Source organism: Staphylococcus chromogenes (assembly GCF_029024625.1).
GTDB classification, from domain to species: Bacteria; Bacillota; Bacilli; order Staphylococcales; family Staphylococcaceae; genus Staphylococcus; species Staphylococcus chromogenes.
Map to the genome: position 1 here is coordinate 1,903,159 of NZ_CP118953.1, position 57,671 is coordinate 1,960,829.

The following is a 57,671-nucleotide window of genomic DNA, read 5'->3' on the forward strand; positions in this document are numbered from 1 at the left end:
TGACGATTAATGAATATATGCTCATTGAATCATGTCCCAAATGCAATGCCCACTTTAACAGTCGTTGCAAATTGCATTATCATGTTTATTTTGAAATATAATAGACGAAAAAAAGCGGGACGTTATGTCCTGCTTTTTTGTCTCTCAATGTATTCTAGGAATTTCTGTTTTAAAAGACTTACTGTCCAATCGAGCTTGTCACATTAAATCAAGGAGTAAGGCAATAATAAATTGCTTTAAGAGTATAAATTCTTGAACGTTGTTGGTTATTTAATACTACTTAAATCAGTAAAACTGAGTCGTAAAATAGATTTTATAACGCTTGTGAATATATATTGCGTATTTGATTAGTTCCTAAGCCGAGACTTCTGAGGCATCTAGCCGAAACCGAAAATCCATTTTAAGATTGATATTTTCTCAATCTTAAACTATGGATTACCTATTCACGTATGTTCATGGGTGTACTGAATACGTAACTTATTTCATTCGTAACGTCTTCATGCAGAGGTGAGGCGCCTAGAAAAGCGAGGCTTTATGGAATAATCAAATACATGAAATTATTTATACATCAGTCCGATTTATTATAGAACCACTTTTTGTATCTAATACAAAAATAACGGTTAGTGATTAACTCACCAACCGTTAATAGTATAGAACCTTATTTATCATCAAATATGAAATCTTCGTCTTTTAAGGCTTCTACATTTAATGCCAATGTATAACCATCACCTTTAACTGAGAAGAAATCGTGGTTTTTAGTAGACGTATCTAACGCATTTTCAATAATTGGATTAAATTCACGTTCTTCAAAATAGGGTTCAAAACCAAGATTAGATAATGCTTTATTACCATTGTAGCGTACGTAATTTAAAACATCTTCCGCTAAGCCTAATGGCTCATATAATTCACGCGTATAAGAGGCTTCATTTTTATATAAATCCTCAAGTAATTTGTACATTTCTTGGTCCGCTTTTAATTTTTCACTTTCTGACAATTCATTTCGTAAGTGTTGGGCGTCTAAGCCTGTGAATACACCATGAATGGATTCATCTAATAAAATTTTACGTATGATTTCCCCAGAAGTTGTCATACGCCCTTGTCCTGCAAGATATAACGGATAATAGAAACCTGAATAGAATAAGAATGTTTCTAAAAATACACTAGCGACTCTGGCCATATATTGATCATAAATTGAAGCTTCTTCTCCCCATAATTTATGATAGGTTCCTACGATTTTTTCTGATTTGTATCTTAAATGAGGTTCTTCCAACACCCATTCATCTAGTAAATAGTTTGTCTCTTTTGAGGGCAACAATGTCGTAAAAATGTGTGAGTAGCTTTTCGCATGTATTTGTTCCATCATTCCCATAAAAGCGTAAACTGCTTTTTTACGTAAATCTTTGGTATGTAACATGATTAAAGGCATACCATCATCTGCTTGATGAGTATCTAAGCCAGTTAACCCTGCTAAAGCTTTTTTAAAAGCATTTTGCTCATCTTCTGTTAAAGTTTTCCAACTCGCGATATCTTTAGAAACTTTAAATTCTGTCTCAACCCACATTTGAGCTATATTTTGACGCCAAAACATATTTGTCATATCTTCTTGTGTATTCCAATTAACAGCTATCATCGCAATCTATTTCTCCTATTCTTAAATTAATATGATGAACCAGGATATTCGTGCGATTCCCATCGATTGCACGCAATCCCTTTAATATTTTCCCTTAAGTCACTGAATCTGAATGAAAGATGCGAAATAAAGAGCAAAAGAGAGACCCTTACCCTTTATTTCGTAACAGCATCATCGTATTGCTTATAGCGATTCATAGCATTATGGGTTCTCCATTTCATCACCTATGAATACTAAAACAGATCGATTAAATTGAACAGCTTGTACATTCTTCAACACTCAACAGTTTATTACGCGTATAGTATAAAGATTTTAAACCTTTATGATGCGCATAAACGTATAAACGAGACAATTCTCGTGTTGAAATTTCAGAATTCACATATAAAATCGTTGAGATGCCCTGGTCAATATGTGTTTGAATGGTTGCGATTAAATCGATTAATTTCATTTGATCTGTATTGAACGCTGATTTGTAATACCACATCGTTTGTGGAGATAAAAATGGCATTGGATAAAATGTTTCTGCATTACCATAGGTACGTCTTTCGATTTGATCCACAATTGGCATCACAGAACTTGTCGCATTTTGCACATACGAAATACTTTGAGTAGGCGCAATGGCTAATCTATAAGCATGGTAAAGTCCATATTTTTCTACTTCAGCTTGGAGGGCTTTCCAATCTTCACGTGTTGGAATGTCATGATGTTCAAATAAAGCTTTTACTTTATCATATTGTGGTAAAAAGTCTTCATTAACATAGCGTTCAAAATAACGCCCATTAGCATAATCTGACTGTTCGAAATCAGCAAATTTTTCACCGCGTTCTTTTGCGATTTGCATTGAACGTTCCAATGAGTAGAAGTTCATCATCATAAAGAAAACATTCGCAAAATCTTTTGCTTCTTCTGATTCATAATTAATTTGGTTTTTAGCTAAAAAGCCGTGTAAGTTCATGACACCTAATCCAACCGAATGTAGTTCACGGTTCGCTTTTCTGACACCAGGTGCATTCTGAATATTGGCCTCATCGCTGACAAACGTGAGCGCGTCCATACCTGTATGGACAGAGTCTCTGAAACGCTGAGATTCCATGACATTGACAATATTTAAAGATCCTAAATTACAAGAAATATCACGTTTAATTTCATCTTCAACACCGTAATCATTAATAATAGACGTCTCTTGTAATTGGAAAATTTCCGTACATAAATTACTCATTTTGATTTGACCAATATTTGCATTTGGATGCACTTTATTGGCATTATCTTTAAACATCAAATAAGGATAACCGGATTGCAGTTGTGTTTGCGCAATCATATTTAACATTTCACGTGCATCTTTAGATTTTTTCATAATATTTGGGTTTTCAACAAGACGATCATAATACTCATCGATATCAATATCATCCAATGTCACCCCATATTCTTCCTCGACTGTATGAGGAGCAAACATAAAGAAATCTTTACCTTCTTTCGCAAGTTCGAAAAATTTAGAAGGTACAATTAAACCTGTAGAAATTGTAGACAAACGTAAATCTTCATCGGCATTTACTTTTTTAGTATCTAAAAACTCTTCGACGTCGTAATGGAAAATATTTAAATAGACTGCTCCTGCGCCTGGACGTTGTCCAAGTTGATCCGCATAACTAAATCCGCCTTCTAGAGCTTTAGCTACAGGAAGCACCCCTTTTGCGACGCCTTTGATGCCTTTAATCGCTTCACCACGTGCGCGAAGTTTAGAGAGGTTAATCGCAACGCCTCCCCCTATTTTACTGAGCTGTTTTGCCGTTGAATCAATAAAATTAATCGAATTCAAGCTATCATCTACTTCTAGTAAGAAGCAGGAAACCAATTCTCCACGACGTGCACGTCCAGCATTCAAGAAAGTTGGTGTTGCTGGTTGATAACGTTGTTCAACCATTGCACGTACAAATTGCTTAGCAAGTTCGACTTGGCCATTTGCTAAATAAAGCGAAACGATAATCACATGTTGATGATAATTTTCAAGATATTTTGCTTTATCATTTGTTTTCAAAGCATAGTCTTTAAAAAATTTACTCGCCGACATATAACTCGCAAATTGAAAAGGTATATTGTTCGCAAAGGTGATGATTTCATTTAATTGTTGTTCACTATAATCTTCAAATACATTATAGTAAAAGTTTTGATCGACTAGAAAACGTAATCGATCAAGTTCATTATCGAATTTGACAGTTTTATCATCGATTTCATCCAAGTAAACCGAAAGTGCTTCTTGATCTTTTTCTAAATCAAAAAAACCTGTTTCATTTCTTTTTGTTACTTGGTTGTTTAATTCGATATGTTTATACTGCTTTTGTTCCATAGTTTTCATAAAAATTAACCACCTTCTCCTTAAATTCCTCTGTATCATTTAAACTGCCATGCAATTCGAATTTCATTAATAAAGGGACATTATATTCATCTGCAATCCTAATACCTGCTTTTGCAAAATTTTGCCCCCAATTACGGTTGCCACTTGCCGCTACCGCTTGTAAATTTTTGTAGTTGAGTTCTAAAAATTGTTGCACTGGCTTTGGTACCTCCCCAAAACCAATGGTACCTGTTACAATTACAAAAGGAGCGTCAATGCGCTCAGTTGCGGAGCTTTCAGTAATCTCCATTGTGTCCGTTAATCCAGTACGTTTAATAAAGCGTTTTACATTGCCTGTAAATGAGTAATAAACCACTTTCATAGTAAGGACTTCCTTTCTTTTTATCCATAACATATACACGCACAATCTCACCTCAAACATTATATGTCTGTATGAGTGAGTCTATCGTTTGTATTGTGCCGTAACGCTTTATGACATTGTTTTAAGGGTGAATAAATCGAGGATGATCGGAATGAAGTAAAAGCGAACATATATTTCGGTTCACAAATCTAAGATATATTTCCTTTTCATAGTGTATTAGACACACTCTATTCGTTAGCTATTTCTAATTTGGAGTGAAGAAACTGAGCTAGGGTTAATCTCATTTTAAAGTGTAATCTTGCTAACTACTTGTAGTTTCTGCTTACCATTTTCCCATCCTAAACACTATATATTGTGTTTAATGTTCTCAGTCAATACTATATATATGTATCATTGTACATCAGACCTCTGGCTTTTTAAAGAAGAAAATAAAGTTTTTGTCACTCATTGTCACTCAATGCACTCATACCAACGAATGAAAATTTATGAAAATTTTATGCGCCTATAGATGAATTAAAAGCGTTTAAAAATGCTTGACATTTAGCAATTAGTTGTAGTATAAATCGAACAAATGTTCGATTTTAGTATAACTTTTCATTCGCAAATTTTCAACTTCTTATGCATAAACTTCCAAATTATGCTACTATTAATACGTTGAAAATTAATAACAAGAGGCGATTCCATGAATTCAAAAATGAAAGGCATCATCGCTATACTGATTTCTGCTATTGGATTTAGTTTTATGGCAGTTTTTTTTCGTCTTGCTGGTGATTTACCTGTCTTTCAAAAATCTTTAGCTCGAAATATGGTTGCCATGTTTATTCCCTTATTTTTTATTATCAAATACAAGCAACCTGTTTTAGGAAAATTAAGCAGTCAACCTTTGCTCATTCTCCGCTCGACACTTGGATTGACAGGTGTTCTCTTAAATATTTATGCTATCGATCACATGGTGTTAAGTGATGCAGATATTCTTATGAAACTCAATCCATTTTGGACGATATTGTTAAGTTTGATTTTCTTAAAAGAATACATTCAAAAATATCAAATTACTGCTATGCTGATAGCTATTATTGGTATGTTGTTTGTTGTAAAACCTGAGTTTTCATCTGATATTATCCCTGCTTTAATGGGGTTATTATCTGGTATTTTTGCAGCCGCTGCTTACACGGCGGTGCGTGCTTTAAGTACTCGAGAAGCGCCGTATACTATCGTGTTTTATTTTTCATTATTTTCAGTTGTGGCACTGCTACCATTTGTATTATTCACTTATGAACCAATGACTTCAATACAAATTATATATCTCATCTTGGCAGGGTTATCCGCTGCTGTGGGTCAAATAGGTATTACGATTGCCTATAGTTTTGCACCCGCAAAAGACATTTCAATCTTTACTTATGCATCAATTATTTTCACTGCGCTTATCGGTTTCATCCTATTTGGTGAATCACCTGACTTTATCGCTGTGATTGGCTATGTCATTATTTTAAGTGCTAGTTATTTCATGTTTGAAAAAGCGAGACGTGAAGCCCGTACAAATTCAACTCAAAATTAAATACTGACTGGAGGTCAACCTTATGACAGAAGGACGTTCTAAAGAAGAATTACAAGATATTACGCTGTTAGGCAATCAAAACAATAAATATGAATTTGATTACAGACCTGATGTGCTTGAAACTTTCGATAATAAGCACCAAGGTCGCGATTACTTTGTTAAATTTAATTGCCCAGAGTTCACTTCGCTCTGTCCTATCACAGGACAACCTGACTTTGCGACCATTTATATTTCATATATCCCAAACATTAAAATGGTAGAATCTAAATCTTTAAAGCTTTATTTATTTAGTTTCAGAAATCATGGGGATTTTCACGAAGATTGTATGAATATCATTATGAATGATTTAATCGATTTAATGGATCCTCACTATATTGAAGTTTGGGGCAAATTCACGCCACGTGGCGGGATTTCAATCGATCCGTACACAAATTATGGTCGTCCAAATACAAAATATGAAGCAATGGCTGAACATCGTCTTATGAATCATGACATGTATCCTGAAAAAATTGATAATCGCTAATTTTCTTAACGGTTCTACACTTGACATCGTCGTCAACAGTAGAGCCTTTTTTAAATAGTTAGAAATTGTCACTAATTTGACTTGAAACCATTCAAAATTTACTGAATTTTCTTGTTAAAACTTTACAATAGGTTTAAAATAGTTTTATCTTCACGATTTAAGGGGGAAATGAATAGATGAATCAGCATTATAGCAAAGAAGAAATCCTTGCTAGTACACCCCGCACAGGTTTCTTCGGGCATCCTAAAGGGTTAAGTACGTTATTCTTCACAGAGTTTTGGGAGCGCTTTAGTTATTATGGTATGAAAGCAATTTTAGCTTATTATATCTATTACTCAGTAGCTAAAGGTGGATTTGGACTTGACCAAGGTTTAGCACTACAAATCGTTTCAATGTATGGTGCTTTAATATATATGAGCGGTATTATTGGCGGCTGGATTGCTGACCGTATTACAGGCACACGCCATGCACTCTTTTTCGGTGGCGTACTCATTATGGTCGGTCATATTTTACTCTCGCTTCCGAATAACTTTACATTATTACTTATCGCACTACTCTTTTTAATTATTGGTACGGGCTTACTCAAACCCAACATTTCATCAACAGTGGGTCTATTGTATGATAAAAACGATCCAAGATTAGACGCAGCATTTACAATTTTTTACATGTCTGTCAACCTAGGTGCATTAATTGCACCACTCGTAGTAGGATGGGCACAATCAAACGTAGGGTTCCACCTTGGGTTTGCCCTTGCAGCGGTAGGTATGTTCTTTGGATTACTTACATATTTAATCACAAACAAAAAGAATCTCGGACTTGCAGGTTTAGAAATACCTGATCCACTCACTAAAGCAGAACGCACTAAAATGATTAAAATTGTTCTTATCGTCGTTGCAGTCGTTGCGGTACTTTTATTCGTTTTAGGCCTATTCAATCAATTAACGTTACCAAATTTTGCAAATTTAGTTACTATTTTAGGTATTGTTTTACCATTATTTTACTTTATCAAACTGATTTTAAGTAAAAAGACAAAAGACTATGAACGTAAACGTGTGTTTGCTTATATTCCATTATTTATTGCATCAGTTGCATTTTGGATGATTCAAGAGCAAGGGTCTACAGTGCTTGCACAATTTGCAGACACTAAAACACAATTAAATTTAGCGGTCATTACAGGCGGGCTTATTGATTTTCATATTCCACCTGCATGGTTCCAGTCTTTAAACCCATTATTTATTGTTATCTTAGCGCCACTCTACTCTATTTTATGGGTGAAACTCGGACGCTACAATCCACCAACTGTCTTAAAGTTTGCTATCGGTGTTATTTTAGCAGGGATTTCATATTTAATAATGGTGGTGCCTCTTTCAGCTGAAGCGACATTAATTAATCCGTTTTGGTTAGTGGCTAGTTTCTTAATCGTTACTTTAGGTGAATTATGTATTTCCCCTATCGGTTTATCAACAACGACGAAACTTGCACCTGAAGCCTTTACCGCACAAATGATGAGTATTTGGTTCTTATCAAATGCGATGGCACAAGGTTTGAATGCTCAAATGGTTAAAGTGTATACATTGATTAGCTCAAATGAGTACTTTTTATATTCAGGTATTTTCGCTATCGCCATTGGTTTCGTGCTTATTCTTATCACACCTGTCATTAAAAACTTAATGCAAGGTGTTAAATAAATTTAAAATCAGCACTAGAAGAATGCTACTTTAAGTTAGAAAGCCGTCAAAATTTATCAAAGGGTAAATTTTGACGGCTATTTTTATACGCTTTAAAATAGTTACATTTTGATTTTCTCTAAAAGTTTTTTCGTTTTAAAATCCTAACTTCTTTTAAGGAATTACTATTTTACGATTAAATTTGCTTAAAATGCGGTATATATGACAGTGTATAGGTTTTATGAAAGTGGGAAATAAAATGACACAAAAATACAAACATGGTCTCTTATTTTATCATCAACATTCCGGTCTTAATAAAATACATGAAGGTTTGGGTGAAGTGACTGAAGCTTTAACCCAATTATGTAAGAAATTCTCAATTCAACTCAGTGAAAATGAAGGTGATATAGAACGTTATTGCCAACAAATTTCTGAAAATAACAATGCTGAAGAAATAGATGTCCTTTTTATTTTAGGAGGCGACGGTACGGTCAACGAATTAATCAACGGTGTTTTAAAAAACAATTTAGACCTCCCTATCGGAGTTATCCCTGGAGGAACATTTAATGATTTTGCAAAAACACTAAATCTCTCTAATCGCGCTAGCGATGCCGCACATGACTTACTTTTAGCTGAACCTGAAGCCTATGACGTGATGAAAATTAATAATGATCAATACGCCTTAAATTTCGCAGGTATTGGTTTAATGGTCCAAAACGCTGAAAATGTGGAAGGAAAATCTAAAGATGTGTTTGGTAAGCTGAGCTATATCTCTTCGACGTTTAAAACACTCACGAATCCAGAACATTTTGATTATGAATTAGAAATAGATGGTGAGACTTATACAGGTGAAACCTCTATGATTTTATTCGCAAATGGACGTTTTATAGGTGGAGGTAAAGTTCCAATGACAGACTTATCCCCTTCTGACGGTCAGCTGAGTACATTTATTTTTAATAACTATAGCATTAGCATTTTAAAAGATATTTTTAGCTTACGAGACAGTATGACATGGAATGAAATTAGTGAAAATATTCAACATATTCCAAGTCACCATATCCGCATTTCTACAACACCGAAAATGCGCGTCGATATTGATGGTGAAATCGATTTCGAAACCCCTATCACGATTGATATCGAGCCTCAAAAAATTAAATTACTCACTGCCTTACCTACTAATCAATAAAGCACCAAAAACGGGAGCGCAATCTCATAACTACACTGAGCCCCAAAAGTTGTACTTTGGTTTAGTATAATATTTCAAAGGTTTGTTTCCTATATTGCCAAGGAGACAAGCCTTTGATTTTTGATTTAATTCTTGTATTGTTATAAAACTTGTATACTTATGAATAGCTGTTGCTAGTTGTTGGAATGTTTCAAACGATACTCCAATACATTTCATATTTTTATACTCCAAAAAAATTTCATTAACGCTATCTAGAGAACTTGCTTTTCTAGACATAATTTGAAACACTTCATTTTCTTTTAGAGACTCAATATAATTTATATTTTAGTAATGCCATCCTTGATCTGAATAAATTCTTATTCGAAAAACAGGTTTCTATACTTTTAACCGTTGGTGAGTTGTTCACTAGCCGTTATTTTTGTTTTAAATACAAAAATAGCACAAATATCTCTATAATTGTAAGTGCTCAAACAAATTAAAGAGAGATATTCGTGCTTGTATTTAATGATATATCAGAAATGATTGGAATAGTCATATTTTTTTATCATCCTTTGCTTTGAAGCGAGGATAGCTTAAAGATAAAATAAACATTACCACTATTAGTAATTGACATATCCAACCAAATCCAATAGTAAAATAAACGATAATAGTAGCTATCAACAATAGTAATACAATAATTCTTATTAGATTAGATTTAAGCATTTTCTTCTCCTTTTAGTAGAAAAATTTTAGTATAATTGGTGTCATAAAAGTTTCAATAAATGCAGAAAATAGGTTCTATTAACGGTTGGTGAGTTGTTCACTAGCCGTTATTTTTGTTTTAAATACAAAAATAGCACAAATATTTCTACAATTGTAAGTGTCTAAACTAACAAATTACACCCCCAAAGTTAAATTTGTTAGGTTCAACTTTAGGGATGCAGTACACACATGCAGTCCCGTTTTTTTTGTCCTTTTAATTTAAGAAATAGGCTTCTACTTCTTTCCAATTATTTAAACGCTCAAACTCAGTATGGTCTCTATTATGCGGTGCTGTAAACATTAAAGGTTTACCTGTATGAATCGCCAATTGTTTAGGATTATCATCAATTAAATAATCTGTAGCAACGATATTTTTGCGTCCACAAAATACAAATTGTTGTGTATCTAAAAATGGAAAGTGCTCTTTTAGCCACTCATATTTGTCGTGAAAAGATGTGGGTACATCCATCGCGGCAGTCACTATGTAGATATCATAATGTTCTGCTAACTTTTTAACGACTTCTTTTGCGTCTTTAATCACTTCAAGACGTCTAAAAAAACCGTCTGACGCTAAAATATTTCTAATTTCTTCAGCGTGTTCAGGCATGATATCATAAATTTTTTTACCAACGATTTGTTCCACAGTCACGCCTAATTGTGTCCGTCGATTAAATTCATCTAATATCGCGCCGAAAGTATCCGCTAATACTTCGTCCATATCTATCCCAATAGACTGTCTCATTGTATCGCTCCTCAATTTACTTCATTACGTTGATTATAGCAAACGCGATAATGAAATTCATCGCTGTGGCTTAAAATCGAGACAAAACGTTACGAATGACAGCGTTTTGTTCTGGGAAACCAATCGTAATACGCACCCCATTCGGAAAAGCGCGCGCGATAATACCTTCTTTTAATAGGGCTTCATTCAATGCCTCAACTTCTGATGTTTCTACAAATACAAAGTTAGTTTGTGAGGGATAAATGGTTAAATTTGTATCCAATTCATAAAACTTTTGACGTTCTTGTTGATTAATTTCGACAGCTTTTTTTAAATGATCTTGATCTTCTAAAGCAGCTAAGGCCGCCTGTTCAGACAAACGTGTCGTGTTGAACGGTGGACGTAAGACATTCAGTTGTGCAGCGAGTTCTTTAGTGGTAATCAAATAACCAATCCGTAAGGCCGCTAAAGCATAGGCCTTAGAGAATGTGCGTAACATCGCAACATTAGGATACTTTTCCATTAATTCTAATGTGCGTGGAAAATCTTTGGCCGTCACATATTCTGCATAAGCTTCGTCTAAAATAATCGTAACGTTTGAAGGAATTTTTTGGATAAAAGCTTCAATCGTTTCATGAGAATGATATGTTCCAGTAGGATTGTTTGGGTTACATAGCCATACTATCGCTGTTTCTTCATCGACAGCATCAGCGATCGCATCTAAATCATAATGTCCATCTTTAAGAGGAACTTGCACCATATTCGCATCTTCAACAACCGCATTATGAAAGTATTGGCCAAATGTTGCTTCACTTGTGACCACCTTATCTCCGGCACGTAATAATGTTCGAGAAATAATAACAATCATTTCATCCAAGCCTGCACCAAATAAGATACGCTCAGGTTCAATGTCAAAATGCTTCGCTATCGCTTGTTGTAATAAGGGAGCATTCGGCTCAGGATATAAAAATAAATCATCGACATGCGTTTTAATGGCTTCTTTTACTTTTGGAGATGGACCAAAAACATTTTCATTCGAGGCATGTTTATACAGTTCTCCCTCAATATTATATTTTTTCTTCAACGCTTCTGGTGACAATCCAGGTTGATATGCGCTCAGTTGTGTGAGTTGTGATTTCATCAATGTCCGCCTCCAATGTTCAGAATTTTTGGAATATGTTTACTATTATAACGATGATATGAAAAAAATGCTACAACCTAATTCATATATAATAATTATTATTGCACATTTGCTTTAAAGCGTCAAAGTGTCTTGTTAAAAAAACAACGGCTTGAATTCTCTCAAACCGTTGTCTTACCTATTTATTTGAGAAGCCCTTCTTTTTCTAAATATGATTTCGCAACTTCATAAGGGTCTTCGTCTTTTTCTGCCACACGATAATTCATTTCTTGCATTTGTTCGTCAGTAATTTTACCTTCTAATTTGTTTAAGGACTTTTCAATTTCTGGATGTTGATCAATAAATGATTTTTTAAACAGTGGTGCCCCTTGATAAGGCGGAAAACTTTTCTTATCATCTTGAAGGACTACCATGTCGTATTGTTTTAACTCTGCATCTGTTGAATACGCGTCAATAAGATTAATGTCTCCTTTTTCAATAGCTTGATATCTCAATTTAGGTTCCATTGTTTTTACCTGGTTAAAGTTTAAATTATACGTCTTTTTAACCGCTTTATAACCATCGCCACGATCATTAAACTCCAACGTAAATCCAGGATGTATCTCTTTTTCTACTTTTTTCAAATCACCGATTGTTTTTAAGTGATGTTTTTCAGCAAAGTCTCGTTTAACAGCTAGTGCATACGTATTATTATATTTCATCGGTTTTAACATTTTCATATCAAATTTACGATCTAAACTTTGATTGGCTTGTTCATAGACGGCTTGCTCATTTTTAGATTTCGGCGACTCTTTTGTGAGTTCTCCTAAAACAGTTCCTGTAAATTCAAGATAACCATCAATGTCATCTGATTTTAGTGCATTGAATAAGAAAGTCGTTTTTCCCATCCCATCTTTAACGTCAACTTGATAATTTGTATCTTGTTCAATCAATATTTTATACATATTCGTCACGATAGAAGGTTCTGTGCCGAGTTTACCAGCTAATGTCACACGTTCACCTTTTTGCGCAAAAAGTGGCGCAATGGTTACTAAGAACATGACTAACAATATTACACCTAAAGTAATCATCATTTTTTTATATGAGATGCGCCCTAATATGCGTAAAACAATATCAAAAATAATGGCTAAAAGTGCAGCTGGGATAGCCCCAATGAGTATAAGCGCCGTGTTATTACGATCGATTCCTAAAAGGATTAAATCCCCTAAACCACCAGCACCTATTAATGCTGCTAACGTTGCTGTACCAATAATTAATACCATAGCCGTGCGTATCCCTGCCATAATAACAGGCATTGCAAGCGGTAATTCGACTTTTGAAAGTCGTCTTACAGGCTTCATCCCAATCCCTTTAGCCGCTTCAATCAAGGATGGATCTACACCAGTGACACCCGTATATGTATTTCTTAAGATAGGTAGTAGTGCATAAACGACTAACGCAATAATTGCAGGAACGGTTCCAATACCAAATAAAGGAATCATTAAACCTAATAAAGCTAAGGACGGAATGGTTTGTAACACGGCGGCAATATTGATAACTACTTCTGCAATCCCTTTTTGCTTAGTTAATAGAATTCCTAAAGGCACACCAATTAATACTGCAATTAATAAAGCAATAAATGACAGTTGAATGTGCTCAATGAGCGTAGACAACAACTCGCCTTTTCGTTCATTTAAAGTTGATAAAAAAGTACTCATGCCTTATCACCTGCCCGATGTGTTGATAAGAATTCGAAAATATCTTGTCGCGTTACCTTCCAGTATTGATCCGTTGTTTGGACAATGACTGTTTCATGATCCGCAAACTCATGATAGATATCACTCACAAATTGATTTCCCGTTACGACAGGCCATTGCTCAGTTTCCGTTGTCGGTGTGCCTATCAATTCTGCAACTTTGTGTAACGTAAAATGATTCATAAACACGCTTGATAAATCTCCAATAAATTGTTTAACGAATTCACTTTTCGGATGTTGAATAAACTCATTAGGGGTCCCAATTTGTTCTACATGACCTTCATTTAACAAACAAATTCGGTCTCCCAGTTTAAACGCTTCTTCAATATCGTGCGTGACAAAGACAATCGTTTTTTTGATTTGTGCTTGAAGACGTAATAGGTCATCTTGTAAATTTTCTCGTGTAATTGGATCAAGCGCACTAAACGGCTCATCCATTAAGACTACGGGCGGATTTGCAGCTAGAGCACGTACGACACCTACACGCTGCCGTTGCCCTCCGGATAGTTCATCAGGTTTTCGATTTCGATATGTATTAGGGTCTAAATTAACCATTTTTAAAAGTTCATCTACACGACGGTCAATTTCTGGTTGTGTCCATGACTTCATCATAGGTACTTGCGCAATATTATCACGAATACTCATATGCGGAAATAAAGCAATTTGTTGCAATACATACCCCATATCCCAACGCATCTCATAAACAGAATAATCACTAATAGGTTGGTCTTTAAAATAAATATAGCCATCTGTTAAAGGGATGAGTCGATTAATCATTTTCATTGTCGTTGTTTTACCAGATCCTGAAGGCCCGATCAATACAAAAAATTCACCTTCCCGAATGTTCAGATTAATTTTATCGACAACAATTTTTTCTCCATACCGTTTCGTAACATTCTCGAATTTAATCATATAGTCCCCTCATTTAAAATACTTTTTATTTCCATTGTAAAAATTATACCCTATTCTTCTAAAGATAAGCTCTCGATTTTATTAAAATTAACACATAATTAAGCTCACTCTAAACATGTCAAAACCTCAATTCAAACTATATTACAATGAAAACTGTACACATCTCTTGAAAACAAAAAACTGTCGACAATCACTAAAATTTGTCGACAGTTGAACACAAGCTTATGCATGCGTTTTATACTCTTGAATAGCCTCTAAAAATTGAGGACAGTAATGTTTTAATTTATAACTTCCAACACCTTCAATTTGAATCATTTCTTGCTTTGTCGTCGGTTTTCTTTTCGCAAATTCTTCAAGCGTATAATCTGAAAAAATATTAATTGGTGGAACATCCAGTTGCTCACTCAATTTTTGACGTACCTCACTTAAAACATCAAATAAATAACGATCGACGCTTTCAACAGTATTAATATTCACACGCTCTTTAGATTTGGTTTTAAATGGTGTCGTTAACAGTTGAACTCCTTCATTTAACAATTGTTCAACTGAACGGTCACACATTAAAATTTCATCATATTCATTTAAATAGCCTTTAAATCGTAATTCATCAATCAAGTGGTGGAGTTCACCTGTTGTATAGCTTTTCATAAGACCATACGTAGATAACGCATCATAGTTTTGGCGTTTAATATAATCAGAATGTTCGCCTCTTAATACTTGAATGACTGTTTGATAGCCTTCTTTTTGACCCAATCGAATGACACAACTAATAATCATTTTAGCTTCTTGAGTCATATTATATGTTTTATTTTGGGCCTCACAATTGCTACATTTTTCGCATTCAGACAATTTTTCATTAGGCTCAAAATAATGCACGAGCGTCGCTTCAAGACATTTATTTGTTTTTGTATATTGAATCATTTTAGTGAGTTTCTCACCCATCTTTTCTTTATAATCCTCATCCGCTGTTGATGAGGAGATAAAATATTGGTGGAGTGAAATATCCCGATCACTAAACAGTAATATACAATCACTTTCTAACCCATCACGACCTGCACGCCCTGCTTCTTGATAATAAGACTCTAAATCTCCAGGCATATTATAATGTATCACGTAGCGTACATTTGATTTATCAATTCCCATACCGAACGCATTCGTCGCCACAACAATACGTTTACGGTCATACAAAAAGTCATTTTGAGCCTCATCACGTTGTTTGGCATTTAATCCTCCGTGATAATAAGTTGCAGAAACATCTGCATCCTCTAACGCTTCATAAAGCGCCTCGACTTGCTTACGTGTCGAACAATAAATAATCCCTGACACTGTCGGATGATCTTTTACATAATCTAACACAAACTTTTGCCGTTGATATGTATTGTTCACTTTAAAAATTAAGTTCGGACGTTTAATGCTCGTTTTAATCAAACGGTGCGCATGAATCCCTAAGCGTGCCATGATATCTTGTTGGACTTCAGCAGTAGCTGTAGCCGTTAAAGCCACAATAGCAAAATGTTGTGGCAGAGCCATAACATGATGTATCACCGCCTGATAACTCGGTCTAAAGTCATGCCCCCATTTAGAAATACAATGGGCTTCATCAAAAGCGACAAGTTTAATGTCTACACGTCTTAACAAACGTAAAAATACATCATTTTCGAGTCTTTCTGGGGCAATATATAAAAATTGCAATTCTCCTTGAATTAATTGCGCTTCAATTTCTTTTTGCGCTTTTATTGTTAAACTGCTATTCAAATAGGCCGCAGAAATCCCCATGGTTTGTAATTGATCAACCTGATCTTTCATCAATGATATGAGCGGGCTGATGACAAGCGTGGTTCCTCCAAGCATCAAGCCTGGCACCTGATAACAAATGGATTTCCCACCGCCAGTAGGTAGTACTCCTAACGTATGTTGTTGGTTAAGAACGTTCGTTATGATTTCTTTTTGCCCTGGACGAAAACGCGTATATCCAAAATAATGTGACAGTGTTTGTTCCATTTTATCCCTCTTACTGTTCAATGATTTCTTCAAGTTCACTCCATCTTGTGATGTCCGTCTCATATTGTGTTTCTAAACTTTCTTTTTCATCATTTAATTGTTTTATCGTTGCATAATCTGCACTCGCTTCAATCATTTCTTGCTCAATTTCAGTTAAACGTGACTCGGTTTCATCGATGCGTTGGAGTAACATCTCGTACTCGCGCTTTTCTTTATAGGACAGACTTCTGCTTTTCTTTTTGACTGTATGAGGCTTTTTAGCTTCAGCTTTTGAGGACTGATTTAATTTTTCTAATTGTCCTTTATAGGCCATATAGTCGTCGAAGTCTCCAAGGATAATTTCAATTTGTCCATCGTGAATATACCAATATCGGTCAACGACTTTATTTAAAAAGTAACGATCGTGGCTAACCGTAATGACTGTGCCGCCAAATGTTTGAATATAATCTTCTAAGATAGTTAAAGTTTCTGTATCCAAATCATTGGTTGGCTCATCTAAAATCAAGACATTCGGTTGATGTACAAGAAGTTTAAGTAAGTATAATCGTTTTTGCTCCCCACCTGAGAGTTTAAATACCTTTTTGCCATGGGTCGCACTTGGGAAAAGAAATTGTTCTAACAATTGCGTGACCGATACGACTGTCCCGTCTTTTTGACGTGCCAATTCACTTTCTTCACGTAAAAAATCGATCACACGAATATCACGATTTAATCTTTCATCTGTCTGTTTAAAATAAGCAATTTTAACGGTTTGCCCAACCTTTAAAATGCCGCTATAGTCTTCATCGAGCCCTGCTAAAATATTTAACAATGTCGTTTTACCCGCTCCATTAGGTCCGACAATACCAATTTGCATTCCTTTTTGCACAATTGTGGAAAAAGCACTAAAAAGCACTTTTTCTCCGATAGATTTATGAATATCTTCTAGCTCAAACACTTGCTTTCCGAGTCTCGAATAAGCTAAATTCAATTCACCCTTATCTTGAGTTTGATGCGACTTCACTTGATGTTCAAGATCTTGAAAACGATCTTTACGGGCTTGTTGTTTAGTCGTACGTGCTTTAACACCTGCCCGCATCCACTCTAGCTCTTGTTTATACAAAGCACGCTGTTTTGCATGTTGTTTTTGTTCGATTTCTTCGCGCTCTGAACGTATCGCAATATAGTCCTCATAATTACCTGGGTAAGACCGTAGTTGGCCTTGTTTTAATTCGACAATTCGTGTAGCCACTTCGTTTAAAAAGTGACGATCATGTGTGACAAACATCACGGTTTTAGGATAGGATTTTACGAATTGAATTAACCATTGGATAGATTCAAAATCGAGATGGTTCGTCGGTTCGTCAAGTAACAACAAGTCTGGCTTTTCAATGAGTGTGCGCGCTAATACCACTCGCTTTTGTTGTCCGCCTGAAAGTGAACGAACTTTTTGACTGGTATCCTGGATGCCTAATTTCGAAAGAATCGTTTTAATTTCAGCGCTATAGTCCCATACTGCTTGATCGTCCATTTGTGCTTGTGCACGCATCATGTCCTCTAAAGCGGCCTCTGTCATTGTTTCATTATAAGTAGCTACAGCTTCTTCATAACGACGAATGGTTTGTAAAGCTTCGGTTTCCGCTTGATAAACCACGTCATAGACAGTCGCGTCTAAATCTAGCTCTTCTTTTTGTGCTGCATACCGTATTTTATATTGTTTCGGGTGCGTCACATTCGCTGTAAAATCTTCATCTAGCCCAGCGATGACTTTGAGTAGAGAGCTCTTCCCCGTCCCATTGATACCAACCAGTCCAATTCGCTCTTGATTGGAAATCGATAACGCTAAATTATCAAATATGACTTTATCTGCATAAGATTTATTGAGGTGTTCAATTTTAAACGCTTCCAACGGTCATACTTCCTTTTTCATATAGATTTACTCTTGATTATTTGTTACGCTTAAATCAGTTCTATATATTATACACTTTTTTGAACTTAATTGATATAAGGAGCCTTTATGTATGGTGGATTTTCTTACATCGTTGTCGCCCACATTACAAGCATTATTAGCTGGTATCATTACTTGGTTATTAACTGCATTAGGGGCTGCAACTGTTTTTATTTTTAAAAATGTGAATGAAAAAGTGTTAAACTCAATGCAAGGCTTTGCGGCTGGCATCATGATTGCGGCAAGCTTTTGGTCGCTCTTACAACCAGCTATCGAAAGCAGTTCAGACAGCGCTGTTCCATGGCTTCCTGCTGCTATTGGCTTTTTATTGGGAGGACTCTTTATTCGTTCATTAGATTACGTCATCCCACATATGCACCGTAATGCTAAAGATGAATCACAAAAACAAGAAGGTGTACCTACAAATCTCACTAAAAATACGTTGCTATTTTTAGCAATCACCCTTCACAATATTCCTGAAGGCTTAGCTGTAGGCGTGGCTTTTGGAGGACTGGCTACAGGCAATACGCAAGCTACCCTCTCAGGCGCTTTAGGGTTAGCTATTGGAATAGGGATACAAAATATTCCAGAAGGCGCAGCACTCTCTCTCCCTATCCGTGCCTCAGGCAGTAGCAAATGGAAAGCTTTTAATTATGGGCAAGCTTCTGCTTTAGTTGAACCTGTGTTTGCCCTTGTAGGTGCTGCAGCAGTGATTGTGGTAACCCCTATTTTGCCATATGCTTTAGCGTTTGCAGCAGGTGCGATGATATTTGTTGTTGTGGAAGAACTTATTCCCGACTCACAATCTGCCAAAAATACAGATTTAGCCACGTTAAGTTTAATGGCAGGTTTTACATTAATGATGATTTTAGATGTGGCCTTAGGTTAAGAATTTACCAACTCAATTTTATTGAATTAAGTTGTATCAAAATAGCCATCAAAATTTATTCTCAGATAAATTTTGATGGCTTTCTAATTATTGGTAATCTTTATGTCCTAGCCTCAAAAGGGCACTCTGGACCATGCCAAAGTGCTCTTTTAGTTTAGTTTTCTTTACCTTTTGGACCCGCTTTATAATTGTAGTCTCTTGGGTTGACTTTTTTGAAATCTGGGTTTTTATAGAAACGCATTAAATCCCCGTTTAAAATTTCATCATTGATTTCTAAATCATTTTCAACTTGATTTTTATTTTTTTGCAAATCTGCAGGCGGTGTTGTAAGTGGTTTATTATCTTTGTGACTATAGGCTTTACCATTTACGTATTTGTATTGATCTGTTACAAAATCACCATTTCGGAATGGAATCAATTGTTTATGATCTTTTGAAAGCATATCTGTTCCTAACATAATGTAGTTTTTCGTATCGATACCCATTAAATGAAGCAATGTAGGCATTACGTCTACTTGACCTGCATAAGTTGGGTCAACTTTAGGTTCAACACCTGGCGCTTTAATCCAGAAACCTGTTTTATTTAAATCATTAAATTTCGCAGGTGTAATAGGTTCGCCAAGTAATTGTGACATCGCTTTATTGTGGTTTTCAGAAATACCATAATGGTCACCATATAAAATGATAACTGAATCATCATATAAACCACGTTTTTTCAAATCATTGATAAATTGTTCTACCGATTGGTCTAAGTAGTGTGCTGTTTGAATATAACCATCTACTGTTGAGTTACCTGTATTTCCAGGTGGGATTGAAGCATCCTCTTCACTTAGCGTAAATGGATAATGGTTTGTTAAGGTAATTAAATGTGAGTAAAATGGTTTTTTCTCCTTACTTAAATAGTCTGCTGATTCTTTGAAGAACTCTTTGTCTTTTAATCCAAGGTTTTCTAAATTTTCTGGTGACATATCGTAATATGTCGCATCATAGAATTTATCAACACCAAAGTGACGGTAAACTTGATCACGGTTCCAGAAAGTTTTATAGTCCCCGTGCATTACATTCGTCGTCATGTTTTCTTGTTGATGTAAAATCGCTGGTAAAGATTGGTATGTGTTATCACCTTTTAAAGAAAATGCAGAGCCTTGCGGTAAACCATATAAACTGTTATCCATTGTAAACTCAGCATCTGATGTTTTACCTTGTCCTGTTTGGTGATAGAAATTTGGATAATATCTAAAGTCATCTTGACCAGACGATAATTTATTTAAGAATGGTGTCACTTCATGGCCATTCACTTTTTTATTGATTAAAAATGTTTGGAAACTTTCTAAATGAATCTTAATAATGTTTTTGCCTTTAGCTTTACCGTAATATTCCATATTCGGCGTTGTTTGTTTTTGCTTTGTATAATTTAACACTTTAGTTAAATCATCTTCTGAAGCCAACGCTTTTTGTTGGTTATTTTGAATCGTTTTCACGCCATCATATACTGTAAAATTATAAGGGCCTAAATATTTCACTAAATATTTATGGTCAAAAGTACGTGTTAATAATTCAGGTCGGTCCGTTTCTGCAAACGCCAAATTTAAGAAGAATAAAGCGACTGCTGTAGCCATAACAACCGGAATGAATTTTTTATGGAAAACGTTTAGGCTGAGCCATTTTTGTTTAAAGATTAAAATAAACAAATAAGCGATAATATCTAAGAAATAAACAAAGTCATACCATTGGAATGATGCACCAACAGCACCACCCATTGAATCAACATTACTCACTTGGTTCAATGTGCTGAACGTCAAAAAGTCAGAGAAAAATCTGAAATAAACAACGTTTGCATAAAGTAGAAAAGTGAGTAAAAATCCACCAATCAAAATAAACCAAAACGCTTTTTTTCCTTTAAAAAATAAAAAGACACTTAAAATCAGTGCGAGTAAACTGTAAGGGTTCATTAATAAAATTAAGTTTTGCGTAAGTCCTTTAACACCAAGTGACAAGTCAACATAATAGGCGAAATACGTTTTAAGAGAAATCGTTAAAACCATCAACAGGAAAAACGTAAATATCCCTATTTTCTTTCTATTCTTTTCCATTCATGTTCCCCCATATTTTCATCTCATATGGTGCATTGCGCACAGTTTTCAAATCGTAATCATTAATAGATATTCAACAACTTAATATTTCAACAAAAATAATTAGATTAACTTTATATTTGTAATATTCTCGTAACATGCATAAGTAAGTTCAATATAACAATATATACGAATTAGTGTCATTTTTCAAGTAAAAAAGGCGTTTTAAACGTAAATACAAACAAATTTATTTCTTCTCAAAACTTGCAACATACGTCTTTTAAAATGTATTCATACTTTCTTAATAAACATAGATAAATCGTTAATTTTCTCGAATGTATACAGTATAACTGATGCCGTTTTAAATGTACTCGGACTATAGATGTATTATAGCTTTATTCTTTCTCCTATTCCTTTCAGCCCTTCTATCCATACACATATTAATAGCCATCAAAATTTAGTTGGACGTAAATTTTTGATGGCTATAGGAATACAACACGTCGAAACCGAAAAGCTTGCGTACTTTTATGAATTCGTTCTTATTTTAACATTTCACTTTGCATGCGATATTCAATGCCGTGAAACAGTTGTTTTATCCACCGATGATATTTGACTAAGTTTTGTTCAGCTTGAAGTACATCAATAAATTGGAACTTAATTTTAGATCCTTGACGTTTTTGCGCAATTTTAGATAAATGATACGTTGCAACCGTACCAATTTGCGGATAACTCCCCAGTGTATAGTGATCATTTAATAATACAATGGGCGCGCCTTCCTTTTTAACTTGAATCGTCCCTCGTTTTACGGATCGATGAGGAGGAAAGCCATTATAGTAGGCCTTTATTGGTTCTCCCTCGAGGACAATGCCCATTCGATTCGCTTTACTCGTCACACTATATTCTTTTCGGATAAATTGATTTAATGTGGCGTCTTCAAAGTCTTCTGTCCCTTTATTTGGAATGACATGCACAACGTCTGAAAGATAATTGAATGATAAAGCATATCCATCCACACCCCAGTTGGTATGGCGCACGTCTTGGAGGTTTTCAAATAACTTATGATGGCGTGCATTGTAATTACGTTTCATCGGAATTTCATCTCCGTCTTTGAGCACGTGTCCATGAAAACCTCCCATCTGTGAAATCGTATCTGTTGAGGCTGAGCCTAACCATTCATCAAGTTCATATCCTCCTGCAATCGCCATATAAACACGCGCTCCGCGTTTGACATAATCAAAGGTTAAAACATCACCTTTATTCATAAGATATAATGTATTTATTTTGACGCGCATATCTTCTGTATAAGCTATCGCCTGTGCACCGGACAATGCAATTAATGTGGGTTCGGTAAAACGTATACGTGCCATTTGATTGGTCATCTCTAATGTAGCTTCATTTCTGTCGTTACCTACAAGTCGATTCGCTATTTCATGCGCTAACACGTCTAATGCGCCGCTACGTATGATACCTAAGTGTTCATAACCTATACGTCCAAAATCTTGAAAGCTTGAAAACAAGCCACCTTCTTCTATGATGATTGTCATTTTGCCTCTCCTCTTTCTTCGGCATCATAAAATTTAACGTGATCCCCAATCGACATTAAAACCATATCTTCACGATAGACATCAAATAATTTTAGTGGGGTATACCCTATCACAAGCCAATCTTCATAAATGTCTGTCGTTGTGATTCCACATTTTTTATTTTCTAAAATCACAGAGCCTGCAGGGATAAATTGCTTTTCTTTCGCTGTATGGTGCACGGCCAATGTTTCTGGAAGGCCTGATAAATATGGGAAACCTGGAGAGAACCCCATCATCGAAACAAAATATTCAGGTGCCGTATGTTGTTGAATATAGGTCTCTCGGGTCAATCCTAGTTCTTCTAAAACGGACTCAAAATGTGGGCCATTGTCTCCACCATAGTAAACAGGGACTTTAATACAATGGCGTTTTTCATCCCAAGTTTCATGACTTAAATCAATTTGTTCAATTAAGGCTTTCATATATAAAAAAGGAGATGAAATGTCCAAATGTTTCATCATTTGTCTTGCATCATAAGAAATAAGCATATCCGTTTCAGTAGGAACAATTTCAGTGATAAAAGGATAGCCTTGTTCTAATAAGTACTGCCTTAAAATTAATAATCGCTCTGTCGCTTTAGGCGAAAGTGCTCCCTTTAACGACACGACAATAGCCTGATCGCCTTGGCTATATACTTTCATGAGTTTCACCCCATTAATTATTTATAGAATAACTTTAATATAAATGTGAGCCATTTTAAAAGTGCTTTGACAAAATGATAAATCAAAACCGCTTGAATGCTCAAAATAACAACTAATACAATATAGGCGCGGACTATCCACTCACGCTCTAAAAGCTTTTGATTTATTCTTTGTCCTATCCACAACACAACAATGATGGTAACCAAATATAAAAGAAGCATGTCGCCCACCTCTATACATTAATAAGTTTAACAGGCACCCATCCTCTTAAACTGTTAATCATCCATAGTTTACCACCTTGATTTAAAAATTGCCTCATAGTAGCTAATGTCATATGTTTTGTTATCAGTTGCTGTTGGTCTAGTAAACTTTGACGCATACATCCTTTTAAAAAATCTTTTTCATAGGGGGGTGTGTAAAATCGACCTTCATATTCGACAACAACATTTCCAATATCAAATTCTAAAATTTTATCATTAGTATCATAAAGTAGAATCAGTTGCGTCTCGTGTGTATGTTTTAAATAATCTCGCTCCGTCGTTTTATAAATGCGTTGCCACGTCGGCGTGTTGGAACAAATCTGTTGTAAGCCTACCGTCATTTGCTCAGTCGGCGGAAGTGGCGCATGCTCAAACTGAAATGTCCCTTCTTGTTTCAAACGAATTTTAATACGGTGCGTTCCAGTCGGGAGCAAAGTTGAAATTTCTGTCATGAGCTCGTTCCATTTGATGTCATTAAAATTAAATTGAAACGCTTCACTTGCACGTTTCAGCCTTTGAAAATGATAGCTCTCTCGTTTAAATGTACCTTCTTCTAAACGCATTGTTTCAAAGAGTTCCATAATTTATCCCTCTAAAATTTTAGTTTTGTCTTGGAATTCTGCATATTCCTTCGCACTATCTGAATCTATTGTAATCCCAGCGCCCACACCGTAAACCGCTTTTTCATTTAAATATTGTACAGTGCGAATCGGCACATTAAAAATAGCGCGACCATCCGGTAAACAAAGTCCCAGTGTCCCACAATAGATATGTCTTGGTGAAGCCTCTAGTTCGTGAATGATACGCATCGTATTCACTTTTGGCGCACCTGTGATGGAGCCACACGGAAACAATGCCCCCAATACATCGTTTAATGATTTGTTATCAGCAACTTCACCGATTACCATTGACGTCATTTGAAAGACAGTGGGATAACGCTCTACATCAAAAAGTCGGGGTGTCCGAATCGTCCCTGGTTGAGCGATTCTCGTAATATCATTACGCAACAAATCGACAATCATCACATTTTCTGCGCGGTCTTTTTCAGAGGTTTCAAGCGCTTGTTTATGTTCATCATCTATTGCTTTTGTATTCCCTCTAGGCATCGTCCCTTTCATAGGCTTACTGACGACCATTTTTTCGTGTTCATCAAAGGGACCCATCTGAAAAAACAACTCCGGCGAAATAGAAGCTACTTGTATTTCATCAGTATCAAATAGCGCCGTATAATGTCCGTTAGTCTGTGCGGTGAGTTGTTGGTATAAAGCTTGAATCCCCATCGTAATAGGTGCTTCAAGGCGCGTTGTATAATTGACTTGATACGTTTGTCCTTCGATAATTTCTTGTTGAATGCGTTCAATTTGGTGCTGAATTTGCGCTTTAGATTCTGTAAAACGAAAAGCGAGGGGCTGATTCACAACCGTTTTCTTCTCGTAATTGTGTTCAGTCACAGGGTGTTCAAAGACATAACATGCGGCATATATCCCGTTTTCCGGATCTTTTAATTTAAAACTATCATTATAATACTTCGCCGCTTCATAAGGTAAATAAAGAGCGACATAGTAGCCTTCTTTTTGGTAATATTCGGCTTGATCGATGACTTCCCCGACAGCCTCACATCGTTTAGCAATAAAACGATGTACTGGCGTATCAAAGGTTAAATTGATTTTGTCACTATGATGCGCATCGTGATAATATTGAAAATTAAATGTGACAACCATGTTGAACACCGACCTTACTCAAAAAATTAATCATTTGTGCCCGTCCGTATTCTGATAATACGGATTCAGGGTGATATTGCACACCATAAATTGGATAATTTTCATGTTTTACTCCCATAATAATCCCCTCTTCATTTTGTCCAGCAATGACTAAAGGAGCATGCACCGTGTCAGCATCCACCATTAAGGAATGATAGCGCATGACTTTAAAAGGCGAGGGTAGACCTTCGTACAAATCCATTTGGTTATGAAACATCTCCGTCGTATGCCCGTGTACTGGCCACGGCGCTTTAATAATATCTCCCCCGTAATACTCACAAATCAACTGAAAGCCTAAACAAACACCTAAAATTGGACATTGAGATTCGAATTGTTGTAATACCTCAAAGAGTATAGGGTAATCTCTCGGCGTGCCAGGACCTGGAGAAATCACAATAGCTTGCGGTTGCATTTCTTTAAGTTGCGTGACATTGACATGACTGATATCTATCACCTCAATCTGACACATCGTTGCTTCATTTAGCAAATCCACCACATTATATGTAAACGAATCTTTATTATCTATCATCACTATCATGTACATTCGCCTCATTTAAATTAATAATAAATCTATTATCACAGATGTATCGGAGATTGACAAAGAGATTAACCGTTTTTGCACCTTGATTTCTGAACTTAAATGTATTAAAGTATGGAACGTAACTAAAGACAGAGGTTCCTAGCATTTAACCCTCTATAAAAAACTAGACACCCGATAGGGATGAAAGATAGTATTTTTTCTCCCTGCTAAACGGTCTAGTCCTGTCTGTCTTTTTGGAGAAGACAGGCTTTTTTTATGGACAAAGATGACATCTTACAGATTAAGACGATTACATTAGGAGCTTCTACATACAAAGGAGCGGTTTTTTATGTCTGAAGTGCTTCAAAACGAAAAAGCACTTGTCGTTTTTAGTGGCGGACAAGATAGCACGACATGTCTCTTTTACGCCAAATCCCATTTTAAAGAAGTGGAACTTGTGACCTTCGAATATGGTCAACGTCATTCACAAGAAATTGACGTCGCCAAAAATATTGCGCAAGAACAAGGTTTAAAACATCATGTTTTAGACATGTCTTTACTCAGCCAACTTACACCGAATGCTTTAACTTCTCATGATATGGCCATCGATACTTCAAATGACGTCCCTAACACATTTGTCCCTGCGCGAAACTTGCTATTTTTATCTTTTGCTGGTGCACTCGCCTATCAAATCAATGCCAAACACATTATCACAGGCGTTTGCGAAACGGATTTTTCAGGATATCCAGATTGTCGAGATGCCTTTATCAAATCGATGAACGTGACGATGAGTCTTGCGATGGATCGAGATTTTGTCATTCACACCCCATTGATGTGGCTCAACAAAAAAGAAACATGGGCGTTGAGCGATGAACTGGGCGCACTTGATTATATTCGTCACAATACTTTAACTTGTTATAACGGTATTATCGCAGAAGGCTGCGGCACATGTCCTGCATGCCAATTAAGACAAAACGGTTTAGACGCTTATTTAGCTGAGAAAGGAGAGAGTCATTCATGATGCATCAAACCTATCCTCAAGTTTCACACGACTATGTTTTTGAACTGAATAAAGATTTTAATTTTTCAGCTGCCCATGCGATTCCAGATGCACGCGCTGGAAAATGCCAACGTATTCATGGTCATACCTATTTCGTCAATTTAACAATTGCGGGAGACCAGTTAGATGACTTAGGCTTTTTAGTTAATTTTAGTACGCTTAAACAACTCGTACATGATCAATTCGATCATTATCTTTTAAATGACTTGGCTCATTTTGAAGGGAAATCTCCTTCAACAGAAGTCGTAGCTCAGACGATTTATGAGATGGTAGAAGCGCATTTAGCGACGCTTAAGCACAATCCAACGTGTGTTCAAGTTTTTTTAAGAGAAACCCCTTCGAGTTATGTCGTCTACCGTCCACGTAAAAAGGAGCATCAGCATGGTTAAAATACCTGTACTAGAAATTTTTGGACCTACCATACAAGGCGAAGGCCGGGTCATTGGAAGAAAAACAATGTTTGTGCGTACAGCAGGGTGTGATTTCCGCTGTAGTTGGTGTGATTCTAAGTTTACGTGGGATGGCAGTGCGAAAGAGGACATTCGCCTTATGACACCTGAAGCAATTTATGAGGAACTTAAAACGATCGGCGGAGATTACTTTAATCATGTGACGATTTCAGGGGGTAACCCTGCTTTAATTAAAGGCATTCAATCCCTTGTCGACCTTTTGCAAACGCATCAAATTTACACTGCGCTAGAAACTCAAGGAAGTAAATTTCAACCGTGGATGCGACAAATTGACGATCTCACTATCTCTCCTAAACCTCCAAGTTCTGGGATGCACCAAAATTTAGAGGAATTAGATAAGGTGATAGAACAATGTGTGACGTCCACTTTAAACCTTAAAGTTGTTGTGTTCGATGAAGCAGACTACACCTTCGCACAAAGCATCCATCAAAGATACCCTCATCTTCCCTTTTATTTACAAGTGGGAAACCCCTTTTTACAAGAGGAAGTCGATCATCATACAGATAAATTGCTTATGCGCTACGAAACGTTGATTGATCGTGTAATGACAGATGCCTCTATGAATAATGTTTACGTATTGCCTCAACTTCATACCTTATTGTGGAGCAACAAAAAAGGTGTATAAATTATAAATAACCAAATTTATAAAAAGAGGACCATTTCGCATGCTATCTCTACATCTTATTGTTATAATGAAAAGATGAATTAAAAAGATAGGAGAACACAATGGTCCTTTTTGTCATTTTGAACATCGTCGTCATCTTTATAGTGTTAGCATTTGATTTACATAAAAATCACTATCAATCTTTTAGATTTAGTAGTGTACTATTGGCTATTGCTATCAATAGTGTCATTAATCAAATTCTATTAAGTAAAATTACATTTATATCATTAGCGGCCATGTTCATGCTTATTGTGTGGACCATTTTACATTTTTATTTAGACCATCAAGTCTCCCCTTATAAAGTGCATCAACAAAAGTTTCTAATGACGATTTTTACAATTATGGTAAGCATTGGGTTAATCATTACATACCAAACAGGCGATCAATCTTATTATATGTCTGTCCCATTTGCAGCACCTACCATCTTTATTTTTGGAGGAATTTTATTTTTCTCCAGCACGTTTCATTCACCACGTTATGAATCGTTTTATCAAAAAATTAAAGTGCGTCATCCCGTTTGGGAGGGTACGCTGTTTATGCTCATTGGTCTGGTAACCTTATCTATTTTAACGCCGTTATGGTACATCATTGTTATCATCTATTTTGGCTTTTTTGTTGTAATTAATTTAGAAAAGTTATACAAAAATTAAAAATTGATGATTAGACACACTTTAAACGTGGTATAAGTATCAAGACACAAGCTTAGATACAAAGGAGGTTATATACATGGGCTTTATTTTAATGTTAATCGTAGGTGGACTTATCGGTTGGGCTGCAGGTGCAATCCTCGGTAAAGACATCCCAGGTGGTATCATTGGTAACATCATTGCTGGTCTTATTGGTTCAGCTGTTGGTACCGCTATTTTTGGCCACTGGGGTCCATCATTAGGCGGCGTATACATTTTACCAGCTTTAATTGGTTCAATTGTTCTTATCGTAATCGTATCTTTAATTTTAGGTGCTTTACGCGGTAAAAAAAGATAATATGTAACGCTATAGAATTCAACGGTCAGTGATGCGCTCACTGACCGTTTTTTTGGTTCTATAATTATTCGGGATAATACATAACTCCAACTCCAATTAGAAAGCCCTCAAAAGTAACCTTCAGATAAACTTTGAGGGCTATTTTAATACAATTTAAATGAGCGGAAAAGAATTATCAAATCAATTTTATAACGACCACAAATACAGCAAATTTAATCCGACTTCTAAGCCACATCTACTAAAGCATTTTATCAGAAGCGAAAAAATTGAGGTTAGGCAGTCGTTGACTAGATTGCGTATCAGATTTTAAGCTTCGTTCAATATACACTCCCACTTCATGAATGTGTATTTAGGGGGTTGGGACATAAAGATTACCAATAATTAGAAAGCCATCCAAATTTATAGTCAGGTAAATTTGGATGGCTATTTTGATATAACTTAATTCAATAAAATTGAATTGGTAAAGTAAAATTTATAACTTTAGGATTGTGAATAAATATAGTAATTTTGATTGATTCCTAAGCCGAGACTTCTGAGGCATCTAGCTGAAACCGAAAATCCATTTTAAGATTTTTTGCTGACTACAATAAAAATAGTGGCAGTAGCTGACTGGATTGAGCATGCGCTTTTTAAGCTTTCCTCAATGTAAAGGACCACCTATTCACGTATGTTCATAGGTGTACTGAAGACGTAACTCATTACATTCCTAACGTCTTCAAGCACCGGCAGGCATTACTACGAAATTAGATAGATTTCTGTAATGCTCCCAGAAAAGCGAGGCTTTATGGAACAATCAAATACATGAAATTAATTATGTCCTAGCTCCTCATCTTGATGCATCTTCGGCGGTTGAAGATTTGAGGTTTGAACGATATATTTTGGACGCTGTTTGACTTCGTAGTATATACGTCCGATATATTCTCCGATCACCCCAATCGAGATGAGCTGAATGCCTCCGATAAATAAAACAGCAGCAATGATTGTAAAGTAGCCTGGAACTGTAACGCCATGGGCAATCGTATCAAAGAGGAGATAGGCGATATAAAGCATACTGATTACAAAAATAAAGAGACCAAAATAAATCATCGTGCGTAATGGTTTATTATTGAAAGAAATAAGTCCATCAATCGCATAATTTAATAAACTGCCAAAAGACCATTTCGATTCTCCAGCTTCTCTTTCCACATTTTTATAACTAATCACTTTCGTATTGTAGCCTATCCATGCGAACAGACCTTTAGAAAAGCGATTGTATTCACTCAAACTCACTAAAGACTGTACCGCACGTTGGCTGAGCAATCTAAAATCACCAACACCATCTTCTAAATGAATATCTTCTACAAAGTAATTAATCATTTTATAGTACGCGCGTGTGATCCATTTTCGTGAAGCTTTTTCACCATCTCGATTACGTTTAGCAATCACTTGATCATAACCTTCGCGATAAACATCGACCATCTCAGGAATTAACTCAGGTGGATGTTGTAAATCTGCATCAATCATGACCACAGCATCACAATCTGTACTATGTTCAAATCCTGCTATCATGGCCGACTCTTTGCCGAAGTTTCGACTGAAAGAAAGATACTTCACTGTCGGAAGAGTGGCTGCAGCATTTTGTAAAATTTCAATAGTATCATCTTTACTTCCATCATCTACAAATAATAAATCATATTCAAAAGATTTTTTCTTCGAGGCATCATCTAATATAGATGTTAATTTTGAAATCGTTTGTTGAATTATTTCTGTCTCGTTATAACATGGCACGATGACTCTCAATTTCATTATAGTGCACCTACTATCTATTTTTCTCAAGTGTGAGGACCTCAAAAATCTGCTTTATTGTAATAAGCACCTCTTACTTTTAGAGGATTTTCCTTTTCACACTCTTCTCTTAACTATAACAAGAATTTACCCATTTCGCCTACAAAAAAGGAAATACAATTCTTAATTTCAGTTTAAAAATTTATCTTAGCGTGGTTAGCATTTCAAAATTAAATTAGCCGTATGTCCTCCAATTTGTTATATTAAATTTCATTGCCACATTCTTCATAAAATCAAAGCGGGCGCTTCTTATGCCTCATCGACATAGTGCGCCCGCTTCACATCATTATTTTTCTGTTGTTTCTTCTTGTGTCTCTTCTTCATCCTCTTCACTCAAACGAGGACGTTCTCCGTTATATTCATAACGTAACAAGACATTTATAATCTGATGGTTTTCAATTTCTGAAACGACCCAACGATCATATTTTGTATCAATATATTCGTCTTGTTCTAATTCTGTGTTTTGTGATTGTAGCCAACCTCCGATAGTATCAATATCTTCAGAGTCTTCAAATTCAATATTGTACTCGTCTTCGAGATCACTTAACAAGACACGACCGTTAATTTGATATGTTTGATCGTCTAATTGAATGATATCATTCACTTCGTCATCATCAAACTCATCTCGAATTTCACCGACAATTTCTTCAAGGATATCTTCCATCGTCAAAATACCTGCTGTTCCACCGTACTCATCAATAATCAAACTGATGTGCACGTGTTCTCGTTGCATACGAATCAACGCATCACTGATACGCGTTGTTTCAGATATCATTGGTAACTCATGAATATAGTTGGCAATTTTAATCGGTGTGCCAGATGCATATTCTGTTAAAAATTCTTTAACATTAATGAATCCTTTAATATGGTCTTTATCTCCATCTTCTGTAATTGGATAACGTGTAAATTGATGTTCTTTGATGGTTTCTAATAATTCGTCGACATTAAACGGCTCATTTAATGTAATCATTTGTGTTCTAGGTACCATAATATCTTTGGCGTGACGCTCATCAAATGAAAAGATATTTTGCATGTAAGCCAATTCTGTTTGGTTAATCTCCCCACCATGATAACTGTTGTTCATAATGATTTTAAGTTCTTCTTCTGACATCGCATCGTTACCCGCATTTGGATCTGCTCCAAATAGGCGAATAATTAAACGGGCAGAGCCGTTCATCACCCATATAAGGGGTTTCATAATAAAACCAAAAATATAGAGTGGTCGAGCATAAAGTAACGCAATATTTTCTGTATATTGTATGGCTAACGTTTTAGGCGCAAGTTCCCCTACTACCACATGAATATACGTAACGATAATAAAGGCTGTCACAATTGAAATTGTTGCGACAAGCGCATCTGGTAAATGCAGTAACTCCACTACAGGGTGTAGAATACGTTCAAATAACGGTTCTCCTAACCACCCTAAACCAAGGGATGTGACTGTAATTCCAAGTTGACATGCGGATAAATAATAATCCAAATTTGAAATCATGCGTTTCAATATTCTTGCATTGCCGTTACCTTCAGCAATCAGTTGTTCAACTCGTGATGCGCGCACTTTAACTAACGCAAATTCAGAACCTACAAATACAGTGGTTAAAGCAATTAATGCTACAAATATTGTTAAATATAATATGGTCGTACTATCCAATTAGTTCCCTTATAGAAAGGGATTCACCTCCGTTTTTTTGCATCGCTCAATTAAAGGCGATGACATCAATAATTTCATGCGTAGAACTTTAGCGTATCTTGATGTTAAATCCTTCCCATTGAGCTCCCTCCAGACACAAAAATATTAATTTTATCATAGCATAATTTTTAATGAAATAATACTATCAACACACATGACCTGATAAAACGCCTTTATTTTTTACTCCCTACTAAATGAAATGCTTCTAAATGCACATAGAACATTAAGGCAAAAATTTTATTTATTCACGAATGTGCGTTACCCCTCCACTTACTGACCTTTCAGTGCTATAAAAATAGCCATCAAAATTCACCCGAGGGTAAACCTTGATGGCTTGGTCACATAAAATGACCGCTACATCTTAACTTATTATGATGGATATCTATAGTTTCGTTTAAGTACTTTTCAGCACAGATTTTTGACGCGATTTATTTAAGTTAAATCTGATGTTGTTAATTTTTCAGTATCTTTTTTCAAGATGCCGTAAAGCACTGCACTTATGATTGATCCGATTAGAATCGCAATAATTGTAAATAACGAATGACTCCAATCTGTACCAAAGATAACGAAAATACCACCATGTGGGGCTTGGATGCGTGAACCGAATAATAAGGCAAGTCCACCCGCCACACCTGAACCGACCATCATAGATGGAATAACGCGTATTGGATCGGCAGCCGCAAATGGGATGGCACCTTCTGTAATAAAGGAAGCGCCCATCACAATGTTAGGAACTATTGAACCACGTTGCGCTTTAGAGAATTTACGTTTAAATAGCATCATTGCGATGGCGATTGCGATTGGTGGTACCATTCCGCCTACCATTGCGGCAGTAATCGGCGCTGCATTCCCCGCTGTTAAAGCAGCTGTACTGAACACATAAGCGGCTTTGTTGAATGGGCCACCCATATCGATAGCCATCATTGCACCGATAACAATGCCTAAAATAACAATATTAGATCCAGAAAGACCATTTAAGCCATTTTGTAGCGCACTATTGAGCCAAGATGCCGGTGTGTTAAATACATAAATCATTAATAATCCTGTAATGAGTACCGAAAAAATAGGATAAATTAATGTTGGTTTTAATCCTTCTAACATTTGTGGGAAGTTTTTAGTGAGCGCTTTAATCCCTTGTGTGAGATAACCTGCTAAGAAACCTGCAATAATCCCACCAATGAAACCAGAACCTCCTGTTACGGCGAGCATACCTCCTACTAAACCAGCAGCAAAGCCAGGTTTATCAGCGATACTACGTGCAATATATCCAGCTAAAATAGGAATAATGAGCGCAAATGCACTTTTGTTTCCAATTTCCCAAAGACTAGCGGCAAATGCATTATACTCAGAGCTTTTCGGATCAAATGAGTTTGGACCAATCATAAAAACGATGGCCATCAAAATACCTCCGGCAATAACGAGAGGTAACATATTCGAAACACCATTCATTAAATGTTTATAAATCGTTTTGCCTACACCTAGTTTTTCTTCATTAGCATCTGAAGTCTGTTTAGCGTTGTCAGCAACGAATGGTTTACGACTTGTATCCAGTGCTGTTTGAATTAGGGCTTCTGGGCGTTTAATCCCATCTGCAACAGGGACTTGTACCACGTTTTTACCATTAAAACGATTCGTTTCAACATGGACGTCTGCAGCTACAATAATTCCTGTGGCACGTTCAATATCATCTGCTGTTAAAGTATTTTTCACACCGCCCGCACCATTTGTTTCAACTTTCATTTTAACGCCCATTTGCTCTGCTTGTTTTTTGAGTGCATCGCGTGCCATGAAAGTATGGGCGATACCTGTCGGACATGCGGTTACTGCGAGGACATAAGGTTCATTGTCATTGCTTGGTGCAGTTGTTGCTACCTCTTCTGTTTCTTCATCTGTGGCTTCGTCGTCAGCTTGGTTGATAATCGCTAAAACTTCTTCGGGTGAATTTGCTTCCAACAGTTTTCCACGTATACCTTCGTCCATTAAAATCCCTGATAATTTCGCTAAAGCATCTAAATGCGTTTGTGCTCCTGACTCAGGCGCTGCGATCATAAAAAAGAGATGCGCAGGTTGCATGTCTAAACTGTCATAATCAATACCTGCTTTAGATTTACCAAAGGCGATGGCAGGTTGGTCTACAGCGGCTACTTTGGCATGTGGAATGGCAATCCCCTCACCGATACCTGTGGAGCTTTGACTTTCTCGATTTTTTATTCCTTCAATAAAGCTTGCTAAATCATTTAATTTTCTAGCTCTTTCTAATTGACTCGCAAGTTCTTCAATGGCGCTATTTTTATCTGTTGCACTTAAATCCATTGCGATGGTTTCTTTTGTGAGTAACTCAGTAATTCTCATGTTACCCCTCCTTATGAATAGGTGTCACTGACACCTGTGATTGTAATGATTGAATGGCTTGTAACTCGGCTAAATCGTCATTAAATGCTGTTGCTGAACCTGAAGCAATGGCAAGTTTTAATCGTTGTTCAATTGGTAGCTTTGAAGCGTTTCCAGCAAGCATACCTGCCACTGTACTGTCCCCAGCGCCTACTGTATTGATCACTTCACCTTTGGGCGCTGTGATTTTAAAGGCGTTTTGCGCATCCACATAAATCGCGCCTTCTCCTCCTAGAGAAACAAGAACGGCTTGTGCCCCTTCTTCAAGGAGACGTGAGGCGTAATGTACAATCTCCTTGTCACTACTCATTTTCACCTCGAACATTTCTTCTAGCTCATGCTGATTCGGTTTTACAAATAAGGGACGATATTTCAAAATCCCTTTCATTAAGTCTTTTTCTGCATCAACAACGAGTTGAGCCCCCGTTTGTTGTACAACTTTCGCAATTTTTTCGTAAGTCGTTTGAGGTAAACTGCTCGGCACACTTCCCGCTAATACAACAATATCTTCGGGTGTCGTTTGTTGAATACGTTGGAGTAAAGATTGGAATTGTGCTTCAGAAATGGACGGGCCCGCCGCATTAATCTCGGTTTCTTGTTCATTTTTCAATTTAATATTAATACGGGTGTCTTCGTTTACTTCAGTAAAATCTGTTTCAATACCTGCATTTTCTAACTGATTTTTAATAAATCGACCAGGAAACCCTCCAATAAACCCTAATGCTATAGAAGGCACTTGAAGTGTCTTCAATACTCTAGAGACGTTGATCCCTTTTCCACCAGCAAATTTAGCTGTAGAAGTCGAACGGTTAAGTTCACCCGGACGATATTGATCTAAGAAAACAATATAGTCAATGGATGGATTTAAAGTCACTGTATAAATCATAATGCTCCTCCTAAAAATTCATAGACGTCTTTAAAACGGCTAAGATTATGGCTTTCAAACGCTTTAGTTGATGTAATGATAATAGGCGTCTCTTCCGTATGAATACGCGCAAAATAACTTTGATAAAATTTTGAAGCATCCGCTAAAATGTAGGTTTGTAAACCATAGCGCATCGCATTTTCTTTCATAAATGCCTCTTGTTCGTCTGGCGTTGTCAATCCTGCATCACAATCAATGCCGTTAATACCTAAAAACACCTTGTTGAAAGAGTAATGTTTAAGACTGTCGGCCGCTCTGCTTCCGACAACAGCCATTGTCGTAGGTTTAATGGAGCCCCCAACGATTCTTGTCAAATAGCCTTTTTTAATTAACGCTTCTACATGCGGCAATCCATTGGTGACAACGGTAATGTCTTTCGCCTTGATGTGCGCAATCATCTCCAATGTCGTGGAGCCTGCGTCAATGTAGATACAATCTCCATCTTTAATTAATTGGGCGGCTTGTTGCGCAATTTGTATTTTTTCATCAATGTGCTGCGTACGTTTCGTATCTAAGGCCAATTCTTGTTGCGCTTGTGTTAATTTTGCCCCCCCATGCACACGGATGAGCCATCCTTCTTCTTGAAGTTTGGTCAAATCACGACGCATCGTTGAAGCACTACACCCTGTATATTCAATAAGATGTTGCAACGATAAAAAGTGGTGCTTGCGCAAGGCATCTAAAATCATTTCATGTCTTTTTTCGGTTAACATTGAGTCACCTCATTTCACTTACATTATAATGAATCCGTTTCCACAAATCAATCATTTTCTATCACTTACAATCAAAAACAACCATATAACGACGTAAAAAAGACACATTTAACGTTTTTTCATTCAAAAACAATCAAATGTGTCTTCAATCCTTATGTTGTGATGATGGAGGCTTTGTGCGCTTTTGCGAGGGTAGCTAAATCTTTGGGGTCCACGCCCATTTGCACACCACGCTGACCTGCACTGACATAGACACGGTCATTTTCAAACATCGTCGTATCAAAAACTGTAGGAAAGGCCGTTTTCATCCCTATAGGTGAACAGCCTCCTCGCACATACCCTGTCACCTGCTTTAAATCGTCAAGTGGCATTAATTGTAGCTTTTTTTCTCCCACAACATGTGCCGCTTGCTTCATATCAAGATGGGCTTGTACTGGAATGACGAACACAAAATGGTCATGTTGTGCATTTTCAAGTACTAATGTTTTAAAGACTTGCTCTGGGTTCGCCCCTATTTTTTCAGCGACATGCGTCCCGTCCTTATGGGTGTCGCCCACTTCGAACGTACGTACCTCGTAGGAGATTTTTGCTTGATCTAAACGTCGCATCGCATTAGTCTTTTTAGCCATTACGCTCACTTCCTCACTTTAGTTAAACATTTTATTTACAATTTTCTTATCTGAACATGATGTATCTTGTGTCATAAACGTTTGAATGATTGCACTGTGATCCACATGTGGATGCGTTTGAATATACTGCGCAATTTCACGTGGCTCTGCAGGAAACTGTCTTACACTGGCGATTTCTTTAAAATCAAAATAAAAACCTACAGATTGTTTATAGTCGGACGTATCTTCATCCAAGACTATCATCGGACGATTCAGATGTGCATAATCAAATAATGCCGAAGAATAATCGGTAATCAGAGCGTCTGAAATCAAATAAAGTTCCTGTATGTCTATCCATTCGTTCATAAAACAGTGAATACGTGGGTGCATATGACGATAAGTTTCATACAGATGACCTTCGTTAGGATGAAGTTTTACAATCACTTCATAATGATTCGGTAAAGCATTAAGGAGTTCGATTAAATCTAACTGCGAAATTTGCTCACGTTGTGTTTTGCGCCAAGTTGGACAAAACAGGAGATAACACGTTTCTGAGTGTTGGAGATCAAAATATTTTTCTTGTATTTCCATACGTTCTGTCGCATTGTTGTTATCTTTTAGCAACAAACTATTTCGCGGCGCACCTTCTTGCCATATACGTAATGATGGATGTGCTTTTAAATTAAATGCACTTGATATGAGTGTTTCATAACGGTCAGAACATGATAAAAGGATATCCCACTTTTTCATGCGTGGCATAAAAGCCTCGCTTTGGCGCTTACGCTCTTCTTCATCTATTAAGTCATTAACCATGCGTTTTAGCGGAACACCATGCCAAGTTTGGATGACTTCTTGCTTCGGATGTTTTAATAAACGATCCCATAAATTGCCGTTAATAATCACAAAATGCGATTTTTCAAATGCTTCGACATATTCCTTGGAACCAAAACGGACAGGATGAAAACCGTAGCGTCTAATTTCAATATCAACAAATTCATTACTTGAACTTACATGAATCTGATGTTGTGGATATTGACGTTGAATCTCTAGCGCGAGTGCTTTCGGGTCTCCCGAAAAGTTTTTCCCATGAAACGATTCGATAAATACATGGTTCTTAGAAGGTGAATATTTCTGTTGGTGACGTTGTTTGTATTTTTTCTCGGTCGCAAAAATCGCACGTCTTGCATATTGATAGAGACGGGATTGTTTATTAAATTTACGTTTCCATGATTCAGGAAGATGATTAAACGCTTTTTTTAGCGTATGTTTTATCACATAACGACTATAATAAAAACGCTCAGCGCTCGAGACTTGTGCGACTTCATGTGCCTTAATATCATGGGATTGTGCCATAGAAAAAAGCTGTTCTAATAATGCTTGACTATAGTCTTCATATTGAAACTGCTGATGAAAATACTGAAAATCTTCTTGGCGCATCGTCTCAGTATAGGTTTCATTTATAGCTTTCATAATGAGTTCATAGTCATGTGTGAGTTGTTTATTTAAAAATGAAACCGCATGAAAGGGTTCATAAATCGGTTGAAGTACTTGGTCATCTCCCGGATAAATACAAGCTTTGTGTCCCTTGCCTATCGCTTCAAGTATTGAATATCCTAAAGTTTCATATGGAGAAGTAGATAAGTATATCGCATGTTCAGGCATGGCTTTGTTAAGGTGCACATGTTCTTCAAGATGATAGTAACGAATGAGTTGTTCGTATAACTCGAGGGAGGGTCCATATCCTTGAACGAACAGCTGTACATCCCTTTGCCCTTTCGTATGTACAATAAAATGCATTAATCTTAAAGCGTAGGAAATATCTTTAATCGCATCTTCAAAACGTGCTTTAATCATTAAATTTTTCGTTGGAGGACTTGGCATAGGTTGATAAACGATATGATCTGTATTGACATACATCGGAAAAACATAAGGATAATCATACTGTTTTTCAAATTGTGCTGCAATTTCAGGGGTACTTACGCGTATCGCGTCTACCGCTTCTAGTGCTAAATCACGCGTTCCGTGAATATAAGCTAACGGTCCGTGTATTTCACCAAGAATTTTAATGTGCGGCGCCCGGCGTTTTACCTCACGCGCAAATCCAAAAAAATCCTCTCTCGTCAAAATGAGGACGTCACACGCAAGCAACGATTTTTCACTTCGAAAGCTTTCAAAATGAATGCCTTCGATTTCTCGGCGTGCATCGCTTTTTAACTTTTGAATATGACGTTTTCGAAATGGTAAATAATTAATGTAAGTGACCGTGTGGCCCGCTTCTTTTAATGTACGCAATAGATTTAAATTACTGCGTGTTGTGCCTCCTTGTTGAAATAAATTAAACCCTAATATTTTTATATGCATAGACGGTTCGCTCCTATAACTAGTCTTTTCATAAGTTTATGGATATTACTTTTAATCATCGATATGCTTTAATTGCTTTTTAAACGTTGGCGTAACTGTTTTTCGATAAAGATGACCATGCATCCTAGTGCCATAAAAGCAATGGACATGAGTAGCGGGAATTCAATATTCAAATCATAAAGCCCTCCTGCAAATAAAGGTCCTACAAAATTACCCATACTCGTAAATGTTGAGTTGATGCCTCCTGCAAAACCTTGCCTGTCGCCAGCGATATTTGAAAAATAATTGGTTAACGCAGGGCGAATCAAATCAAACCCAATGAAAACAATAAAGCAAATCAACATCACATGCCAATAAGTGTGAGCGAAAATTAAAAGCCCAAGAATGATTGCAGAATAAATCAAAGCATACATAATAAATGTCAATTCACTAAAATATCGGATTAGCTTATCGAAAAAGAAAATTTGAAAAATCGCTCCAAAAATGCCACCACCTGTAATAGCGATAGAAATATCCGCCGGCTGAAAATTCATTTTATCAGCTGTGTAAAGTGGGAATAACGTTTCAAAAGCGGATAATCCTAAGGCAAGTATTAAAGTCAATATGGCAGGAGTGACAAACATTTTAAAGTTCACTTCGCTCAATTGACGTCCTTCTATTGTCGTAAAACCTTGCCCTGTTTGATTTTGAGGAGAACGTACGAGTAACACTGTCCCTACAAAAGCAAAGATCCCTAATACCCCAGCAAAGATAAACGGTAATCTATGAGAGATTTCAGCTAAAAAGCCCCCCATCCCAGGACCTAATATAAACCCTGCTGAAATAATGGCTGACATATACCCAAAATTTTTAGCCTTATCTTTGGCCGGTGAAATGTCAGCAATCAAACCCGTCACACCAGGCATGACCATTCCGGCACTCAATCCTCCGAGAACACGGGAGATAATGAGAATCGTAAATGTATGGCCAAACGCAAAAAGAAACTCTGACACACTAAATAATACAAGCCCGATACAAATAATGAGTTTCTTTCCTAATTTATCAGCTAATGCACCGCCAAAAGGAGAAATGATCATCTGTGCGAGTGCAAAGGCGGCCACAAGTATACCTAAGTCCGCCCCAGTAAGCCCTAAATCCTTCAAATAAATTGGCAACACCGGAATCACGAGCCCAATACCAAGAAAGATTAAAAATATGTTTGTATATAAAACGATAAGCTGTTTTTTCATATGCCGACGTCACCTCCAAAGCAAATAGTGAATCTATTATATATGTGTCTATCCCAAGTTGAAAAGCGTTATGAGTTGAATTCTCTACATATTTTCCGTAGTGTATGTGACGGATAAAACTATACAGAATTCACTTCTGATGCAACTTATAAAATGGTATTTAACGTTTGTGTCACGCGAAAAATTGGCACATCTTGTCTCATCACACTTAATGAGTAAATGGTGATGTCCCATATTAAATTTATTTAATTTTATCACACTATGACATTTTTATTTTAAAGGAGGCCTTATATGCAAGCCCGATACATTGCTCGAGCCTTATACATCGTTTTAATGTTGGTGACGTTTATCGTCCCTCATCACTTTAAATTTCTTTTATTAAATATGACGCTTGCTTACATCCCATTAGAACTCGCTTATCTATTAAAATTATTTGTGCCTAGACGTTTGTTTGAATGGCCTTTATTTCTTATCTACCTTCTTATCTTCGTGTTAATGCTACCGAACACATTTTACATGGTGACAGACTTAATACATTTAAATCAGTTTTCATTTAGCTTTTTATCTGGCCTTGTCTTAAATGAATGGATTCACTTTGGTTTACTCATTTGTGGCGTTTTATTCGCTGTCTATTACTTTATGTTGATTTCACTTGAGCTCTTCCATTTGCCTTTCCCGGCTTGGATACGTTACGGGCTGTTAGTTGGGATGATTTTATTAAATGGATTAGGCATTTATATCGGTCGCTTTTTAAGATTTCATAGCGTCCATATTATTAATAATCCGTTTTCAGTCATTTGGTCTACATTGAAATCCATCGATAGCGCAGCTCTGACGTTTATTTTATTAATGGCGTTAATACAAGGCCTTCTATTACTATGTTTGAAAGGAGTACGAACAAGACCATGATATTTGTATTTCTCATTATTGCTCTCCAATGCGGAATGAGTGTTTTGCTTTATCGTCTTAATTGGCCTATACCGTGGTGTATTGCGTTATTTTTCTCGCCCTTTGGCATTGGTCTATTTTTACTCCAACTCTTTTATTATGAGCGTCACTATCCGAACTGGCACGTCCCTTTTCACATTAAATTAAAGTTAAAATATATGTATATTCTCACATTTTTTGAATTTGTATTTTTGTATTTACTTCTTTTTGTGGTTAAATAAAGATATTACATCATGGGAGGCAAATTATGAACGCATCTAAAACACAGCGTCCGCATTGGCGGGATTTGTGGGCATTTGTCATTTATTTTGGATTATCTCAAATCATTGCGCTTTTGCTCTACTATTTTTATATGCATTTTGCAATTTCAAAAACACCGACGCCCGTCCTCTTTTTATGGACGAGTACTTTGACTTCTGTTGGGGTCATTGGTTTTCTTGCTTGGTCACATCGCCACCATCTAAAAACAAAATTGATACAACAACTGAGAGGATTAAAGCAGGCCTTTCTCTCCATCATTTTGGCGTATGTCATTTATCTTATTTTGAATGTCTTTTTAGGTGTGGCTTTAAAATTTTTGCCAAAAGCTTGGCAATTTGACAATACTTCGAACCAAAAAGCGCTTTTAGTGCTGTTTCAAGATAAAAGTTGGCTCCCTTTTGTTTTCATCGTTTTAGTCATTTTAACGCCAATTACAGAAGAGTTGTTATTTCGACATATTATCATCGGGGAACTGGGCAAGAAATTTGGGATTTGGGTAATGGGAGCTTTTTCCATATTTATTTTCACATTTTTGCACGTGAAGTCTGCCACATCCCCTTTTGAAGCAGCCCCTTATTTATTAATGTCTTGCCTATTTGTAATTATGTATATACGGTCGCGATGCAATATTGCCGTTTCTATCACATTACATATGTTGGTCAATGGCTTTTCGTTTTTGGCCATTGTGATGCAATCTATTTAACCCTTTATCACATCTAACGCTAACATTCCGATGACCTTAAATGAATTAGCCCTCAAAATTTACGCTTAGATAAATTTTGAGGGCTAATTTAATAAGACTTGAAATAGAAAATATTTATTTTCGAACTAAAAGTAAAATCTCATTACAACCTAAAGGAATTGTTTTTTAATTCAAGCACATCGTTCATTTCTAATCTAAATTCTTAAGTAACATTAATAACTTAAACATGCCCCTTGAGTGATGCTTTAAGTTGGCGTACCGCTTCTGCAGAATGCGCAAACTGTTGACGTTCCTCGTCTGTCAAATCAATTTCAATGACTTTCTCAATCCCATTTACCCCTAGCACTGTTGGCACACCGATATATAAATCTTCTAACCCATAAACACCGTTACAATAGGCGATACTTGGCAACACACGCTTTTTGTCTAAAATAATGGCCTCCACCATTTCATATACCGCAGCTGCAGGGGCATAATAAGCCGAGCCATCTCCGAGCAGTTTGACAATTTCCGCACCCCCATTTTGTGTGCGCTTAATAATATCTTGTATTTTTTCTTGCGGTAAAAGTTCATTGAAGGGAACGCCATTCACATGACTATGTCTTATTAAAGGTACCATTGTATCCCCATGACCACCTAGAACGATGCCATGCACATCATTAACCGCAACGCCTAAAGCGTCTGCCACAAATGTATTAAATCTTGCTGAATCTAATACTCCAGATTGTCCCATCACGCGTTCACTCGGAAATCCTGATTTTTGATAGACAGTATAGGTCATCGCATCAACTGGGTTCGTGAGTACAATAATTTTACACTCCGGTGAATATTTAACAATTTGCTCAGTCACCTCAATCATGACTTGTTCGTTTGTTTGAATCAATTCATCTCTCGTCATGCCTGGCAAACGTGGCACCCCTGCTGTAATCACAACAACGTCAGAATCTTTAGTTTCACTATAATCCGTTGTCGATGTGACATGCGTATCAAATCCTAAAATCGATCCGCTTTGTAAGATGTCTAATGTTTTCCCTTTGATGGCTTGCTTATTTTTTTCTCGATCGACTAAAACGACATCCGCAATGTCGCGTGTTGCCGTTATAAAGGCCAGTGTTGAACCTGTATGCCCCGAACCTATAATAGATACTTTTTTACGTTTCATGACCGAATCCCCCTTTATCCTTCCTCATTTTCATTATAGCATCGAAAATTGAAATATGAACGTTAAAATGAAAGCGCTTTCTAAAAAATAGGGGCAAATAACATGCGCGTCATCTCCCCCTAGTATTACCTTAACTATGTGCTGAAAAGAATACATTTAAAACTACTGCAAAAATGCCTACGATACAAAGTGTCATGACCAGAAGCAGCAGACTTGTTTTTCCATACTTTAGTAAAAATGCAATAAATGTGGCGATGACATGATAGACCATAAATACGCCAATGATTGCGACGAACCAGATAATTTTAGGTGAAAATAACAACACCAACATCATTAAAATCGCAAAAACTACATACGGCACAGCAATCATGTTACGCATAAATACAAAATGCCGTCTTTTTACATCTTGAGTCATTTTTTAAATCTCCTTTATCGTTATTTACGGAATATCATATCCTTGCGCAGCCGTATAAATATCGAACCATTCCTGATCTGATAACTGTATTTCTAAACCTTTTATGGCTTGTTGAACACGTGTCATATGTTGTGTCCCAAGGATAGGTAGAATAGACGCAGGATGTTTCATAAACCATGCAATCACAACTGCCTCGACGGATGTCTGATGCGATGAAGCTATTTGTTTTAAAACAGGTAACACACGCTTCGACACCTTATCAGAGGAATCAAATAATCGTCCTCCCGCAAAAGGCCCCCAAGCCATTATTTTAACTTGGTCTTTATACATATCATCTATTGTCCCATCGTGAAAGGCATTTAAATGATAAGGTGAAATTTCAACCTGGTTAACTGCGATATGAAAGCGGTCATCTTTTAAACATTCATTTAGAAGTTCATATTGAGAACGTCGAAAATTTGACACACCAAATGATTTTACTTTCCCTTCTTCAACTAATTCCTGGAGAGCTTCTGTAATTTCACAGGGTTTCATTAAGGGAGATGGTCTATGAATTAATAAAGTGTCAATCACGTCCACCTGTAAGTTATTTAATGAACGCTCAACCGAACGCTTAATATGTTTTTTACTGACATCATAACGATGTTCCGTTTGATCAGGAAATATAGTGTTAGGTTGCACGATACCGCATTTAGTGACGATTTCAATTTGAGATTTAAGCTCAGGAGATAAATTTAAAGCGTCTCCAAACATTTTTTCAACAGTGTAATGCCCATAAATATCAGCATGGTCCATCGTTGTTATACCATTTTCAACAAGTTGATGTATGAATGTATTCAATTCCTGTTTTGACATGTTCCATTTGTCTGCACGATAAAATCCTTGGATGATTTGTGAGTACGAGACATGTTGATTAATCGAAACCTTTTTCATTTCAGTCTTCCTCCCTTTCTTTAGCTAAATTGTAACATATCCAGTTGGTCTCTTAATTTAGACTTATCTAAATGTTCACCTATAAATACAAGCGTGAGCGGAACTTCTTCTTGTCCCACACTTTCTAAAGAAGGAATGGGATGTGCATATTGAAATGCCATTGTCTCGTTGGGTTGCTCCCTTAACTTGAGAAAGCCTTTCACTCTTAAAATATTATCTGGAAATTTCAGTATGAAACTCACAAACGCTTCTTGAGAGACAGGCCCTTGAAATGTATAAGTCATACTTTGAAAAACGGGATGCCCATGAGAAGATTTGAGTGAAGTTGTAGCATCTTTAGTTTGTGGTTCTAGCATTTCATGTAGTTCTCCAAATGAAGTCCAAACCACGTGACTATTCGGAGCAAATTCACGGATTTGAGAATACATTTCTTCTTTTTTATCCTCTTTTAATAAATCTGTCTTATTGACAATGATATGGTGGCTTGCACGCATTTGATCTTCTAACAACTGACGTTTCGATGCACTCAAAGTATCAAAAGAAATGATATCGGGAGCTGCGACTATTGTAATAATTTCAGGCGTCTGTACTATTTGAATAAGCTTTGGATCTTCACATGCCACCATCATGTCTATCGGGTTGGCTATCCCTGTTGCTTCAATCACGATGTGTTCTACTTGATTATGTTCTACTAATTGTTGTATGGTACTCATTAGCTCTGTTTGTAAATTACAACAGACACACCCATGCATTAATGAAACTTTTGTATCTAAATGATTTAAAAGTTGCCCATCCATGTCAAAATTACCAAATTCATTGACAATTAACGCAACTTTCTCATCATTTTTTAATATTTTTGGCATATAATTGTTTAGAAATGTGGTTTTGCCGCTCCCTAAAAAACCATTAACAATTGTAACTTTTGTTTTATCATTAAACATAAAATCTAACCTTTCTCTTAAATAAACAACAAATTTTTGAAAATGTATGTATAAATCTGTCTTTTAGCTTGATAAAGTGTGTAGAATCTTCTAAAATTACTGCATGCTTTATTTTTAGCATAGCATAGATTTAAGTAGAGCGACTTAAATCCACTCAATTATGGACGGATTCCCATCCGTGAGAGAGAAATACGGATAGAATGTCTGGAGGAAAAATATTATGTCTGATCATCTTAATTTAAAAGAGCAAGTATGTTTCAGTTTGTATAACGCACAACGTCAAGTGAACCGTTATTATTCAAACAAAATATTTAAAAAATACAACTTAACTTATCCACAATTTCTAGTACTTGAAATTTTATGGAATCAATCACCTGTAAATGTGAAAAAAGTTGTTACTGATCTTGCCTTGGACACAGGAACGGTTTCGCCATTACTTAAACGTATGGAACAAATTGATTTAATCAAAAGAGAGCGTTCTGAAATCGATCAACGTGAAGTCTACGTACACCTCACTGAAAAAAGTGAAAAAATGAAACCTGAATTAGAAAACGCTTCTAAAACTGTAGCTGAAGCCTCTTCACTTGATCCTGATGAAATTAAAGAATTGAATCGTTTACTTGATAAGATCATTACTGCTTTTAGTGAATCAAAATAATTGAGTGTACAGATTAACTTCAGTAACGGTGTAACTGTATCAAAATCGCCCTATTCTAGCTAATTGGATTAAACAAGATTTTTTAGCATATTAACGAAGCAGTATCTTAAAATACTGCTCCTGCCTTATTTAAAGCATGCCAATCAAATTAGAAATATAGATAACCTCTGCGTTATCCTACACAGAATATTTAAGCACGTCCGCCTTAATTCTTTAAGACGTAGACGTGCTTTTTTACATCCTCATACGCAATGATGAAATTAAATTATTAGTCAATATTTCGCATCGTATCAAAGCATCCTCTTATTCATGACTTACGTCACAGACAATCAATTCGTGACCCCTATATAGATGCTTGGTCTAAATTTTAAACTTGTGGATAGCGTTGAAGTTTGCCATCTATCATCTTGTACACTGTGTCAAATCCACTTAAAATATTTAAATCGTGTGTCGCCACAATAAGAGTATCCGCTGACTTGTGTATTTCTGACATGATATTCGCCGCTCTTTTAGCATCAATGCCTTGGGACGGTTCATCTAGTATCCATACGGGTGCCCCTTTCAACCATAGACGTGCAAGTGCTAAACGTTGAAACTCCCCACCTGAAAGCGCCTCTCGGTTTAAAGTGACATTGCGCTCTAAAGCAATATGAGCTAAACCGACGCGTTCCAATGCTTGTAAATCTTCTTTTTCTGAACCGTTAATTAATAAATTTTCTTTTATAGAACCATCAAAAAACTGCGCATCTTGCGTTAAAGCATTGACTTGCGTTAACCAATGTGAACGATGAAACTGAGAGGTGCCCGCAATATTAAATGTTCCATTTGTAACTGGATAAAGTCCCATCAAGAGATGGAGTAATGTAGATTTCCCTGAACCTGAGGCACCTAAAATTGCGACATGTTCCCCTTTTTTTATTTTAAGCTGAACCGACTTAAGGACTGGCTGTTCCTGTGTTGGAAAGCGATGTGTGACTTGGTCTAAATGAAAAAGCTCAGTTTGGTCTTTTAAATTGGCGACAGTAATTTTTTCGTCTCCTTCAGCGACGTGTCCAAGCGTCATCACTTCATTCAGTTGTTGCGTCGCTTGATCCGTTTCTGCTTTGTAATATGCCACCTGACTCATCATGACATGTTGTTCAAATAAGGTTAATAACATAAGGACTGTACTTGTAGACAAAACAGGATCAAAAGCGCCTTGTTTTATTTGAAAAATGATGCACAGAATCGTTAAGAAAATGGCAATCATACTGATGACATTTAGGATAAATTGATAAAAGATATGAAACATTTGTTCTTGATGCTCTGCTTCACTTAATTGTTTTTCTGCCTCATTTAGTGAATCCCTGTAAGTACCAAGTTGGTTAAATCGTTTTAATTCTTCATAACCTAAAATAAAATCAAAGTACCGATGCATGAAATAGTTATATTTATAATCTAATTTTTGTTTAATGGTCAATGCGCGCTTGGCACTCACATTCGGGACTACCCATAATGATAAAACCATAACTATCGCAATGAGCACCGCATGCCACGGTGTAAAGAATAGTAAGGTAATAATTGTGATGATACTCGTCAATCCAATCACAATTGGCGGATAATATACTCTTAAATAAATATTTTGGAGCGATTCGATTTGTGACACCATGTTGCCTAATAAATCACTTGTTTTAAAATGTCGAAATACGTTTGGAACAATTGGAACAAGCGCTTTGTAAAACTGAACACGCACATCACGCAACATCGTAAATGTCGCTCTATGCGAATATAATCTTTCATAATAGCGTGTAATCGCACGGGTGAAGCCGAATAATTTCACACTTACGATTAAACCCATTAAAGCAAATAAAGGGGCCCCTAAGGCACTTTGCGTAATCATATAGCCACTTAAAAAGAACATGGCTAAAGCAACCATCGTCCCGACGCCACCTAGGATAACAGCGAGAACAATATCACGATTCCACTTAATATTTAACGATGTATTTAGAGACCGGGTTATACGTTTCGACATAGTTTTAAAATCCTTTCTTTAAATAATCACTTTCACCCATTTTCAACTTGTAGCATTTACATTTCAGTTTTAATGATAGTGTCATCTTTAATCATCTTTCCTCCATCGATGTACCATCGTCTCGTTGCAGTATTAAGCACCTCTTGTCGATGTGCAATGGTGAGTGTGGTGCATTTAGAAAAGTGCGATTGTAGTGTTTCTTGTATTTTTTGTTCAGTCTCTATATCTAAACCTGTCGTAGGTTCATCCAGCACAATCAAATCAGGATTTAATAATAAAACACGTGCCAGCTCTATTCTACGCATTTCTCCTCCGGAAAGCATTTCGCCTCCTTCCCCAATCATCGTATAGATGCCTTTTTTTAGTTGGGCGACTTTATCACTCAAAGCAACTTGTTTTAAAACTGTTTCAATCGCTAATTCGTCCGTCTCTTTAAATAAGGTGATGTTTTCAGCAATGGTAGCATTAAAAATATACGGCTGTTGCGATAAATAACCTATATTTAAAGGTTTAGCATAGGTGATGGTGCCTTTAGACAATGTGCGTTCACCTATTAAAAGTTGCACTAACGTTGTTTTACCGGCGCCACTTGGACCCACAATCGCGATATGGTCTCCTTCGTGAATACACCCTGATACATCTTGAATCACGTCTACATCCGTGTGAGGATAGCGGTAAGAAACGGCTTTCATCTCAATTAATGGTTGTTGATGCGCATCTATAGGGATAGGTGGCTGTTCGACTGTCTCTTCATCCAGTGCTTTTCGAACAATGTCACTCGCCCCCTCACTCTCTTTACCGACGTGAAACGCTTGCCCTAAATCCTTCATAGCATTATAAAATTCTGGTGCTAATATAAAAGCAATAGTGGCTGATAAAAACGAGATATTCTTAAAAACGATTAAACTCAAACCAACCTCTAAAGCAACAAGACCAATCCCTAACATACTAATAAAATCTAGCATTAAGCCAGATAAAAATGCACTTCTAAGAATGACCATTGTTTTATCTCGAAATTGCGTACTCTCTTGTTCTATTTTATCGATCGCCAGGTCGGAACGTTGAAACAATTTGAGGGTCACCAATCCACGTGTCAAATTGACAAAGCGCTGACTGAATTGGTTTAAAAATGTCATTTGATCTTTCGCTGCATCACGTGTTTTCAACCCGAAAATAATATAGAACAAAGGAATAAACGGTGCGGTCACGAGCATAATCACTGCTGAAGGCCAATGTATTCCAAACATCACGAGAATAATCACGAAAGGAATAAAAGTGGATTTGAAAAATTGAGGTAAATACGTTCTAAAAAAGGGCAACATCTCTTTAATAGTTTCTGTCGCAATATTGATCTTTGCACCCACAGGTTCACTGGACTGTTGATGAAGTAATCGATATCTCACCTCACGTCGCACAAGATGGCTTATCCGTTCGCCTAACACATCATTAAACATCATCAATGTCGCTCTCAGTAGCAATGCCATTGCGAGTATGGTGAGCACATAGAACCAAGAAGCGCCTTTGTTAAATAACAGACGGTCTAAAATCACTGCGATTGTCACATTTTGAGCAATCACGGTCAATGCCAATATAAGATTAACCACACCGAAGAGCACAACATAAAGTCGGTATTGTTTTAACCAATTAAAAAGCCATTTCATATTCATACTCCTTTAAAAATCACTTCTATCCACATAGATAATTATTGAATATGGATAGTATATAATGATACATTTTATGATGCATTAGAATTCACTTATAAATGCTTTAAGTTGTGACAGTTTATTTACAACCTAAAATCTCATACTTTGGACCGATAGCATTATTTTAGTGAGACATGCTTATAAAAGATATGCTATGATAAGCTAAGTTATAAAGTAAAAATAAACATAAAGAGGGTTAATGGTATGCTATTTTTCGAATTACTTAAGGCATTAGTGCTTGGTATCGTTGAAGGTTTAACAGAATTTGCGCCTGTCTCTTCAACGGGTCACATGATTTTAGTAGATGATATGTGGTTGAAATCAACACAATTTTTAGGTTCTGAATCGGCATTTACATTCAAAGTTGTGATTCAGTTAGGATCCGTATTTGCAGCAGCATGGGTCTTTAGACATAAATATTTTGAAATGTTACACATTGGCAAATATGCCCCAGAAGTCCAAAGCGGACGTCGTTCTAAGCCACGTCGTTTAAAAATCACTCATATTTTAGTAGGGATGATTCCTGCAGGTATACTTGGTGTGTTATTTGACGATTTTATTGAAAAACATTTGTTCAGTGTACCTACTGTATTAATTGGCTTATTTTTAGGTGCCATTTATATGATTATCGCCGACAAGTTTAGTCGCAACGTTCGTAACCCCATTCAAGTCGACGAAATTAACTATTTTCAAGCATTCGTCATTGGTTTATCTCAAGCGATTGCGATGTGGCCTGGTTTTTCGCGTTCAGGGTCCACAATTTCAACGGGTGTATTAATGAAAATGGACCACAAATCGGCTTCTGACTTTACCTTTATGATGGCCGTACCTATTATGTTAGCCGCAAGCGGACTTTCACTCGTTAAAAATATAGGTTTTATTCACCTTTCTCATATTCCGTTTTATATTATTGGATTTTTAGCGGCATTTATTTTTGGATTATTATCTATCAAGTTATTCTTAACGTTAATCCAACGTGTAAAATTATTACCATTTGCGATTTATCGAATCGTACTCGTGGTTGTCATCGCTGTTGTTTACTACGGCATTATTAAATAATATTAAAATAGCCATTCCAATTTATTAGAAGGTAAGTTGGAATGGCTTTTTAATATACAACGTTAAAAAATGATATTTGAATGTTAATTCGCCTCACTTTGTTTTAAAAGGCAATGCCAAAATAACATAGTCACTTGTTAGAGTTAAATCCCTCTTTTCAATTTTCTACTATTTTTCCTACAGACGTATTAAGAACAATCAAAACTTAAATATCTAAGCCTTTATTAATTTTAAGAATTATTTAATGTTTATTTTTTATATTCCCCTTTACTATAATGATAGACGAATTATTGAAAGGGGATATAATGAATCACATTTCAACTTTTTTTAAAGATGATTTATCTGTATCAAAAGAGTCGACAGGACGCGTCTTTTTAAAGGGAATACTATTTGCATTCCTACTAATCATTGCTTTTGATATTAGCAACTACACGCCTGACCATCCTCTATGGTCTGTCGTCTCAGTCATATGCCTTGTGGTTATTATCGCCATAATGCCTTACTTTGGTATACATTTTATTTCTTTGAAAGCCTTAAAAGTCTCGGATCTTTTTATTGTTATCGCTGCATTATTATTTATGTTCGGCTTAGATAATGCATTCACTTATTTTATAGATGATAACAATGTCAACGACACTGGCATTGATCATGATTTCCAAGGCGTGCCATTATGGGCTTCAATTATAAGCATCGCTATAGTCCCAGCGATTGCTGAAGAACTGGTCACACGTGGCATTATTTTACGCTTATTTTTTAGACATCATTTATTTATAGGCATGATTGTTTCAAGTGCAATATTCGCTTATTTGCACGAATCCGATTCACTCATTGGCTACCTTCCTTATTTTTATGCAGGTCTCATATTTTCACTTGTCTATTTAAAAACAAAGCGTATTGAAGCAGCCATGTTGGTTCATTTTTTAAATAATTTTCTAGGAACAATTTAAAGTTATATACATCAAAGATTAGAAAGGAAGATGCCTTATGAAACTAGGTATGTTACTCATTAGATGGATGCTTGCAACTTCATTTTTAGTACACGGAACTTTAAAATTTGTGGATTTAGACGGAACGATTCACTTTTTAGGGTCATTGGGATTACCCCCAACTTTAGCCGTTTTAATGTCAATTGGTGAAGTTGTCGGCGGTGTCATGCTCATTGCCGGTATACTTACGCCTTATGTTAATGTGTTTTATATCAGTGTGATGTTAGGTTCAATTTTCACACTTAAATTAAGTCGTGGTTATGTGAGTGGCTTTGAATTTGAAATCATTCATATCGTCATGAACCTCGCTTGTATTTGTAGCTATAAATGGAATAAGTGGATGCAATTTTATTAAGCCCTTGCGTGCGCACCACATAAAAGGGTTATCTTATAGAGACCTATATCATTTTAACTGTCGACAAAAGCGAAAGATTTCGTCGACAGTTTTTATACTTTCTTTTATCATTTTTGCTTTCTCACGCTTTGCTCTTATTTGTTGAACATCGCTAGAATACTCCTACAATTTCCTCGAAAACATACAACTTCTCCTATAATGTAAAATGAAAGACCTCACCTTTTTGTTTAAATCACTCTTATCAAATTCTCAAATCATCTGTATTTTGCTACTCAAATGAATTGTATTGCGCGTTTATCATCTAGTATCATAGGGTAAAAGGACTTAAGTATATTCATAAATGGAGGCAACGTGCATGAATAAAACGATTAAAACGATTATCAACGTATTACCTATTTTTATCGTTCCTTTAATTACAGAACGACAAAAATTCAAAGAACACCCTGAAGTAAAAAAAGTAACACATGCAACAGTAAACACTTCAAAAGCAGTTGCACATAAAACATCGAATGCTGCAAGCCATGTTAAATCAACGGCAGGTCATGTGACACATTCAGTAACGTCAAATACGAGTCAAATTAAAGATCATTTAGCAACAAAAAAACGTCGCCGTGATTACAATAAAGCGATGAAAAAAGAAGCAGAAGCACAACGTTATAGAAGAGAAGAAAATGTCCGTGCACGTGGAGAAAAGATAGAAGAAGAAAACCGAAAAGAAATCAATAAGTTGAATAAAAAGCTTCAAAAAACTATCGATCAACGCCACAAAGACGAAGAAAAAGCTTTAAAAAAACGTCAAAAAGATATGGTCAAAAACATGGATAAAATGCAAAAATACGAAGAAAAAGCAGGCCATGTCCCAGGAAATAATGATGCAAGTGACTTTGAATTAGCTTCATCTTCTAACGAAAAAGTGTTACAAGGGCATCAAGACCGTTCAGAAATTTTGAATGAAGGTCAACGTCTTGAAAAAGATAATAAAGCTGAGACTCAAAAATTAAATAAAAAACTTCAAAAAAATATTGAAAAACGTCGTAAAGAAGAAGAAAAACAACTTAAAAAAGATGAAAAAGCACGTAAAAAGCAGTTAAAAAAGCTTCAGAAAAAGGAAAATCACACAGTTGAGTCAAGCACAATTGCTGGCGTTGCTCAAAACAATACAGAGGACACTCAAACAAAACCCTCTAAAAAGGAATTAAAGCAACAGAAGAAAGATGAAAAAAAGCGTGATAAACAAGCTAAAAAATTAGAAAAGAAAATCCAAAAAAGCGCTGAAAAAGTAGATTTAGCTGCTCAAGCACCTGATCCAGATAAATTACCACCACGCATCCAATCTATGTCAGAAGTGCAATCTTTTGAAGCACAAACAGGCCTTGTAGACAAGAAGCCTCAAGCTCAACATAAAGTATCACAAGCCGAAGAGACAAAAACAACACCACAATCAAATGAAACAACACAAAAACAGCAAGAGACCTCTACAAAAAAACCTCAAGATAAAAAGACAAGTGTGAAAACACAAGTAGAGGATAGCTTAGAAAGTGCTCCACTATTTAAAAAGCAATACGCTCAAATGGAACAACATGTGAACGATAGTGATCAACAGCGTAAAGACCATCAACTCAATAAAGTTTCACAAAAAACTTTAAACAAATTAAAACGATAATATGCGTGTACTCATTGATGGAGATGCTTGTCCTGTTGTTGATTCAATCATTGAATTGACAACTGAGACAGGCATTTTTGTACATATTTACCGAAGCTACGCACACTATTCGCATCAAGGTTTCCCGCCCCATGTTCAAGTACATTATATTGATGGTGGACGCGATGCAGTGGATTTTGCTCTCGTCAAAGCTATGTCATCAAAGGATTTAGTGGTCACGCAAGATTATGGTCTTGCAAGTATTGCACTTCAAAAAGCACGCTATGTCATGCATCACCTCGGCTATTTGTATACTCAAGACAACATTGATCAACTTTTATTGCAACGCTTTTATAACCAACAAGAGCGACGTAAAACTCGGCGTTATGGTAAAGGACCTAAACCTTTTAAGCAAGCTCAACGTCAACAATTTGAAGCCTCATTTCAATCCATTATCGATAAAGAAAAGGAGTCTTTTTCATGATTAAACGAATTGCAATTTTTTGTGGAGCAAGTAAAGGACATAATGAAATTTATGTGAACAAAGCCTATGAACTTGGCACTTATTTAGCGAAACACAACATCGAACTAGTTTTTGGCGCAGGTTCGGTAGGTATTATGGGTGCGATTCAAAAAGGAGTTTTAGATCATGGAGGCAAGGCTATCGGCGTGATGCCCCGATTTTTAGATGAACGTGAAATTACAAGTCAAGACGTCACAGAATTAATTCTCGTTGATTCTATGCATGAGCGAAAACAAAAAATGTCAGAGTTAGCTGATGCTTTCATTATGGCCCCAGGGGGTGCTGGATCCCTTGAAGAGTTTTTTGAAATATATAGTTGGGCGCAAATTGGTCTCCACCAAAAGCCGATTGGTATCTTCAATACAAACCAATTTTTTCAACCCTTAATCGCCCTTATTGATCATATGATAGCGGAAGGATTTATTGATCAAAAATATAAAAATTTGGCTATGCCCTATGACACCCCTGAAACACTCATCGACGGATTAAAACAAGCCAAACCTATTTCAACAAGAACATATGACTAACAAAACGCCTAAAGCGCACATTCTGCACTTTAGGCGTTTTATTCTGGTTTCCAAACATAGCGTACATTTTCTTTTAATTCATGATAGGTACTTAATTCTGGTTTATCAAAATAATCTACAAATGTCATGCCGATTTTCTCCATAACACGTATAGACGCTTTATTGGCTTTCGCAGCAATCGCATATATAGGCCCTAAATTCATGCTCTTAATATAATTTAATACCGCTTCAGCCCCTTCTTGTGCAATACCATTATCCCAAACCTCAGGCATCAGTCTCCAACCAATCTCATAAAATGGGAGCTCTTGAAAAGTGTACTGACTGTCTTTAGAAATATAATTCAGACCTATAAATCCTATCCATTGATGTGTCGCTTTTAATTCGACCGCAAACAAACCGATACCTTGTTTTTTCAATGAACTCCGCATCGCTTCAAAGTCGAGTTGAGAGCGCTGATAACTCAATAAACTTGTAAAATAACGACGGACTTGACGATTGGCGTTCATTTGTTGGAGCGGTAATAAATCTGAATCTTGCCAATCTCTTAATATCAATCGCTCAGTCTCAATATACACTGTCATAAGGTAGCCCCCTTTCTCTCTACTTAAAAAATTTCATAATTAAAACACGCTCCATAGCTACATCCGCTAAAGAACGTGTAAAATACTTTGAACCTATGCTCTTGAAATGTAGCTTATAAGTTGAATTTTGACGGCTTTGTCTTTGAGGCGTTCAAGATTTTGGCCTTTTGTTGTTGTAAAAACAGCATCCACAAGATCGTTTTTGTGATTTAAACGGTAGGTTGCTGTATATGTTTCCCAATCGTGTTCAAAGTTTGGTTTTAATGCGATATTACGGTGTATTTCACCTGTAGAGTCAATAATACTATAGCCTGTAATATTTTCAATTTCACGGCCTAATTCAACTAATGACATATCGCGGCCTTCAATTAAGTTAAATTCTTTTTCATACATGATGGAGTCCCTCTTTTCTATTACGATCAATTTATGTGTTTTTTTACCCTCATCTCACGTTTATCAAACGCCATCTTTTTTATCTTTAGATGTCTCTGTTTTAGTTTTTTCTTGTTTATGCGATGCGTTTGAGGCATCATGTGCACTTTGAGATGAATCTTCATGATGTGCATCCGTTTTATCTTTATTTTTCGAGTCAGAAGCGTGCTTTTCTTTTACGTCTGGTTTTTTTATATCTTCTTCTAACTGCTTAATTTGGTCATCTAACTTTTTGCTTTGATCTTTTAACTTTTTATTTTCATCTTGTAATGTTTTTTGTTCTTTTTCTAATGATTTGATTTCATTTTGAAGTTTATCTTTTTCACTTTGACCACAGCCTGCTAATAAAACAATACTTGCCGTTAAAGTACACAGTAATTTTTTCATATGTATTCTCTCCAACATTTAATTGCTGTTTCCATTTTATCATGGTTCCTATCCCTACGCATCTTTAGTCTTCCCCTATCATCTTTTGCATGATGACCTTTTTCACAGTATAGCCTAACTTTTCATTCAGTGCGCGCATAGGTTCATTTTCTTCTAGAACTGTCCCTATAATTTGTCTTGCCTGTTGCTCAGACGCCCATGATTCTACCCGCTGTTTGAGTGAAGTCGCCAGCCCTTTATGACGATACTTAGGCGTGACATAAAGCGATTCTATCGTCACAGTTTTTGTGGCTTTTTCATGATGTGCCCAAATAAATGCCATCACTTGGTCTTGTTCGACTTTGGCTT

The 57,671-nt window shown here is 36.3% G+C and carries 53 protein-coding genes and 1 pseudogene (2 of these 54 only partly in view); 20 read left to right on the forward strand and 34 right to left on the reverse strand.

Annotated elements, in window-relative coordinates; translation table 11 throughout:
• A protein-coding gene (locus tag PYW36_RS09280) for a CHY zinc finger protein (RefSeq protein ID WP_037572530.1) crosses the window boundary here: on the forward strand, positions 1–101 show its 3' portion. Its footprint begins 214 nt before the window's first position; only the last 101 of its 315 coding nucleotides appear in the window; its start codon lies beyond the left edge, outside the window; the stop codon is at positions 99–101.
• 557 nt (positions 102–658) lie between these two features.
• Here the strand turns inward: PYW36_RS09280 and nrdF are convergent.
• From nrdF to nrdI, 3 genes are all read right to left on the reverse strand, one after another.
• Complete coding sequence (gene nrdF, locus PYW36_RS09285; RefSeq protein WP_037572532.1) at positions 659–1,630, reverse strand: class 1b ribonucleoside-diphosphate reductase subunit beta; 972 nt, start codon at positions 1,628–1,630, stop codon at positions 659–661.
• A 247-nt stretch (positions 1,631–1,877) separates the two neighbouring features.
• The gene (nrdE, locus tag PYW36_RS09290; protein ID WP_103158911.1) at positions 1,878–3,983 is read right to left on the reverse strand and encodes a class 1b ribonucleoside-diphosphate reductase subunit alpha; all 2,106 of its coding nucleotides are present in this window, start codon (positions 3,981–3,983) and stop codon (positions 1,878–1,880) included.
• A complete protein-coding gene (nrdI, locus tag PYW36_RS09295) occupies positions 3,955–4,344 on the reverse strand; it encodes a class Ib ribonucleoside-diphosphate reductase assembly flavoprotein NrdI (RefSeq protein WP_037572538.1) in 390 nt (129 codons plus the stop codon). Before nrdI ends, nrdE begins: the two co-directional genes overlap by 29 nt.
• A 682-nt stretch (positions 4,345–5,026) precedes the next feature.
• Between nrdI and PYW36_RS09300 the strand changes: the two genes are divergently transcribed.
• The 4 genes from PYW36_RS09300 to PYW36_RS09315 all read left to right on the forward strand — a co-directional run bounded on the left by PYW36_RS09300 (position 5,027) and on the right by PYW36_RS09315 (position 9,275).
• Positions 5,027–5,899, forward strand: a complete 873-nt coding sequence (locus PYW36_RS09300) for a DMT family transporter (RefSeq protein WP_037572541.1) — start codon at positions 5,027–5,029, stop codon at positions 5,897–5,899.
• A gap of 22 nt (positions 5,900–5,921) precedes the next feature.
• On the forward strand, positions 5,922–6,422 hold the full coding sequence (queF, locus tag PYW36_RS09305) for a preQ(1) synthase (protein ID WP_037572545.1): 501 nt from the start codon (positions 5,922–5,924) through the stop codon (positions 6,420–6,422).
• 176 nt (positions 6,423–6,598) lie between these two features.
• Entirely contained in the window at positions 6,599–8,110 is a 1,512-nt protein-coding gene (locus tag PYW36_RS09310; protein WP_103159361.1) for a peptide MFS transporter, read from the forward strand.
• Between the two features lie 238 nt (positions 8,111–8,348).
• Positions 8,349–9,275: a diacylglycerol/lipid kinase family protein gene (locus PYW36_RS09315; protein WP_037572549.1), complete on the forward strand. Its 927-nt coding sequence runs from the start codon at positions 8,349–8,351 to the stop codon at positions 9,273–9,275.
• Between the two features lie 61 nt (positions 9,276–9,336).
• Here the strand turns inward: PYW36_RS09315 and PYW36_RS11380 are convergent.
• The 7 genes and pseudogenes from PYW36_RS11380 to PYW36_RS09350 form a co-directional block, all read right to left on the reverse strand.
• Positions 9,337–9,446: pseudogene (locus tag PYW36_RS11380) on the reverse strand (IS3 family transposase); the annotation flags it as partial.
• Between the two features lie 784 nt (positions 9,447–10,230).
• Complete coding sequence (locus tag PYW36_RS09325; protein ID WP_037572553.1) at positions 10,231–10,758, reverse strand: 5' nucleotidase, NT5C type; 528 nt, start codon at positions 10,756–10,758, stop codon at positions 10,231–10,233.
• A 70-nt stretch (positions 10,759–10,828) separates the two neighbouring features.
• Positions 10,829–11,878, reverse strand: a complete 1,050-nt coding sequence (hisC, locus tag PYW36_RS09330) for a histidinol-phosphate transaminase (RefSeq protein ID WP_103159360.1) — start codon at positions 11,876–11,878, stop codon at positions 10,829–10,831.
• Between the two features lie 182 nt (positions 11,879–12,060).
• Positions 12,061–13,575 (reverse strand): ABC transporter permease/substrate-binding protein, encoded by a 1,515-nt coding sequence (locus PYW36_RS09335; protein ID WP_103159359.1) that lies wholly within the window; start codon positions 13,573–13,575, stop codon positions 12,061–12,063.
• A complete protein-coding gene (locus PYW36_RS09340) occupies positions 13,572–14,525 on the reverse strand; it encodes an ABC transporter ATP-binding protein (RefSeq protein WP_103159358.1) in 954 nt (317 codons plus the stop codon). The genes PYW36_RS09335 and PYW36_RS09340 overlap by 4 nt, the downstream gene beginning before the upstream one ends.
• A 222-nt stretch (positions 14,526–14,747) precedes the next feature.
• Positions 14,748–16,526, reverse strand: coding sequence for a DNA helicase RecQ (gene recQ / locus PYW36_RS09345; RefSeq protein ID WP_103159357.1), 1,779 nt, complete (start codon positions 16,524–16,526; stop codon positions 14,748–14,750).
• Between the two features lie 10 nt (positions 16,527–16,536).
• Positions 16,537–18,414 (reverse strand): ABC-F family ATP-binding cassette domain-containing protein, encoded by a 1,878-nt coding sequence (locus PYW36_RS09350; RefSeq protein WP_103159356.1) that lies wholly within the window; start codon positions 18,412–18,414, stop codon positions 16,537–16,539.
• 112 nt (positions 18,415–18,526) lie between these two features.
• Here PYW36_RS09350 and PYW36_RS09355 point away from each other — a divergent pair, with 112 nt between their 5' ends.
• On the forward strand, positions 18,527–19,342 hold the full coding sequence (locus tag PYW36_RS09355; protein ID WP_103159355.1) for a ZIP family metal transporter: 816 nt from the start codon (positions 18,527–18,529) through the stop codon (positions 19,340–19,342).
• 154 nt (positions 19,343–19,496) lie between these two features.
• Here PYW36_RS09355 and ltaS read toward each other — a convergent pair whose 3' ends face one another.
• The 6 genes from ltaS to PYW36_RS09385 form a co-directional block, all read right to left on the reverse strand.
• Positions 19,497–21,434: a polyglycerol-phosphate lipoteichoic acid synthase LtaS gene (gene ltaS / locus PYW36_RS09360; protein ID WP_103159354.1), complete on the reverse strand. Its 1,938-nt coding sequence runs from the start codon at positions 21,432–21,434 to the stop codon at positions 19,497–19,499.
• A 518-nt stretch (positions 21,435–21,952) separates the two neighbouring features.
• Positions 21,953–22,957 carry a 5-oxoprolinase subunit C family protein gene (locus PYW36_RS09365; protein WP_037572575.1) on the reverse strand — a complete coding sequence of 335 codons (1,005 nt, stop codon included), beginning with the start codon at positions 22,955–22,957 and terminating at the stop codon, positions 21,953–21,955.
• Positions 22,954–23,637, reverse strand: coding sequence for a 5-oxoprolinase subunit B family protein (locus PYW36_RS09370; protein ID WP_103159353.1), 684 nt, complete (start codon positions 23,635–23,637; stop codon positions 22,954–22,956). The genes PYW36_RS09365 and PYW36_RS09370 overlap by 4 nt, the downstream gene beginning before the upstream one ends.
• Positions 23,638–23,869: 232 nt before the next feature.
• Positions 23,870–24,478 (reverse strand): aminotransferase class IV, encoded by a 609-nt coding sequence (locus PYW36_RS09375; protein ID WP_103159351.1) that lies wholly within the window; start codon positions 24,476–24,478, stop codon positions 23,870–23,872.
• Between the two features lie 3 nt (positions 24,479–24,481).
• Entirely contained in the window at positions 24,482–25,618 is a 1,137-nt protein-coding gene (locus PYW36_RS09380; protein ID WP_103159350.1) for an anthranilate synthase component I family protein, read from the reverse strand.
• Complete coding sequence (locus tag PYW36_RS09385) at positions 25,602–26,195, reverse strand: anthranilate synthase component II (protein ID WP_037572590.1); 594 nt, start codon at positions 26,193–26,195, stop codon at positions 25,602–25,604. The genes PYW36_RS09380 and PYW36_RS09385 overlap by 17 nt, the downstream gene beginning before the upstream one ends.
• A gap of 331 nt (positions 26,196–26,526) precedes the next feature.
• Between PYW36_RS09385 and queC the strand changes: the two genes are divergently transcribed.
• The 5 genes from queC to PYW36_RS09410 all read left to right on the forward strand — a co-directional run bounded on the left by queC (position 26,527) and on the right by PYW36_RS09410 (position 29,355).
• Positions 26,527–27,198, forward strand: a complete 672-nt coding sequence (gene queC, locus PYW36_RS09390; RefSeq protein ID WP_103159349.1) for a 7-cyano-7-deazaguanine synthase QueC — start codon at positions 26,527–26,529, stop codon at positions 27,196–27,198.
• Positions 27,195–27,626: a 6-carboxytetrahydropterin synthase QueD gene (queD, locus tag PYW36_RS09395; protein WP_037572596.1), complete on the forward strand. Its 432-nt coding sequence runs from the start codon at positions 27,195–27,197 to the stop codon at positions 27,624–27,626. The genes queC and queD overlap by 4 nt, the downstream gene beginning before the upstream one ends.
• Positions 27,619–28,332 (forward strand): 7-carboxy-7-deazaguanine synthase QueE, encoded by a 714-nt coding sequence (gene queE / locus PYW36_RS09400; RefSeq protein ID WP_103159348.1) that lies wholly within the window; start codon positions 27,619–27,621, stop codon positions 28,330–28,332. The genes queD and queE overlap by 8 nt, the downstream gene beginning before the upstream one ends.
• A 101-nt stretch (positions 28,333–28,433) precedes the next feature.
• Complete coding sequence (locus PYW36_RS09405) at positions 28,434–29,021, forward strand: hypothetical protein (RefSeq protein WP_103159347.1); 588 nt, start codon at positions 28,434–28,436, stop codon at positions 29,019–29,021.
• Between the two features lie 76 nt (positions 29,022–29,097).
• Positions 29,098–29,355: a GlsB/YeaQ/YmgE family stress response membrane protein gene (locus PYW36_RS09410; protein ID WP_103159346.1), complete on the forward strand. Its 258-nt coding sequence runs from the start codon at positions 29,098–29,100 to the stop codon at positions 29,353–29,355.
• 807 nt (positions 29,356–30,162) lie between these two features.
• On the opposite strand, the gene PYW36_RS09415 is transcribed toward PYW36_RS09410, so the two are convergent.
• From PYW36_RS09415 to norA, 8 genes are all read right to left on the reverse strand, one after another.
• The gene (locus PYW36_RS09415) at positions 30,163–31,140 is read right to left on the reverse strand and encodes a glycosyltransferase family 2 protein (RefSeq protein WP_037572604.1); all 978 of its coding nucleotides are present in this window, start codon (positions 31,138–31,140) and stop codon (positions 30,163–30,165) included.
• Between the two features lie 325 nt (positions 31,141–31,465).
• Positions 31,466–32,830, reverse strand: coding sequence for a hemolysin family protein (locus PYW36_RS09420; protein WP_103159345.1), 1,365 nt, complete (start codon positions 32,828–32,830; stop codon positions 31,466–31,468).
• A 471-nt stretch (positions 32,831–33,301) separates the two neighbouring features.
• Positions 33,302–35,221, reverse strand: coding sequence for a PTS fructose transporter subunit IIABC (locus PYW36_RS09425; protein ID WP_103159344.1), 1,920 nt, complete (start codon positions 35,219–35,221; stop codon positions 33,302–33,304).
• 1 nt (position 35,222) lies between these two features.
• On the reverse strand, positions 35,223–36,146 hold the full coding sequence (gene pfkB, locus PYW36_RS09430) for a 1-phosphofructokinase (RefSeq protein WP_103159343.1): 924 nt from the start codon (positions 36,144–36,146) through the stop codon (positions 35,223–35,225).
• Positions 36,143–36,898 (reverse strand): DeoR/GlpR family DNA-binding transcription regulator, encoded by a 756-nt coding sequence (locus PYW36_RS09435; protein ID WP_103159342.1) that lies wholly within the window; start codon positions 36,896–36,898, stop codon positions 36,143–36,145. The genes pfkB and PYW36_RS09435 overlap by 4 nt, the downstream gene beginning before the upstream one ends.
• Before the next feature lie 152 nt (positions 36,899–37,050).
• A complete protein-coding gene (ybaK, locus tag PYW36_RS09440; RefSeq protein WP_103159341.1) occupies positions 37,051–37,527 on the reverse strand; it encodes a Cys-tRNA(Pro) deacylase in 477 nt (158 codons plus the stop codon).
• An 18-nt stretch (positions 37,528–37,545) separates the two neighbouring features.
• Positions 37,546–39,867: a CDP-glycerol glycerophosphotransferase family protein gene (locus tag PYW36_RS09445; RefSeq protein WP_103159340.1), complete on the reverse strand. Its 2,322-nt coding sequence runs from the start codon at positions 39,865–39,867 to the stop codon at positions 37,546–37,548.
• Between the two features lie 68 nt (positions 39,868–39,935).
• Positions 39,936–41,096 (reverse strand): multidrug efflux MFS transporter NorA, encoded by a 1,161-nt coding sequence (norA, locus tag PYW36_RS09450; protein WP_103159339.1) that lies wholly within the window; start codon positions 41,094–41,096, stop codon positions 39,936–39,938.
• Between the two features lie 291 nt (positions 41,097–41,387).
• On the opposite strand from norA, the gene PYW36_RS09455 reads away from it, so the two are divergent.
• Together PYW36_RS09455 and PYW36_RS09465 are read left to right on the forward strand one after the other, a co-directional pair.
• Positions 41,388–42,005 carry a DUF1361 domain-containing protein gene (locus PYW36_RS09455; protein WP_103159338.1) on the forward strand — a complete coding sequence of 206 codons (618 nt, stop codon included), beginning with the start codon at positions 41,388–41,390 and terminating at the stop codon, positions 42,003–42,005.
• Between the two features lie 286 nt (positions 42,006–42,291).
• Positions 42,292–43,008: a CPBP family intramembrane glutamic endopeptidase gene (locus PYW36_RS09465; RefSeq protein ID WP_037572621.1), complete on the forward strand. Its 717-nt coding sequence runs from the start codon at positions 42,292–42,294 to the stop codon at positions 43,006–43,008.
• A 220-nt stretch (positions 43,009–43,228) separates the two neighbouring features.
• Here the strand turns inward: PYW36_RS09465 and mdh are convergent, their stop codons facing one another.
• The 4 genes from mdh to PYW36_RS09485 form a co-directional block, all read right to left on the reverse strand.
• The gene (mdh, locus tag PYW36_RS09470; protein ID WP_103159337.1) at positions 43,229–44,170 is read right to left on the reverse strand and encodes a malate dehydrogenase; all 942 of its coding nucleotides are present in this window, start codon (positions 44,168–44,170) and stop codon (positions 43,229–43,231) included.
• A 130-nt stretch (positions 44,171–44,300) separates the two neighbouring features.
• Entirely contained in the window at positions 44,301–44,585 is a 285-nt protein-coding gene (locus PYW36_RS09475; RefSeq protein WP_037572624.1) for a hypothetical protein, read from the reverse strand.
• Between the two features lie 24 nt (positions 44,586–44,609).
• Positions 44,610–45,518 (reverse strand): aldo/keto reductase, encoded by a 909-nt coding sequence (locus tag PYW36_RS09480; RefSeq protein WP_037572625.1) that lies wholly within the window; start codon positions 45,516–45,518, stop codon positions 44,610–44,612.
• 20 nt (positions 45,519–45,538) lie between these two features.
• Positions 45,539–46,459: a CobW family GTP-binding protein gene (locus PYW36_RS09485; protein ID WP_037572627.1), complete on the reverse strand. Its 921-nt coding sequence runs from the start codon at positions 46,457–46,459 to the stop codon at positions 45,539–45,541.
• 220 nt (positions 46,460–46,679) lie between these two features.
• Between PYW36_RS09485 and mgrA the strand changes: the two genes are divergently transcribed.
• On the forward strand, positions 46,680–47,117 hold the full coding sequence (gene mgrA, locus PYW36_RS09490) for a global transcriptional regulator MgrA (RefSeq protein WP_037572629.1): 438 nt from the start codon (positions 46,680–46,682) through the stop codon (positions 47,115–47,117).
• Between the two features lie 367 nt (positions 47,118–47,484).
• Here mgrA and PYW36_RS09495 read toward each other — a convergent pair whose 3' ends face one another.
• The gene (locus PYW36_RS09495; protein WP_051604939.1) at positions 47,485–49,128 is read right to left on the reverse strand and encodes an amino acid ABC transporter ATP-binding/permease protein; all 1,644 of its coding nucleotides are present in this window, start codon (positions 49,126–49,128) and stop codon (positions 47,485–47,487) included.
• A gap of 56 nt (positions 49,129–49,184) precedes the next feature.
• Positions 49,185–50,789 carry an ABC transporter ATP-binding protein/permease gene (locus tag PYW36_RS09500; RefSeq protein WP_103159336.1) on the reverse strand — a complete coding sequence of 535 codons (1,605 nt, stop codon included), beginning with the start codon at positions 50,787–50,789 and terminating at the stop codon, positions 49,185–49,187.
• Between the two features lie 246 nt (positions 50,790–51,035).
• On the opposite strand from PYW36_RS09500, the gene PYW36_RS09505 reads away from it, so the two are divergent.
• The 6 genes from PYW36_RS09505 (at position 51,036) to PYW36_RS09530 (ending at position 55,923) form a co-directional block, all read left to right on the forward strand.
• The gene (locus PYW36_RS09505; RefSeq protein WP_037572635.1) at positions 51,036–51,890 is read left to right on the forward strand and encodes an undecaprenyl-diphosphate phosphatase; all 855 of its coding nucleotides are present in this window, start codon (positions 51,036–51,038) and stop codon (positions 51,888–51,890) included.
• A gap of 305 nt (positions 51,891–52,195) precedes the next feature.
• Complete coding sequence (locus tag PYW36_RS09510; protein ID WP_037572638.1) at positions 52,196–52,837, forward strand: CPBP family intramembrane glutamic endopeptidase; 642 nt, start codon at positions 52,196–52,198, stop codon at positions 52,835–52,837.
• A 37-nt stretch (positions 52,838–52,874) separates the two neighbouring features.
• The gene (locus PYW36_RS09515) at positions 52,875–53,231 is read left to right on the forward strand and encodes a DoxX family protein (protein WP_037572641.1); all 357 of its coding nucleotides are present in this window, start codon (positions 52,875–52,877) and stop codon (positions 53,229–53,231) included.
• A gap of 355 nt (positions 53,232–53,586) precedes the next feature.
• Positions 53,587–54,894 (forward strand): hypothetical protein, encoded by a 1,308-nt coding sequence (locus PYW36_RS11385; protein WP_422784792.1) that lies wholly within the window; start codon positions 53,587–53,589, stop codon positions 54,892–54,894.
• Position 54,895: 1 nt separating this feature from the next.
• Entirely contained in the window at positions 54,896–55,357 is a 462-nt protein-coding gene (locus PYW36_RS09525; protein ID WP_103159335.1) for a YaiI/YqxD family protein, read from the forward strand.
• The gene (locus PYW36_RS09530) at positions 55,357–55,923 is read left to right on the forward strand and encodes an LOG family protein (protein ID WP_037573069.1); all 567 of its coding nucleotides are present in this window, start codon (positions 55,357–55,359) and stop codon (positions 55,921–55,923) included. The genes PYW36_RS09525 and PYW36_RS09530 overlap by 1 nt, the downstream gene beginning before the upstream one ends.
• A gap of 38 nt (positions 55,924–55,961) precedes the next feature.
• Here the strand turns inward: PYW36_RS09530 and PYW36_RS09535 are convergent, their stop codons facing one another.
• The 4 genes from PYW36_RS09535 to PYW36_RS09550 form a co-directional block, all read right to left on the reverse strand.
• Positions 55,962–56,504, reverse strand: a complete 543-nt coding sequence (locus tag PYW36_RS09535) for a GNAT family N-acetyltransferase (protein ID WP_103159334.1) — start codon at positions 56,502–56,504, stop codon at positions 55,962–55,964.
• A 93-nt stretch (positions 56,505–56,597) separates the two neighbouring features.
• Positions 56,598–56,897 carry a hypothetical protein gene (locus PYW36_RS09540; RefSeq protein WP_037572650.1) on the reverse strand — a complete coding sequence of 100 codons (300 nt, stop codon included), beginning with the start codon at positions 56,895–56,897 and terminating at the stop codon, positions 56,598–56,600.
• Positions 56,898–56,960: 63 nt separating this feature from the next.
• The gene (locus PYW36_RS09545; RefSeq protein ID WP_229717268.1) at positions 56,961–57,323 is read right to left on the reverse strand and encodes an SA0632 family lipoprotein; all 363 of its coding nucleotides are present in this window, start codon (positions 57,321–57,323) and stop codon (positions 56,961–56,963) included.
• 64 nt (positions 57,324–57,387) lie between these two features.
• Positions 57,388–57,671, reverse strand: the 3' portion of a protein-coding gene (locus PYW36_RS09550) for a GNAT family N-acetyltransferase (protein ID WP_103159364.1). Its footprint extends 166 nt past the window's final position; only the last 284 of its 450 coding nucleotides appear in the window; the start codon falls outside the window, past its right edge; the stop codon is at positions 57,388–57,390.

Bases quoted from the DNA above. Each gene is read 5' to 3' on its own strand.
- ltaS (WP_103159354.1), bottom strand. From the start codon at position 21,434: ATGGAAAAGAATAGAAAGAAAATAGGGATATTTACGTTTTTCCTGTTG.
- PYW36_RS09340 (WP_103159358.1), bottom strand. From the start codon at position 14,525: ATGATTAAATTCGAGAATGTTACGAAACGGTATGGAGAAAAAATTGTT.
- PYW36_RS09535 (WP_103159334.1), bottom strand. From the start codon at position 56,504: ATGACAGTGTATATTGAGACTGAGCGATTGATATTAAGAGATTGGCAA.
- queD (WP_037572596.1), top strand. From the start codon at position 27,195: ATGATGCATCAAACCTATCCTCAAGTTTCACACGACTATGTTTTTGAA.
- pfkB (WP_103159343.1), bottom strand. From the start codon at position 36,146: ATGATTTATACAGTGACTTTAAATCCATCCATTGACTATATTGTTTTC.
- PYW36_RS09505 (WP_037572635.1), top strand. From the start codon at position 51,036: ATGCTATTTTTCGAATTACTTAAGGCATTAGTGCTTGGTATCGTTGAA.
- nrdI (WP_037572538.1), bottom strand. From the start codon at position 4,344: ATGAAAGTGGTTTATTACTCATTTACAGGCAATGTAAAACGCTTTATT.
- PYW36_RS09365 (WP_037572575.1), bottom strand. From the start codon at position 22,957: ATGACAATCATCATAGAAGAAGGTGGCTTGTTTTCAAGCTTTCAAGAT.
- PYW36_RS09475 (WP_037572624.1), bottom strand. From the start codon at position 44,585: ATGACTCAAGATGTAAAAAGACGGCATTTTGTATTTATGCGTAACATG.
- queF (WP_037572545.1), top strand. From the start codon at position 5,922: ATGACAGAAGGACGTTCTAAAGAAGAATTACAAGATATTACGCTGTTA.
- PYW36_RS09540 (WP_037572650.1), bottom strand. From the start codon at position 56,897: ATGTATGAAAAAGAATTTAACTTAATTGAAGGCCGCGATATGTCATTA.
- PYW36_RS09545 (WP_229717268.1), bottom strand. From the start codon at position 57,323: ATGAAAAAATTACTGTGTACTTTAACGGCAAGTATTGTTTTATTAGCA.
- PYW36_RS09405 (WP_103159347.1), top strand. From the start codon at position 28,434: ATGGTCCTTTTTGTCATTTTGAACATCGTCGTCATCTTTATAGTGTTA.
- PYW36_RS09415 (WP_037572604.1), bottom strand. From the start codon at position 31,140: ATGAAATTGAGAGTCATCGTGCCATGTTATAACGAGACAGAAATAATT.
- ybaK (WP_103159341.1), bottom strand. From the start codon at position 37,527: ATGGCTAAAAAGACTAATGCGATGCGACGTTTAGATCAAGCAAAAATC.
- PYW36_RS09480 (WP_037572625.1), bottom strand. From the start codon at position 45,518: ATGAAAAAGGTTTCGATTAATCAACATGTCTCGTACTCACAAATCATC.
- PYW36_RS09525 (WP_103159335.1), top strand. From the start codon at position 54,896: ATGCGTGTACTCATTGATGGAGATGCTTGTCCTGTTGTTGATTCAATC.
- PYW36_RS09325 (WP_037572553.1), bottom strand. From the start codon at position 10,758: ATGAGACAGTCTATTGGGATAGATATGGACGAAGTATTAGCGGATACT.
- PYW36_RS09495 (WP_051604939.1), bottom strand. From the start codon at position 49,128: ATGTCGAAACGTATAACCCGGTCTCTAAATACATCGTTAAATATTAAG.
- hisC (WP_103159360.1), bottom strand. From the start codon at position 11,878: ATGAAATCACAACTCACACAACTGAGCGCATATCAACCTGGATTGTCA.
- PYW36_RS09455 (WP_103159338.1), top strand. From the start codon at position 41,388: ATGCAAGCCCGATACATTGCTCGAGCCTTATACATCGTTTTAATGTTG.
- PYW36_RS09510 (WP_037572638.1), top strand. From the start codon at position 52,196: ATGAATCACATTTCAACTTTTTTTAAAGATGATTTATCTGTATCAAAA.
- PYW36_RS09370 (WP_103159353.1), bottom strand. From the start codon at position 23,637: ATGAAAGTATATAGCCAAGGCGATCAGGCTATTGTCGTGTCGTTAAAG.
- PYW36_RS09425 (WP_103159344.1), bottom strand. From the start codon at position 35,221: ATGAGAATTACTGAGTTACTCACAAAAGAAACCATCGCAATGGATTTA.
- recQ (WP_103159357.1), bottom strand. From the start codon at position 16,526: ATGGAACAAACACTGTCACATTATTTTGGATATACGCGTTTTCGTCCA.
- PYW36_RS09465 (WP_037572621.1), top strand. From the start codon at position 42,292: ATGAACGCATCTAAAACACAGCGTCCGCATTGGCGGGATTTGTGGGCA.
- PYW36_RS09375 (WP_103159351.1), bottom strand. From the start codon at position 24,478: ATGGAACTCTTTGAAACAATGCGTTTAGAAGAAGGTACATTTAAACGA.
- PYW36_RS09380 (WP_103159350.1), bottom strand. From the start codon at position 25,618: ATGGTTGTCACATTTAATTTTCAATATTATCACGATGCGCATCATAGT.
- mgrA (WP_037572629.1), top strand. From the start codon at position 46,680: ATGTCTGATCATCTTAATTTAAAAGAGCAAGTATGTTTCAGTTTGTAT.
- PYW36_RS09485 (WP_037572627.1), bottom strand. From the start codon at position 46,459: ATGTTTAATGATAAAACAAAAGTTACAATTGTTAATGGTTTTTTAGGG.
- norA (WP_103159339.1), bottom strand. From the start codon at position 41,096: ATGAAAAAACAGCTTATCGTTTTATATACAAACATATTTTTAATCTTT.
- queC (WP_103159349.1), top strand. From the start codon at position 26,527: ATGTCTGAAGTGCTTCAAAACGAAAAAGCACTTGTCGTTTTTAGTGGC.
- PYW36_RS09435 (WP_103159342.1), bottom strand. From the start codon at position 36,898: ATGTTAACCGAAAAAAGACATGAAATGATTTTAGATGCCTTGCGCAAG.
- PYW36_RS11385 (WP_422784792.1), top strand. From the start codon at position 53,587: ATGAATAAAACGATTAAAACGATTATCAACGTATTACCTATTTTTATC.
- PYW36_RS09315 (WP_037572549.1), top strand. From the start codon at position 8,349: ATGACACAAAAATACAAACATGGTCTCTTATTTTATCATCAACATTCC.
- PYW36_RS09335 (WP_103159359.1), bottom strand. From the start codon at position 13,575: ATGAGTACTTTTTTATCAACTTTAAATGAACGAAAAGGCGAGTTGTTG.
- nrdF (WP_037572532.1), bottom strand. From the start codon at position 1,630: ATGATAGCTGTTAATTGGAATACACAAGAAGATATGACAAATATGTTT.
- queE (WP_103159348.1), top strand. From the start codon at position 27,619: ATGGTTAAAATACCTGTACTAGAAATTTTTGGACCTACCATACAAGGC.
- PYW36_RS09355 (WP_103159355.1), top strand. From the start codon at position 18,527: ATGGTGGATTTTCTTACATCGTTGTCGCCCACATTACAAGCATTATTA.
- PYW36_RS09515 (WP_037572641.1), top strand. From the start codon at position 52,875: ATGAAACTAGGTATGTTACTCATTAGATGGATGCTTGCAACTTCATTT.
- nrdE (WP_103158911.1), bottom strand. From the start codon at position 3,983: ATGAAAACTATGGAACAAAAGCAGTATAAACATATCGAATTAAACAAC.
- PYW36_RS09410 (WP_103159346.1), top strand. From the start codon at position 29,098: ATGGGCTTTATTTTAATGTTAATCGTAGGTGGACTTATCGGTTGGGCT.
- PYW36_RS09385 (WP_037572590.1), bottom strand. From the start codon at position 26,195: ATGATAGTGATGATAGATAATAAAGATTCGTTTACATATAATGTGGTG.
- PYW36_RS09310 (WP_103159361.1), top strand. From the start codon at position 6,599: ATGAATCAGCATTATAGCAAAGAAGAAATCCTTGCTAGTACACCCCGC.
- mdh (WP_103159337.1), bottom strand. From the start codon at position 44,170: ATGAAACGTAAAAAAGTATCTATTATAGGTTCGGGGCATACAGGTTCA.
- PYW36_RS09300 (WP_037572541.1), top strand. From the start codon at position 5,027: ATGAATTCAAAAATGAAAGGCATCATCGCTATACTGATTTCTGCTATT.
- PYW36_RS09500 (WP_103159336.1), bottom strand. From the start codon at position 50,789: ATGAAATGGCTTTTTAATTGGTTAAAACAATACCGACTTTATGTTGTG.
- PYW36_RS09445 (WP_103159340.1), bottom strand. From the start codon at position 39,867: ATGCATATAAAAATATTAGGGTTTAATTTATTTCAACAAGGAGGCACA.